The sequence below is a fragment of the Spirochaetota bacterium genome (assembly GCA_004297825.1).
Lineage (GTDB): Bacteria > Spirochaetota > UBA4802 > UBA4802 > UBA5368 > FW300-bin19.
Genome location: SCSX01000008.1, coordinates 1 through 51694, shown reverse-complemented (window position 1 = coordinate 51694; position 51694 = coordinate 1). Strand labels below are relative to the sequence as shown.

Sequence of the window (51694 nt, the reverse complement as noted above, 5' to 3'; positions counted from 1 at the left end):
GCCGAAACGCCGGCGCACACGATATCCTCACCCCTGGTTCCCGTATCCGCATGACCCTCGACCAGGATACCCAGCGGTATTCCGGCCTTTACGGGCAGGCCCGCGGGGCCGATATTCGTGAGCGCTATCCTGATCACGGATTACTGAAGCGCGACCTCCTGGATCTTGAGCTGGAGAAGCTGTCTCCTGTGTCCAAGGGTCCTGGTATAGTTCTTGCGTTTCTTGAACTTGACGCCGCGCACCTTTTCGCCCTTATGCATACCGAGCACCGCCGCCGTGATCTTGACATTATTCAGGTACGGTGTCCCGATCATCACCTTTTCGCCGTCCACGAGCATGAGCACCCTGTCGAGCTTCATGCCGTCCGCGGCTCCCGCCGGGACCTTGTCGACATCGAGAGTCATGTCCTTTTCAACCTTGTACTGCTTGCCGCCGATTTCAACTATTGCGTACATCGCCTCAACCTTCTCGATAACGTTACGGGGAGTCGCCTCCCCGCTGCTGGACTTTCCAATAATTAGAAAATCCCTGTGTGGGCCCACAAGGACTCGAACCTTGGACCCCCTGATTATGAGTCAGATGCTCTAACCGACTGAGCTATGGGCCCGAAATGTGGACAAATTATTACCTGCTTATGTCGCGGGTCAACAAATATTTATAGGATTGGCTTTTTTTTGATCACTCTTTGTATTCAAGTCTTGCCACGTAGGGCGACTCCGATTGCGCCTGCCCGTAGTAGAACTTCTTCTCGTTGATGTCGACCGCGTCGTTATAGGCCTCGACCACCCCCACGACATGAATGATCGCCGCCACTACGAAAAGGAGCGCCGCCACGATAAGGTCCGATCGCGCCTCCGTCCCCGATGCGCCCCCGAACAGCGAGAGATACAGGTAATAGGCCGAGGCCCCATATCCTACCCCGGTGAGGAGACAGAAGGTGATTCCCTTGAGGTCCTGGCGCAGATACACGTGTCCGCCACCGGGAACGATGAGCGAAAGCATGCATGCGAGCCTGGGGTCCTTCACCTGCAAGCCCGTGCCCGAATCCCTGCGCTCCGGCGCCTTCCCGCCGAACTCGTCGATATACTTGGAGGCGGGCTTTTTGTCGCGCTTTCCCGCCGCTTCTTCCACGGTAAGCTCGTCCGCGGCGCGCAGGGCGGGCGCAAGGTGGAAATCGACAAGCACGATCATGGCGGTGAGCAGGGCGATGGTCCTGATAGCCCTTCCCCTGGTATTCGGGATAGTCTGCCGCTCGCTTCTGGTAATGATCATGTCACACTCCGTGGACTCTCTCGCGTTCTTTCAGGTGAATACTACGGGAATCATGGACAAAAGCAAGAATTTTTCACGAGGCCCGTTTATAAAAACGAGACGCGGTTCCTGCCGTTCGTCTTCGAGTTGTAGAGGGCGCGGTCGGCACGCTCGATGATGCCTTTATTGTCCCTGTCGGCCTCGGGGATGAACTGCGTGACACCCAGCGATATCTTCACGCCCAGCCGAATGTCGCCGCACATGATTTTCGCGTCCTCGATGCTCTTGCGAATCCGCTCCGCGACGACGAGCGCGGACTCCAGGCTGGTCCCGGGGAGTATAACGGCCAGTTCCTCGCCACCGTACCGCGCGGCGACATCGATCTGCCTGACGCTGTTCATCACGATCTGGGCCACGTGTATCAGCACTATGTCGCCGCAGGTATGGCCATAAGTGTCGTTGAATTTCTTGAAATGATCGATATCCATCATGATGAGCGAGAGCGGCGTTTTCTGCCGAACGGCCTTTTCTCTTTCTTCCACGAGCGCGGCCTGGAAAAAGTGGTGTATCTTGAGGCGGGTCATCATGTCCGTGGTGGCCATTTCATAGAGCGACGCGTTCTGGATGGATATTCCCGCGAGCGAGGCGATGTTCAAGAGGTATTCCTTTTCCGATTCCATGAAGGGTGCGTTATTGATGCGCTCCCCCAGGATGATGATCCCGTTGAGCTTTCCCTTGCCCTTGAGCGGAACGATAAGCGTGGGGCGAATGACCATGAGCGTGTTCACCGCCGGGTCGTCCGGGAATATCACGTTAAGCTCTTCCGGGGAATAGCACCGAAAATGGTTCTCGATGTACTTGATGAAGCGGGAATCGGTCGCGATCTCGTATTCCAGCGAATGGTCCAGCTCGAATCCCTTGTAATTGCGATGCAGGATGTAGACGTTTTCATCGATGCCTTTTTTCAGGAAGATACCGGCCTTGAGGAGCCGCATATGTCCCATGCAGGTGAGAAGGATCGATTCTATCAGCACATTCGAGTCGAGGGTGGAATTGAGTCCCTTGCCTATTTCTATGAGCTGCTTGAGATCGTAGATCTTCCGCTCGTACTGCTCGATCTCGACGGGCATCTTTATTTCTATGTCGAACTCTTTCATGTCATCCATCAGGGATTACCCTTCACGCAGCGTTTTATGTGTCGTCCGCTATTCCGCAATTCGGGTCTGGGAAGCGGGCTCCCCGTTCGCGCCTTACCGTTTATGCGAACCTGGCACACGCCTCTTTCAAATCTACCCTGCCGTCGTAGTACGCTTTTCCCACGATGCAGCCTATAAGGCCCATGGGCTCCAGCTCGGCGAGATTCTCAATATCGGTCATCGAGGAAACACCGCCCGAGGCGACCAGCCTGATCCCCGGGACATCCTCCAGGATGCGTCTCATCGCGGCGATATTGGGACCCGAGAGCATGCCGTCGGTGGAGATGTCCGTGTAGATGATCTCATCGAGCCCCGAATTTTTCAACATATTTATAAAATTGAAGGCCTTTACCCCGGACACCGTCTTCCAGCCGTGCACGGCGACCATGGAGTCACGCGCATCGACGCCCGCCACTATATATTTTCCAAATTCCGTGAGCAATTCCCCGAACCCCGGGTCCAGGACGACCGAGCCCATGATTATCCTCCCGATGCCCGCATCCGCATAGCGCCTGATGGCCTGGGCGTTCCTGATGCCGCCCCCGATCTCGAGGGGAACCTTCACCGCGGCCGCCATCCGCACCACCAGCGCGTCGTTCACCGGCTTCCCCTCGAACGCCCCGTCCAGGTCCACTACGTGAATGAGCCTCGCCCCCATGTCCTGGAAGCGGCGCGCCATCTCCACGGGATCGTCGGAATATACGGTCATGCGTTCCGGGTCTCCCTGGATCAGCCGCACGCATTTCCCATTTCGAAGGTCGATGGCGGGAATTACGAGCATACCGCCCCGACGAAGTTTTCGACTATCCTAAGGCCCACCTTCCAGCTTTTTTCAGGGTGGAACTGCGTGGCGACCACGTTGCCTTTCCCCACGATGCAGGGGAACGATACGCCGTAGCGGACCTCGCCCAGTACCCAGGAGGGATCGCCTATCTCGGGGTAGTAGCTGTGGATGAAATAAAAATGCGAACCGTCGGGGACTCCCTTCAGGAACACCGAATCGCGCCTGAGCGCCACATCGTTCCATCCCATGTGCGGGACCTTGAGATCCCCGGCGGGAAAGCGCACGACTTTTCCGGGGATTACGCCCATACCCTCGTGGTGCCCGAATTCCTCGCTTGTGGAAAAAAGAAGCTGGTATCCCAGGCAAATGCCCATGAAATAGCCGCCCCCGCGGATATATTCCAGCAGGGGTTCGAGCCAGCCCATTTCACGCAGGTGCTGCATCGCCATCCCGAACGCTCCGTCCCCCGGCATGATGAGCCCGGCCGAATCCTTTATGGATGCGGGATCGCTCGATACCCGGACGTCCGGGGTGTATTTCTCGATCGCCTTCACCACCGAGCGAAGGTTGCCCATGCCGTAATCGATGACGGTTATCATGCGAGTACATCCTTGGTGGAGGGGACCTGGTCCGCGTAACCCGGATCGATCGAATAGGCACGGTACAGGGCTATCCCCAGGGCCTTGAATATCGCCTCGTGGATGTGGTGGCGGTTTTCGCCATAGTACAGCATGACATGCAGGTTTATCCCGGCGTTATCGGCGAAGGAACGCAGGAACTCAAGGGTGAGCTCTTCGTGGTAGTTCCCGATGTATCCCTTCAGGTCAGGGCCGGTATAGCGGAAATAGCATCGGCCCGATATATCCACGGCGGCGAGGCACAGGGCGTCGTCCATGGGTACCGTCGCCTGGCCGAACCGCACGATCCCGGCCTTGTCGCCCATCGCCTTCCGGAACGCCTTACCCATGCAGATCCCGATATCCTCAACGGAGTGGTGGTCGTCAAGCTCGTTGTCGCCCCTGCATTCAAGGTCGAGAAAGACGTGCCCGTGGCGCGCCATCGCGTTCAGCATGTGGTCGAAGAAGGGCACGCCCGAGCGAACGACCGGCTTGTCCGGGCTTCCGAGCACGAGCTTTACGGTAATATCGGTCTCCGATGTCGAGCGTTTGATTTCGGCTTTACGCATGGTACGCACCTAGTATTCGAAGCCCAGGCTGAATATGATATGCCTGTTGCCGAACGACTTATAATAATATGCCCAGGCGTAGTCAAGCTTTATAATGATGAGCGGGAACAGGGTCAATCGGAACCCAAACCCCACGTCGGACTTGAAATCGCCGAAATTGCCGGTCTCGCTGTCGATGAAGCGGTAGCGCCCGTCCCAGGCCGAACCGAAATCGCTGAAGAGCACCCCCCCAATACCGCCGATCCGGAAGAACAGGGGCCACCCCATCTTGATCCCTTCGATGAAGATGAATCGGAACTCCGTGCTGCAGAGGAAGTAATTATTGCCGCTATATTCGAGAAAGGGGTGCCCGCGCAGGGTGTTGAACCCGCCCAGGAAAAACTTGAAGAACTCGCTGTCTTTGCCCGTTATTTTCCCGGCGCTGCCCCTGAGTGCGAAGGTATAGCGCTTGTAGATGAAGAAATACTTCCTCAGGTCGATGCTGTAGCTCGTGAACTGGAAATCCTGTCCGGTCAGGTTGAAGGCCTGCTCCACCTCGATCTGGCCCCGGAATCCGTCCAGCGGCACCATGTAGCCCCAGAGCACATTGTCGTAGTTCAGCGAGACGGCAAGCTGGTTGAGGTTCGCGAAAACGTCCCTTCTCTCGCTGTCGAGCGAGTAGTCATGCTCATACCTGCTCGATGTGGCGCGCAGGCCGAAGCGGAAGAATTTCGAGAAGGGGTAGCTCGCGACCGCGTATGCCCCGTAGTGATTCACGTAGAGCGTGCTGGCATAGACATTATGAATGAGGTCGTTGACGCTCGAAAGGGTGAATATTCCGTACGGATTGCGCTGCCGGAACATTCCCACGCCGAAGTCCCACCGGTACTTGAGGTAATAATACGCCGCGTCGAAATTTATGTCCGACTGGCTTCCCGAATAGTTAAGATAATCCGTGGTAAGCTCGATCCGGTGGTCGCCCAGGTAGTCCGAAATCCCCATGCGCGCAAACCCGGCGAACCCGTATCCTATAGTGCCCCCTATGCCGAAAAACAGATAATCGGGACTGATCCTGGTCGTGTAATCGTCGAAAATCGCCTGCCCCATAGGAAAATAGGGAGAAGGAAAATCATGGCGGATATACTCCGTGTCGCGCTCGTCCGTCGCGGGTTTGAGCTTCTTCTCGTCGAATTCCTTGACGAAGATGTCGTACCCAAGGTTCTGGTAACCCACGAAGGCGAGCCTGGTTCCGTCCGGATACCAGCGCGGATAAAAAATGCCGCACAGCACGTCGGTGACCTTCGCCTCCTCGCCCGAATCAAGCTTGTACCGGTACGCATTATAAATGCCCGACCTGTTCGAGATAAAGACAATGCTCTTTCCATCCGGCGCGATATCCGCCTGGAGGTCGCTCCCTGCCGACTTCACGAGCACCGTGCGATCTCCGGATGCCATGTCCACGCGATGGATGTCGAAATTGTCGGCGGCCGCGTCACGGCCGTCGCCCCGCGTCGATGAGAACAGCACATGCCGGTTGTCCGGCGAGATGACCGGGTAGCGGTCGGTAAAGGCGTCGCGGGTGACCCGCGTGAGCGCGCGCGATTTAAGATCGAAAATATATATGTCGGTGGAGAGGTTGTCCTGCGCCGAAAACGCGATGAGCGTGCCGTCCCGGGACAGCGAGGGATCCATGACCGCGCGGAAGGGAAGCGCGATCTCGTCGCGGATTCCGCCCTCTTCGGGATCGATGAGAAAGATAACGTCGCGGCCGCCGGACTGCGCGACGAACACAAGCACCTTCCCGTCCCTGGACCAGGACAGGTTGTTCGAGAGCAGGTGCATGCCCTCGAACTTCGCGCTGGTATCCCCCATGAGGACGGTTTTCACCTTCCGCTCCTCTTTTTTCTCGATGGTGACGATCGAGATGGCGGAATAAATATCCATGTTCGTTATGAAGGCGATGCGTTTGCCGTCGGGAGACACCGCCGGGCACACGTTGAACGATGATTCGGTTTTAAGGTGAAACGTGAGCTGCTCGCCCTCCTCCTCGTCGAAAACCTTTCCCTTCACGACCGGGTAATACCGCTTCTTATAGAAGCGAATCCAATCCTGGTTCAGGTCCTCAAGATTTTTCCCCGTCGCGGTCTTGAAGGCTTCGTCGATATCGCCCACATCGCGCACGTCCCTGAAAAGCTCGCCGATTTTCTGCTTTCCGTATTGTTTTTCCAGGAAATAATAGAACGCCTGCCCTTCCTTGTAGAACAGGTACGGGCTGCGCACGTGCATCCTGGTAAGGTCCATGAGCGTAGCGTATTTTTCATTGTAGATGATGTCGCGCATCACCATGTCCGCGGTCTCGTCGTAGCCGATCGAGAGATATTCCGACATCCCCTCCATCATCCACAATGGCATTCCCCCGAATGAAAGCGAGGACATGCGCGCCCCGGACTGGTCGTCGAAAAGCATGTTATATTGGAAGGCGTGGGTCAGCTCGTGGACAAGCACATGGTGAAAATCGGCGTAGGATCCCGTGAAGGGGACCACGACCCGGTTCTTGAACGCCTCGGTGAAACCCCCGGTGCCTTCGCCGATAATTTCGAGAAGGATGTTGTTTTCCTGGAACGCGATATGCGAGGGATAAATGATTACCGGGATTGTCTGCGTCAATTCATGGCGGAGGTAGTCGGCAAGGTGGGCATATCCTTCCTCGGCATACTGCGCGGAGCGCACGGCCAGATCCTCCATGCCGGAGGGATAATACACGTCAAAATGAATCGTTTTCAGGATATTCCACTGAAAGGTGTCCTTGTTGACCTTGTTCTTCCCGAACGGCACCGCCTCCGATGCAAGGAATACGCACAACGCGACAGCCACTATAAAAAAACCGGCCGCACCTTTGCACCGATGTATTCGTCCATATCTCATTTTGAACCAGTTATAATGTAACTCAGCGCTTTATCAATGAAAAGCCGCAGCAGTTCAATTAAAAAATGGAGCGCGGCAATTTTTTGTTGATAGCGGATGGGGCATCCTGTTTATTATCACTGAGCCTGCGATGTTCGCGCTTAGGGACCATAATTTTTGAACCAACACTAGAGAATCTGGGATCTCAAGATTTGCGTGTGTAGGTCATGCTCCTCAAAGAGTAGACCGAGGTACGCGTGCGGGAACCCACCTGTAATAACAGGTTCAAAAGATTCGCCTCCTACACGGCATCGCGGGTTCATTTTATTTTATTAAATCAGTCACCAAAACCGAAGGCGCGGATATATATCCGCGCCTTCGGTTTTGGTGCGTGTATTCCCCGTGCGGCTGTTGCTACTTCGAGTAATCCAATGCCGCGAGCCGGCGATAGGAATTGTAGCGCCATTTCGCGTTCGTCTCGGCCGCCTGGAAAAGCTCGTCCGCCGCTTCGGGAAACTGCTTTTTAAGCGAAGAATATCGGACCTCGCCGGACAGGAAGTCCTGAAATTTTGTCCAGTCCGGTTCCTTGGAATCGAGCGTAAAGGGATTCTTTCCCTCTTTTTCGAGAAGCGGATTGAAGCGGTACGTGGCCCAATACCCGGACTCGACCGCGAGCTTTTCTTCCTTCTGGGATTTTCCCATTCCGTTCCGCAACCCGTGGTTGATGCACGGGGAATACGCGATTACGAGCGAGGGGCCGGGATAGGCCTCCGCTTCCTGTATCGCCCGCAGCGTTTGCATCTGGCTGGCCCCCATCGCGATCTGCGCGACATACACGTAGCCGTAGGACATCGCCATCATGCCCAGGTCCTTTTTACGGATCCTTTTGCCCGCCGCTGCGAATTTGGCAACAGCCGCCGTGGGGGTCGATTTCGAGGACTGGCCGCCGGTGTTCGAGTACACCTCGGTATCGAGCACGAGCAGATTAATGTCTTCACCGCTGGCGATAACGTGATCCAGTCCGCCAAACCCTATATCGTACGCCCAGCCGTCCCCGCCGATAGACCACACCGACTTCTTGATGAGATACTGGCGGAGGCTCAGGATCTCTTTCGCGCTGTTGTCGCTCTCGGCCTCAAGCAGGGGAATAAGGCGCGCGGTTATCTCGATGCTCTTCTGAGCATCGTTTCTGTTTTCAATCCATTCCCCCAGCGCCAGTTTCGTCTCGGGGGATAACCCGCCTTCCAGGAATTTTTTCGTCAGGTCGATGATCCGCTGCTTCATGTGCTCGACGCCCAGGTACATGCCATACCCATATTCCGCGGCATCCTCAAAAAGAGAGCTTGCCCACGAGGGTCCCCGCCCCTTCGCGTTCACGGTATAGGGCGTGGAGGGCGCGGTTCCGCCGTAGATCGAGGAGCATCCCGTGGCATTGGCGATCATCATGCGATCACCGAAAAGCTGGGTCAGGAGTTTGATATACGGCGTTTCACCGCAGCCGGAACACGCGCCCGAAAACTCGAAGAGCGGCTGGGCGAACTGGCTTCCCTTAATGGTGGTCTTCGGCAGTACGGTGTCTTTGTAGGTGACATTATGGTGCATGTGCATCCAGTTATTGGCCTGGTCAAGCTGGCTGTCCAATGGCATCATGACGAGCGCCTTCTCCTTGGCCGGGCAGATATCGGCGCAATTGCCGCACCCTGTACAGTCGAGTACGCTCACCTGGATACGGAATTTGTAGGCATCAAGGTCCTTCCCCTTTCCATCCAGCACCGGAATGCCGCCGGGAAGGCTCGCGGCCTCCTTTGCATCCAGAAGGAACGGGCGGATTACCGCGTGCGGGCACACGTACGAACACTGGTTACACTGTATGCAATTGGCGGGTATCCATTCGGGCACCTTGACCGCGATCCCGCGCTTTTCCAGCGCCGCCGTTCCCTGCGGGAATGTCCCATCCGGGCGGTCAATGAACGCGCTTACGGAAAGCTGGTTTCCCTCCTGGACGTTCATGGGCTCGAACACCTTGTTTACAAAGCTCTTCTTGCCGAATATGTTATTCGACTTCAGAAGGCTGATATTCTTCCATTCGGAGGGTATCTCGATCTTGATTAGTCCTTCGGCTGCGTGCGCGATGGCGTCGATGTTCATCTTGACGACATGCTCGCCCTTAAGGCCGTAGCTCTTCTTTATCGCCTTGTTCATGTACTCGACGGCCTTCTCGTATTCGATGACGCCGGAAAGCTTGAAGAACGCCGCCTGCATGATCGAATTCGTCCTGTTGCCCAGGCCAAGGTCCTCGGCGATTTTCGTCGCGTTGATGACATAGAACTTGATCTCGTAATCCGCCAGGTATTTCTTCATCCGGTCCGGGAGTCGCCGCTTGGTCTCCTCGGCGTCCCAGATGCTGTTAAGGAGGAAGGTTCCCTCGCGATCCAGGCCGTCCAGGACGTCGTACTGGTAGATGTACGACGGCACGTGACACGCCACAAAGCTCGGGTGATGAATGAGGTACGTCGATTTGATCGGATCCTTGCAGAACCGGAGATGCGACACGGTGAGTCCGCCTGATTTCTTCGCGTCATACGCAAAATACGCCTGCGCGTAGAGGCCGGTATTGTCTCCGATGATTTTCATCGAGTTCTTATTCGCACCCACCGTTCCGTCCGCGCCTAAGCCGTAGAACTTCGCGGCGAAGGTGTTCTTGGGCCCAAGGTACCTCTGCTCACCAATGGGCAGCGATCTGAAGGTTACGTCGTCGATAATGCCTACGGTGAAGAAGTTCTTGGGCTCGAACGATTTGAGATTGTCGAACACCGGCAGGAGCCTGCCCGGCGTCACGTCCTTAGAGGAAAGGCCATAGATGCCGCCCACGACGATCGGGCTCTTGTCCGCGGTATAAAAAATTTCCCTTACCTCCCGGTAAAGAGGTCCGCCGTTGGCGCCCGGCTCCTTGGTCCTGTCCAGCACCGCAATACGGCGCACCGTGCTGGGGATGACTTTCATGAAGTATTTCTTCGAGAACGGTCGGTACAGGTGCACCGAGAGCAGGCCCACCTTTTCGCCCTGGCTCACAAGCACGTCGATCACTTCCTTGAGCGTCTCGGTCACCGAGCCCATGGCGACGATGACGTATTCCGCGTCCTTCGCGCCGTAATAATTGAAGGGCAGGTATTCGCGTCCCGTAATATTGCTGATCTCCCGCATGTATCCTTCGACCATGTCGGGGATGGCGTCGTAATACCTGTTCGAGGCCTCGCGCATCTGGAAATAGATGTCCGGGTTCTGCGACGTACCGCGTGTAACCGGATTTTCCGGATTGAGGGCCCTGTGCCTGAATTCCTCGAGCGCGGTATAATCCAGCAGCCCCGCGAGCTGGTTGTAATCGATGACCTCGATTTTCTGGATCTCGTGGGAGGTGCGAAACCCGTCGAAGAAGTGCAGGAACGGGACACGCCCTTTTATGGCCGCGAGATGCGCCACGCTTCCCAGGTCCATCACCTCCTGGACGCTCCCGCTCGCGAGCATCGCAAAACCGGTCTGGCGCACTGCGTAAACGTCGGAATGGTCTCCAAAAATCGAAAGGGCATGGGTGGAGAGCGAACGCGCGGTGACATGAAGGACCGCGGGCAGCAACTCCCCCGACATCTTGTACATGTTGGGGATCATCAGGAGGAGACCCTGGGACGCGGTATAGGTGCTCGACAGGACCCCTGACTGCAGCGCGCCGTGAACGGCCCCCGCCGCTCCCGCCTCGGACTGCAGTTCGACCACACGGATGACATTTCCGAAAATATTCCGCTTCCCGGCGGCCGCCCAGTCGTCAATGTATTCGGCGATGGGTGACGAAGGAGTAATGGGATAAATCGCCGCCACCTCGGTAAACGCGTACGCAACATGCGCCGCGGCCATGTTGCCGTCCATCGATTTCATTTCTTTTTTCGTTTCCGACATGACGCACCCCTTCTATTTTAAAATTTTTTCAGTTCTTTAATAATCCCCGCGCTGACGTACAAGCCCGGGAATGCATGTTTCACACCCCCAGGTTCTGCTCCGCCGGCGCCCCATGTATGTATTCAAAAAGCTGTAGCAATTACTTTAGTAGGGATGATTTAATTCAACATATTTTCAACAATTAACCAGATTAATTCGCAGTGTTCCCTTATGTCACGCCGATTGACCAAATCACCCCATTATATTAATAAATAACATCTTTCCAACAGATAACAAGGAAAAAATTTTCCACACGGAGCCGGAATCCCGCGCGGGATTCCAGTGAGCGCCTGCTCACTGGAGTGCAAAATGATTGACTTTGAAAAATCAACCCGATAGGCTTCTATTGGAATCGCGCATGGAAAAATATTTCAGTCAATCAGCCGATACGCTGATCCCGGGAGAAAACGGGTACGGGCCGTATTATGAAAAGTACCGCGAATTCTGGCAGGGAAATCTGCAGGTAGTGCATGAAATCTCGGAGAAGCTTGAAAAAACGCTTATCAGGCTCGAGGAGAAATACTTCGATTTCGATGAAATCTACGGCACCATAGTTGGCCAACTGGACATCCTTTCTTCCATTTATTCTCATTACAATTCACTGACGGGTCATGAATACATTCTAAGGTTGAAGGCCCTGCTGGAAGACTACAGGAAACGTTATACGCACGAGGGTATTGATTTCAACCTTATGCATTTTCTCCATGCGAAAACGATCGAGTTGCGCGAACAGCAGATAAGCCGCTTCCCACGGCTCGAACATGCCGGCCGCCCGCTGGACCAGCAGGCTTCCGATGCGCGATCGACGGCGAATCCGGACGAGATGCCTTTCCGGTGGATATGTTTCGAGAGGAATGGAAGCTGGTTTATTTCGTCCTACGACACGATGGAGAGAATCGTTTTCAGCGATGCCGATATCATTCCCATGGAGGGAAGCGCCCGATACGGGGTCATGTCCGGGTCCAGTTCAATCCCGGTCACCGATCTCTTCTTTCGGGCTCCCCGGAATTCTGCGCCCCCGGAATCGTATTTAATCCTTCGTGAGAGGGACCACCGGATCGCCCTCGCCGCCACGCGAGTCGGCAGGAAAATCGGCGCGCGGCGGGACTTTCTCCGCGAGCGCATCCAGCCGCGCCGGGAACCGGGTTTTATACGGGGCAGGGTCAGGATTTTTGGTACGATACACCTGTACCTGGATATAGCGCGCCTGGGATGATCGTTAATCGGCCCCTTCTTCCGCGTTATCGCGCCCGACAAAGTACAATGACCGTATCTCGTCCGCGGAGACCCGTCCTTCCCTGAGAATTTCGAGGACGTGCGTGCTGATATCGATGAGACTCGACAGCTGGTGCCTCCGGCAAAGTTCTTCCACGATCAGGGAAAGGTCCGCGCCCTGCGAAAGCTTGAGTATCTCCGCCTTCCGGTACACGGGCTGCTTCCCTGCGCCCTTGTAGAGGTTCGCGAAGACCAGGGGGGCGTCCACGCGGCTTATAATGGCCTGGACGTATTTGCTCCGCGGGTATCTCACCGCGATGGTGCCCTGGGGGTTGTCCGCATTCTTGCTTTTTAAAATGACGGTCACCTCCCCCGGCCAGACGCGATTGAGAAAATCATAATCTTCCTTCGAAAATTCGGCCAGGTTGTCGAGCATTTTAAAATTCGAAATGAGCCGGATATAGCGTTTCTTGGATCGTTTTATCAGTTTGGAGATTCGCGCCTCCATGTCCGGTGACGCTATTCCTGCCGCAGCGTAGATGTTGTCTATAGGAAGAATCGCAATTCCCCCGGAGGCGAGGGTGTGCACGGCCCCCGCGATCACCTCTTCCCCCAGGGATCCGTCTTTTTTTAAATTCTTGATGATAAGAGGCTCGCAGGGTTTAACCAGCATTGCGGCACCGTACCTCGTCGCAATTTATTTTGTCGTTCAGCAGGCGGGACGTGATCACGCCCGCGACATTGTCGTCACAAATCCGAAAATGGGCAAAATGCGCATGCAGGCACTTGATCGCCCCGATGTCCCTAATGCCGGCGATGCCCACATTGAAAACGCTCGCGCGGTCCTCTTCCGGCGCGGTTCCGAAATACCGCTTGTAAAAATTCTTTCGAAGATAGTAGAAGCGCGCGTGGGCGGCTTCCATTTTAGTTCTCAACTCGAGATCCCCGCCAATGAGCGCCGACACCTTTTCGATATACCCTTCCTGCTCCAATTCGTGGATACATTCGTTAAGGAAGGGGCATGTCAGCCAGATGATATTGGTCACCGCCTCGTAACGCACCCCTCCCCGGGTTTCATCGGACGGCAGCGGGTTAAGGAGCATTATACGGGGGAATCCATAATCGCACCGTTCGACGACACCGCCCAGGAAGATATCGTCCCGGCCCAGCTGCCAGCGAATGACCCGCTCATCGCGGGGAGTGCTGGGGAACCGCTCCGGCTTGATTTCGTTCATACAATCTGTAATCTGGTTCGAACTCATAATGCCGCCGGGTCTTCCGGCTTCCTGTGCATCCTGGCAAGAAATAAGAATACCGCCAGGACGGATATCACCACCCAGAGAATCCGCAGGTGGTCCAGGTTCGCGTACGTTCCGTCTTCCTTCGCGTCCCCCGCACGGGCCGCCTGGTCTATCGGACCACCTCTTACGAAAACGATACGCTCTCCCTGTTCTATGAATCCCGCGATGCGCGCCTCCTCGCGGTTCATCTCTCCCTTTCTGTATTTCCCGTAAAGGTTTTTAAGCCGCTGTCCCTCGTCCTTGAGATCGTCTATGCGCTCCACGAGACGGCCCCGCTGGCGGGAAAGCTCCATGCGCATGATGATCCCGCTCTCGCCGAACACGAAAAAGTAGATCGTCGAGAGCGCGAATACGAGTATGAACAGCGTGAGCCTATTTGACTTTAGCAATGCTGTAAAAAACCTCTTTTCCCCCGTATACCGCCATGTCCCCCAGTTCCTCCTCGATGCGCAGGAGCTGGTTGTACTTCGCGATGCGGTCGGTGCGCGACGCGGAGCCCGTCTTAATCTGGCCCGCGTTCATGCCCACCACCAGGTCGGCTATGGTCGTATCCTCGGTCTCGCCGGAGCGGTGCGATACCACGGCCGTATACCCGGCCTTCATTGCCATCTGGATGGCGTCGATCGTCTCGGTGAGGGAGCCTATCTGGTTGACCTTGATGAGGATGGAATTGGCGATGCCCTTCTGTATCCCCATCCTGAGCCGCTCGGTGTTGGTCACGAACAGATCGTCGCCCACGATCTGGATTTTCCCGCCCAGCTTATCCGTCATGAGCTTCCATCCGTCCCAGTCGTCCTGTGCGAGCCCGTCCTCGATGGATATTATCGGGTACGCTTCAACCCACTTGGTATAAAAATCCACCATCTGCGCGCTGTCGCGCTCGCTCTTGTCGCTCTTTGAGAAAATGTACTTCTTTTTTTTATCGTCGTAAAACTCGCTCGAGGCGGGATCCATGGCGATGAAGATGTCCTTGCCGGGTGCGAGGCCCGCTTTCTTGATTGCCTCCATGATGCAATCCAGCGGCTCCTCGTTGGATTTGAGCGACGGCGCGAATCCGCCCTCGTCCCCCACCGCGGTGGAATATCCCTTCGATTTCAACACGCCCTTGAGCGCGTGAAAAACCTCGGTCCCCATGCGCAGCCCCTCGCGGAAGTTCGGGGCCCCCACGGGCATGACCATGAACTCCTGGAGATCCACGTTGGAATCGGCGTGGGATCCACCATTTATGATGTTCATCATGGGAACGGGCAGCTCGCACGCGTTCACCCCGCCCAGGTATCGGTACAGCGGCATGGTGAGCGTCGTCGCGACGGCCTTGGCGCAGGCGAGCGAAACCCCCAGGACGGCGTTGGCGCCCAGCTTCGATTTATTGGGCGTCCCGTCCAGGTCGATCATCGTCTTGTCCACGAGCCGCTGGTCCATCGCGTCCATGTCCATGACCGCGGAATAGATGGTCTCGTTCACGTTTCCCACGGCCTTCTGCACGCCCTTGCCCAGGTAGCGGGCCTTGTCCCCGTCACGGAGCTCGACGGCCTCGTGTTCGCCCGTGGATGCGCCCGAGGGTATGGCGGCGCGGCCTATGGCCCCGGACGAGAGCTGGACTTCGACTTCGATGGTGGGATTCCCCCGGGAATCGAGTATCTCCCGCGCGTGCACATCGGTAATGATCGTCATGGTACTATCTCCTTACACAGTATGGATTATCTGCATTTCACAATGGCAACCCTGCCTGCGGAATTCGTTCCGCGGCAATAGTATTTCATTCATGAATCGGGATTTCGATCAAGCAAATTTTAACATTCCCGGGCGTCGGTGTATCGGCCCCCCCGATAATCTATTGACAGGGCGGGCGGCATATGGTTGAACGCATATCGGCGCCCATCACGGCCCAAGGAGACCGGAATGACCCAGCGACCCTCGTGGGACGAATACTTCATGACCATCGCCTCGGACGTGGCGACCAGGGCGACCTGCATCCGCAGGCAGGTGGGCGCGGTCATCATAAAGGATCGCCGGATACTCACCACGGGCTATAACGGACCCCCGGTGGGAATATCGCACTGTACCCCTGAAACCTGCCTTCGCACGAAATTCAACATCCCCTCGGGGGAGCGCCACGAGATGTGCAGGGGCCTCCACGCCGAGCAGAACGCGATCATCCAGGCGGCCCTCCACGGCGTATCGATCAAGGGCGCGTCCATCTACTGCACGCACCAACCGTGCAGCATCTGTACGAAGATGCTCATAAACAGCGGCATCATGAAGTTCATATTCAGGGACCCGTACAACGACCCGCTCGCCGACGAGATGATCCGGGAGGCCGGCGTGGAGATTTCCGTCTACGCGGGCAGGCGATAACGACGGGGATATGGGCGCCGATACATCCACGGCGTGTTCCGCGCTCAGTCTGTGATCGGCTCCCTTCACCTAAATTATTTCTTGTTCAAATAAATAATAATTGTAAATTTCCGCCGTTACTATTTTGAATAGCACGCGGCCCATAAGCGGCAAGGAATCAATGCCTCACTTGAAAAAAGTAATCTCCGGCGCGGCGGTTTTCCTCCTCGTCCTGTATTTCACCCCCTTGATAGTCGAAGGCCTTCGTCCCTCGACTGCAACCGTGCGGGGTTCCCAATCCGGTTTTAAAACCGCCTGGTCGATAGGCCATGTCATGGCGTATTCCGAGTACGGCGCCGGATACCCGGTCATCCTGGTGCATGGGTTCGGCGAATCCATGCTCGTGTGGGACGCCGCCGTGAAAGCGCTCGGCGACGCGGGATTCACGGTATACGCGGTCGACCTGCTGGGGCACGGTATGAGCGACAAGCCCTACGGGTACCGCTACCGCCTGGAATCCTACGCGGACCAGCTCAGGGATTTCATGGAAGCCCTGAAAATTCCCCGCGCTCACCTCGTCGGCCATTCGATGGGCGGGGCCGTGGTCATGAAATTCGCGTGCATGTACCCCCCCCTGGTCAACCGCATCGCGCTTATCGGGAGCGCGGGCGTCCGCCACGAATCGGGGGGCGCGGTTTTTTCACTGCTACGCGTGCCGCTTCTGGGCGAATTCCTGCTGCTCTTCAATTTCAAGCCCGTTTTAAAGAAGGGCATTCATTCGATCAATTTCAACGGCATGATCGAGATAGGCGACGAATACATCGACCGTTACAGCCTGCCGGCCGCCCTGCGCGGTTTCAATTACATGTTCCTCAATATTCTCCGCAACTTTTCCAGCCCCCTGTGGAGCGCGGAGGACTGCATGGAGGCAATCAAGGCCCCCGCGCTCATCATACATGGGACGGCGGACAGGATTATCCCGATTGCGGCCGCGGAACGCATGCATACAAGGCTTCAAAACTCGATCCTGGTGACCGTGCCGGACGGCCCGCACGGCGTGATGGAGACTCACCCGGGCATCGTGAACGAATCCATTCATCGCTTTTTAAAATAATGCTTTGTTACTACTCAGCTATTATGAAATACATAAAATAATTAGAAGTATTGAATACCCCCTCGCCGCCAGAGGCGGCGAGGGGGTATTTCTGACACTTATTATTTTACGTGCATATATTTAACAAACAGCTGAGTAGTTACGCGAGGGAGACGATAACCATGAAACCAATAGAAATCAGGGACGGCATTTACTGGGTCGGGGGCATAGACTGGGAGCTCAGGAACTTCCACGGATACCTCACCCAGCGCGGCTCCACCTACAATGCGTACCTGGTCCTGGATGAAAAGATAACACTCATCGATACCGTGAAGCACTATCTCTGCGACGAGATGCTGGAGAGGATATCCGCGGTCGCGGACCCGTCCAGGATCGACTGCATTGTTTCAAACCACGTGGAAATGGACCATTCGGGTTCCATTCCGCTCCTGAAAAAGCTCGCCCCGAGGGCGGAGGTGCTCACCTCGGTGAACGGTGAAAAAGGGCTCAGGATGCACTACCGGGAAGACCTGAACCTGCGCGCGGTTAAATCGGGAGAGAGCCTGAAACTGGGGAAACGCAGCCTCCAGTTCATCCACACGCCCATGGTGCACTGGCCCGACAACATGGTCGCCTGGATGCCCGAGGAAAAGATCCTGTTCTCGAACGACGCCTTCGGCCAGCATATCGCGACCTCGGAGCGGTTCGACGACCAGTATCCCGTCAACATCATTATGGAGGAGGCGAAGAAGTATTACGCGAATATCGTGCTCCCCTACTCGGCGCAGGTCAAGAAGGCCCTTGAGGCGGTATCCTCGATCTCCCCGGAGGTGATCGCCCCCAGCCACGGCATCATCTGGAGGTCGAATATCGGCGCGATACTGGAATCATACGGCCGATGGTCGGCCAACGCCACCGAGGACCGTGCCCTGATCATCTATGATACCATGTGGAGCTCGACGCGAAAGATGGCCTACGCGATCCAGCGCGCCTTCGAGAATAAGAATATCAGTACCTGCATGCTCGACCTGAAAAACAATCACATATCGGACATCATGACGGAGGTCCTTACCGCCAAGTACATCTGCGTGGGTTCGCCCACGCTTAACAACAACATGCTCCCCACCGTAGCTGCTTTCCTTACCTATTTCAAAGGACTCGCGCCCAAGGGACGCACGGCGCTCGCGTTCGGCTCCTACGGCTGGGGGGGGCAGAGCATCGAACAGATCGATGCCGTGCTTCGCGACTGCGGATTCACCATGCTCGACAGGATCAAGGTCCAGTACATCCCCGACGAAACCACCCTCCACGAGATAAGCGCGCGGCTGGAAGCCGCTCTTTAGAGTCGGGCTTGCCTGCCGCAAAAAGCCCGACACGCGAACGGAAAAGAGTGTGACATTTTCCGATGAGGTGGGCGTGCATGGGCATACCTTACCCCTGGTTTGGTGTGCGTGCGGGTGTGTGATGATTAACGCGAGGAGGTGCGGCGGAGTATTTTGGTGGGTGAGGCTCTTGTAGGGTGGTTTTTGGTATCTCCCCAGTAGAATTCCCAGCACAGAATGCCCCCTGCGCTCCTCCTGCCGATGGCATAATGGGGGAGCCGAACATAATTATGCCTTTCAGCTGAATCGCGCAGCAGTTCGTGGAGGTAGCGCTTGGTCGCGATCGCTACCAGATAGGAGACCGAGAACCGGCTCAACTTACGGAAATCCGAAGCAAACTCATTCTCGTTCTTCCTGAAGCAAATCGGAAAACAATGCCATCGTTTCCAGGGGTCACGGGGCTGATACTTCACCAAAGTAAACCCTCCCTGAAACCGATCAATATCGCGCAAAACGCGCTTCAGGAGCATAATGACGACCTGCTGGCGGCTTGTTTTCAGCTTTACCGCGGCAAGGGCGATATTCACGTAGACGATGTGGCTCATGTTTATAGAAGTGCGAAGCATTCCGTATCCTCCGGGACAAAGGCGTCCAAAATGGATACGAATGGGGAAAGAAAAATATTAACGGTTTTCCCGGCTATGATCCGGGCGCCCGAAAAATAATTCACACCCGGAAAATGTGCGGAACAATGTAAAATTTTCTTGATGATCTTTAGTATTTTTGATACTATTAAAAAGCTACGATAAAAATAGGAAAGGTTCTTAAAATGAAGCTTGTTATTTCAGACATGTCATGCCAGCATTGCGTTACGCGGATTTCGGATGCCCTCAAGGGAGTCGCGGGCGTCGATACCGTGAACATCACCCTATCGGATAAACTGGTGGAGGTGACGGGGAGCGCCGCCCAGTCGGCGATCCTGGACGCGATAAAGGGGGCCGGATACTCTCCCTCCGTCGTCGATTGATTCGCAGGAACATGGGCGCGCCGCGCGGGTAAAAAAGCCGGACGACCCCATATTCAAATAGCCGTGCAACTACATTCCCTATTACAACGGAGGACTGGATGAAGAAATACAAATGCAGCGTATGCGGATATGTCTACGACCCCGCCGTGGGTGACGCCGATGGCGGGATCAAGCCCGGTACGAAATTCGAGGATATTCCCGCCGACTGGGTCTGCCCGGTATGCGGCGTGGACAAGGGCGCGTTCGAGCCCATGGATTGAAACAAATTTGCAATCGTGCTTCTTAATTTGGCGCCGATTCGCCCGTCGCGCGTAAGAAAACGCCGGACGCGCGGATTATGCCCGGCCGTTTCCTTGCAATTCCGGGCACGTCGCTGTTAAACACAACCTTTCGAAGGAGGACTGATGAAGAGCATCAAGGGTTCGAAAACCGAGAAAAATCTGCTCGCGTCGTTCGCGGGGGAATCCCAGGCGCGCAACCGATACACCTACTTCGCCTCGCAGGCGAAAAAGGAAGGGTATGAGCAGATAGCGGAAATTTTCCAGGAAACCGCCGAGAACGAAAAGGAGCACGCGAAGCGTTTCTTCAAGTTTCTCGAGGGCGGGGAGATGGAGATAGTTGCCGCATTCCCCGCGGGGACGGTCGGCAGCACGATGGAAAACCTCAAGGCCGCGGCGGGCGGCGAAAATATGGAGCACACAAGCATCTATCCCGGGTTCGCGCGCATCGCGGAGGAAGAGGGGTATATGGACGTGGCGTTCATTTTCCGCAAGGTCGCCGAGGTGGAGGCGCACCACGAGAAGCGGTATATCCAACTCATGAAAAACATCCTGGATGGAAAGGTTTTCAAGAAGGACTCGAAGACGCAGTGGAAGTGCCGGAACTGCGGCTATGTCCACGAGGGTGCCGAAGCCCCCGAGGCATGCCCGGCGTGCGCGCACGCAAAGGCGTATTTCGAAATCCTGGCTGAAAACTATTAGGACGCGTCCGTCACCCGTACGGGCATCAAGGCCGCATGCGCGCAGGCGCACGCGGCTTTTTTACGCCTCCACGAAGGCCTGCATGACGCGCTCGACGCTGTCGGCGAGGGCGTCAAGGTCGTAGCCCCCCTCGAGCACGGCGATGATGCGGTCGTCGGCGTAGCCGCGCGCAACGTCCTGGATGAGCTTCGTGAACTTGTAATAGGTCCCTGAGCTCAGCTCGATCGCGGAGAGGGGATCGTCTTTATGCGCGTCGAATCCCGCGGAGATGAAGATCACCTGCGGCGCGAAATCCTCGAGTTCCGGCACAATGAAATCCTCGAATGCCGAAAGGTATTCCTCGTCGCCGCTTCCCATACGCATGGGCAAATTCAGCGTGTAGCCCTTCCCGTTGCCGAATCCCTTCTCGCCCTCCGCGCCCGTCCCCGGGTAGTAGGAATACTGGTGCAGGCTTATGTAATAGATGGAATCGTCGTCCTCAAAGGAGTGCTGGGTGCCGTTGCCGTGGTGAACGTCCCAGTCGACGATCGCAACCCTCTCGATCCCGTATTCCTTCTGGACATAGCGCGCCGATATCGCCACGTTGTTGAAGATGCAGAATCCCGCCGACTGATTCCGCTCGGCATGATGTCCGGGCGGCCGCACCGCGCAGAAGCCGTGCCGCGCCTTCCCTTTCATGATGCAGTCACACATGTTGAGGCACCCCCCTACGGCGTAGAGCGCGACCTCGTACGAGCGCGTGCATACCGAGGTGTCCATCGAGTCGAAATACGATTCACCCCCCTCGATCGTGCGTTTCGCGCGCGCGATATACTCGGGATCGTGTATCATCTCGATGTGCTTAAGGTCGGGAATTTTCTTCTCCACGCGCACGAGCTCGTTGAAATACGGCTGCTTTCTTAAAAGCGTGTCGATGGCGGCCAGGCGTTCGGGGCGCTCGGGATGGCCCCACTCCGTTTTATGCTCAAGGTAAACGGGATCGAACAGGTACGCCGTCTTCGCCATGTCATTCCTCCATCATATCTTTCCAGTAGCGCCGGTAAAAATCGGCCGCGATGTCCGCGTAATTGTACTGGGGAAGCATGCTCCCCGGCCCGTAGGGATAGACGCGCTTCCCCTGCCATTCGACTAGGTCGTCGAACTCCCGGTCGAATCCCCGATTGTAGGCGGTCGAGACAAAGCGTATCCTTTCCTCCGCGTCCATTTCCCGCATGCGCGGTCCGAACCGCCTGTCGAGCAGGTATGCGAAGCACGCCAGGTAGCGCAGCTGCCATTCGTCGTCCCGGAGGCGCGCGACGCGCGCGACGCGCATTTCGCGCGGATCATTCGAGGGAAAGGTCGAAACGGCGGATAGCGAATCGGCGCCCGCCCCGTCGTCCGCCATCGCCCGCTCGAGTTTTTCAACGAACGCCGGTTTCATCTGGAAGCGCCCTACGGAAAAATTCGCGTATTCTTTTCCCAGGTTCACGTAAAAGACGATGAGGCCTCCTGTCTCCATCTTGTCCCGGAGCAGCGAATAGCGCACGAGCTCGGGGAAGACCGCCGGCACGAGCACCCCCGGGTCCTGTCCATACGCGCGCAGCGTCGAAACCAGCCAGGGACGGCGCTCGATCACGTACATGACGGCAGCCTGGTAGTTCCTCCCGAATATCTGCCGGTAGTCCTCGACCGCATGGGGAGCGAACTGGAGCAGGAGGCTGATTATGGCTGTCATCATCATTTTCACTGCACGGAAAACGTGGCACCCGGCTTTTTTACTATCGTGTTCTCATTTTATTTATCAAGCAGAAAACAGGAGAATGGAATTTTCGGTACCCATCCCTTGACATATGCGGAGTTACTGCGCTTCTTAGGCTAAACGGGCACTTGTGAAGGTATCATGAACAAATACGGAATTATCGTCGCGGCATTCATCGTTTTATTAACCGCGTCCGGGCTCTTTTCCAGGGACGTGCTCATTGACCGCGGATTCAGGGACGACAACACCTTTTTCGTGGTTTGCAAAGGTTACCCGAATGCCGCCCTGAAAAACGAAACCGAGCGGTATGAATCGGCGAAAGAGGCCGCGCTTACCAACGCGCAGGTGCTTTCGCAGGAATTCCTGGACGTGAGCGTCGATGTGATCCGCAACGGCATCGTGGAAGATTACCAAAGCGCGAACGACTACGTCGTCATCACGTATGTCATTCAACTGGAAGGAGTGATCAGCGGGCGCCGATAATCGAAAAGCCGCGGACGCGGCCGGCCGTTCATGCATGCGAAAAGGGCGGGATGAATTTCCCGCCCTTTTCGCATGCATGTCGATTTAATATCAAGGAAACTGCGCCCTCGTTAAGGTTAAAGCTTCCTGATATAACCCCGCTTCCCGGAAGTGTGCTCCTTAATGAAGCTGCCCTTCCCCGGCAAAAAGCTCCCAGGCTGGAGGCTTAAAATTTAATGCGACCGGTTCTGCAATCATCCACCCGCCGTATTCGAGCTCGAATGATATATTCTTGGTTTCAGCCAGGTCCTTTGATAAATTAATTCCGAGATTTGTAATACGCGCCGTATCCGGAGGCGGCAGATATCCAGGGAGGCCTTCTTGAAGATCGGGTGCGTTCACTATTTGTTTCAATAGTTCAAATTCAGAGAGCGCACCCGCCTCCATGCTTGAATAAAGAACCCATTGCCTGCTGAACGATTCATTGGTATTAATCGCAAGAAAGACGGCTTGTGAAATCGTATTCTCCGGGTTTGTCATATTGCCAATCAATGACGCGTTAAGATCGCCAAAACTATTTTCCGGTGTTACATAATTGAGCTCCATATGAATATTCGATAAGGAGAATCTGTCATTCATAATGGAGACTGCTTGAGTTAACGAGAGGTCGAAGGAAATATTCGCGATATCTTGGTTGCCATCTGATAGTGTTTGATCAATTCCAGTGATTTCGATATTTTCCTGGGTTAACAGTAACGGAGCCAAAATGGAGCCATGATCGATGCCGGGGAATAGATGGAATATTTCAGATATTGCAGCAAGATTGACCTTTTCACCGTTATGTAATCGCCCGATCCAGTTCTCGATTGTCGCGTTCATGTAGTTTCGCCCCCAGGCCGATTGGTTATCTTTGGCAATTAAGAATAGTAGCCGGAAGATGTGCTGGACTTTATTATATTATTCATTGAGCTGTCCACATCTACTTAATTGAACCGGATAGAGATTTGACCAGTTATAAAATATGCATTATTAATTTCCCATGTATAAAAATAAGTGTGCTCCAATTTAATCATAAAAAATTCTCTAAATCCACATCGCTCGCACGACAGATATTCAATATGTGTAATTTTGCTGACTTTCCATTCGGACAGGTTTCCTTTTGCATCGATTTTAACTCGAAACAGAATAGCATTATCTTCTGCTTTCCATTGACCCTCGTATGATGTCCCGCTATTATACCATATAACTTTAAAAGTACCGTCCGCATTAAACGTAACGAATTCGCTAGGCGTAGATCTCCATTCACCAACTAATATCTGTTGAAGCAAGGTTGCTTTAATTTCTTGTATTTCGCCAAACTCGAAACTTTTTTTTATCAAAACGATATTTTCCAGGGGGTAATTTGTTCCTGCTATTCTATTCTGTGAATAAGTTGCATCATTTAATAATATTGGTGATAGAAGAATAAATGTCACTAAGAGCATAAATGATTTGTACTTAATATAACTCTTGCCCCCGAATTTCGTCGTTTCCATTGTATGACCTCCAACTTAACTATCTATCTTATTTTAATTGTATTTGCATGTAATATTTTGTAAGGTCTTTATAGTCTTCCTATTTCCCAATATCCAATCCACCCTTTATTGAACTATCTGCTACTTGATCATCAAGCAAAACCGTATATACATGACTCACGAAGTCCGTTCGATATGTCTTTATGGTTCCCGTATGATCCATTGCCTGTATGCGATGATCCGGCTGCCTCATCACCCCAATCATTCCCACGCGGTCCTGTTCGGCCACCTGGGCGGCATAATATAATTTGAAGAGTCCAAAAACATTTGCCAAAGTATTACCCACCCCGGCTGAATAATAATGCTCGCCGTCATTGCCTTCAGGCCGATTGGTTATCTTTAGCAATCAACAATAGTACGCAGAATATATGGTGGACTTGAATATTATATTCATTGACTTTATCCTGATCTATTTAATTGAAATTGATACAGATTTGACCAGTTAAAAAATAGGCATTATGAATTTCCCATGTATCAAAATAAGTGTGCTCCAATTTTATCATAAAGGACTCTCTAGATCCACATGATTCACACAACCGATATTCAGTATGTGTAATTTTGCTAACTTTCCATTCGGACAGGTTTCCTTTTGCATCGATTTTAACTCTGAACAGAATAGCATTATCTTCTGCTTTCCATTGCCCCTCGTATGGTGTCCAGCTATTATTCCATCGAACTTTAAAAGTACCGTCCGTTTTAAACGTAACGAACTCGCTAGGTGTAGACCTCCATTCACCAACTAATATCTGTTGAAGTAAGTCTGCTTTAATTTCTTTTATTTCGCCATAGTCAAAGCTGTTTTTTATCAAAACGATATTTTCCAGGGGATAATTTGTTGTTGCTACTCTATTCTGCGAAAAAGTCGCATCATATAATAATATTGGTGCTAGCAGAATAAATGACATGAAGACCTTGAATGACTTATATATAATACAACTCTTACCCCTAGAATTCGTCGTTTCCATTGAATGAGCCTCCAACTGCTACCTTATTTTAATTGTATTTGCAGGTAATATTTTGTAAGGTCTTTATATTTATTAGGTTCCCAAATATACAATCCAGCATCTATTGAACTATCTGCTACTCGATCTCCTGGTAAAACCGTATATACATGACTTACGTAGTCAGTTCGATATGTCTTTATGGTTCCCGTATGATCCATTGCTAGTATGCGATTATCCAGCTGCCTCATCACCCCAATCATTCCCACTCGGTCTTGTTCGGCCACCTGGGCAGTATAATAAAATTTGAAGAGTCCAAAAACATTTGCCAAAGTATTACCCACCCCGGCTGAATAATAATGCTCGCCGTCATTGGGAACGCACTTTTGAATATATTCCTCACTTGGTATCAATTTATATAAAGCCTTGTTCCGAACTTCTTCCGGAAGATTTTCTATAGTTGCCGGATTTAATCCTATGAATTTATCGTTTTCCCTTACCTCTACAAAAAATTCCACGGTTCTTTTATCTTCGGGTGTAATATCGTTAAAATCATCATACGCGTACCAATATTTGACCCCTTCATGAGTAAATATGTAAAATTTCTTTTCCTCCGTACGAACAAGAAATGGGATATAATTATCATCTATTTCATATAAATTCAGATCGATGGCTTCCTGGGAGCTTATCACGCCACCAACGTTTGTCCCCACGCAGTGGATATTATCCTTGATATATCCCAGAATATATAGACCCGTTAGTTGAAATCCGATGCAGTCCAGCCCGATATAAATGGTATTGTAACGACCTTGATCTAGTGGCACTTCCGATAGATATCTTATTCCGCAATCCCCATCCCATTTAAAATGAGTGGCCAATTTAACATCAAGGAAACTGCGCCCTCGCTAAGGTTAAAGCTTCCTGACATAACCCCGCTTCCCGGAAGTGTGCTCCTTAATGAAGCTGCCCTTCCCCGGCAAAAAGCTCCCAGGCTGGAGGCTTAAAATTTGCAAACGCTCCAAAATTACGATTTTTCTGTATATCCAGGCAAAATGGCCTCTGACCGTTTCTCAGATATTAGAAAGCGGTGATGAAAAGTCAATCCATAATCGGTGATGCAAAAAAACGCAGGTTGCCTACGGCCCCCTCTTCATGGACCGGAAATACCCCTTGTAAAGCGAGCACTCCCTCCAAGTCCTGTACCATACCTTTTCCGCAAAACTCGAAAATACCACGGAGGGAAACATGCGCGCGCCGCAGTCGGGGCATTGTTCGGGATTGGTCTCGAACGAATGCTCTATTGCCGCCTTCCATGCCGCGCTCCGGATTTTCCTGAGCTTCTCGCCTGCTCCGTAGGCGTAAATGCCGTAATAGCGGAATTCGGCCGTAAATCCGGTATCCGATTGGTGCTTTCAATCTCCATAGAAGACTTTCACCACCAAGCGTACGCCCGTGCCGTGCGCACCATAGATAAGGGGCGGGACACCGGTCCCGCCCATTCAAATCGTGGCTCGTCTTAAATGATGCTCCGGTAAGTATTTCCCTATTCGACCTCCGCCTGGACCGCCTTGAGAACCTCCGTACCGTCCTGGTTGGTGACCTTGATGTCAAGCTTCGCGCGGCCGCCGCTCATCTCGACGACCTCGCCCGCCGTCTGCACAAAGTCGCCCAGGTGGACCGGCGCGGCGAACCGGCACTTGATCCTCTTGAGCCGCCCGGGGTCCCCCGCCCAGTCCGTGACCGATTTTGCGACGAAGCCAAGCGTGCACAGGCCCTGGAGTATCACACCCCCCAGGCCCACCATTTTCCCGAACTCAGGGTCAATGTGAATGGGATTAAAATCCCCCGACGCGCCCGCGTAATAGAGCGCGCGGTACTTGTCGACCTCTTCCTTTGCGCTGTAGACAGCACCCATTTCCAATTTCGTATTCATCGTTATTTCCTCACCACGAACGTATACATTCCCCTGCAGACGTCTTTCCCAAGTTGATTTTTAGAATTTACTTCGTAGGAAATCACGTCGAGCTTTTCCTTGTTCACGATGTTCACGATCTTGCCGCTGGTGGTGATGGAATCCCCCGCCTTCACGACTTCCATGAACTCAAACTCCTGCTCGCCATGAACCAGCATCCACATGTTGAGATTGAGCTCGGCGTCGAAGAACATGGGCGCGATGACCTGCGCCCCGAACAGTACCGCGAACGTGGGCGGCGCGATCACGCAGCCGTATTTCGATTTCTTCGCAAATTCCTCGTCGATAAAATGCGGGTCCGGGTTCTTGATGCCGTGCGCGAACTCGGCGATCTTGTCCTTGCTTACGTCATAGGTCTTCGTCGGGTACGTCTTGCCGATAAACTTCGTGTCGATTGACATTGTTTTCCTCCTATTTAGCGAATCGCGCGAGTATGTTCCTGGCGATGAGCACACGCTGTATCTCCGAGGTCCCCTCTCCTATCTCGCCGAGCTTCGCGTCGCGATAGAGACGCTCGACGGGGAATTCCTTGATGTAGCCGTAACCACCGTGCACCTGGACGGCGAGGCTCGCGATCTGCGTGGCGGCTTCGCTCGCGAAAAGCTTCGCGCACGAGGCCAGCGTCGCGGACTCCGGATCCTTGACGTCCTTCGCCCATGCCGCCTTGTGGATGAGCAGGCGTGAGATATCGGTCATGATCATCATGTCCGCGAGCTTGAATGAGACCTCTTGGTACCGGTTGATGGGCTTCCCGAAGGCCTTGCGCTCCTTCGAGTACCTGTTCGCGAAGTCCATTGCGGCGACCGCGATCCCCAGGGATACCGTGGCCATGCCGATGCGCCCGAACTCGAGCGTCTGCATCGCCTGTATGAATCCCTTCCCCACCTCGCCGAGCACGGCGCCTTCGGGAACGCGGCACTCCTGCATAATAACCTCGGCCGTGGGTGACCCGCGGAAGCCGAGCTTGTCGAACGGCGTGCTCACGGAATAGCCGGGGGCGTCCTTGCCCACCAGGAACGCGGTGACGCCCGCGCCGGGACCGGCGGCCTTGTCGGTATATGCCATTACGAGCACGACGTCCGCGATGGTCGCGTTCGTGATGAACGTCTTCACGCCGTTGAGCACCCACTCCGCGCCTTTTTTCACGGCGGTGGTCTTTATGGCCGCGGCGTCGGAGCCGGCCTCGGGCTCGGTAAGGCCGAACGCCCCTACGAGGTCGCCGCTCACGATGCCGGGCAGGTATTTCTGCTTCTGCGCGTCGGATCCGAAAAGTTTTATCGGCACCCCGCACAGGCCGCAGCTCGCGCCCGCAGAGAGGAACGAGGACGCGCACGCCCTGGCGACCTCTTCGCCGGCGATCGCCTGTGTCACGAGGTCAAGCGCGGTCCCGCCGTATTTTTCCTCGTGCGCCATCCCGAGAAAGCCCACGGAGGCGAGTTTCCTGATGTTTTCCTTTATAAGCGCGGGCACCTCGTCCTCGTGAGCCCTGTCAAGCATGGGCGCGCGGGGCGCGAGCTCCCTCTGGCAAAAGTTCGCGAAATTCTCACGGACCGAATTCTGTACGTCGGAATAATCGTAGTTCATGCCTGCATTCTCCTTTTCACGCTTAGAAGCTCATGAGACGGGATATGATAAACCGCTGCACCTCGGAGGTGCCGCCGCCTATCTGCGCGAGCTTCGCGTCGCGCAGGTATTTTTCTATCGGGTAATCGTGGATATATCCGTACCCTCCGAAAATCTGGACCCCTTCCGAGGCCGCCTTGATGCCCCAGTCGCCCACGAACGCCTTGGCGATCGAGGTGTGCATGTGGTTGAGGGGTTTGCCGGAATCCTTATCGAACGCCACGCGGTACACCGCCATGCGCGATCCCTCGAGGATGACCTTGATGTCGGCAAGCTTGTGCTGTATCGCCTGGAAGCTCTTTATGGGCTTGTCGAACTGGACGCGGTCGGTCGCGTACTGCCCGCACTGCTCGATCATGAACTGCAGGCCGCCCACGAACGGGGCCAGGAGCGCGCTGCGGTCCCAGGAAAGCGTCTCATGGGTATACATGAATCCCATGCCGACCTCGCCCAGCAGGTTCTCTTCCGGTATCTCGCAATCCTCCAGGAACACCTCGGAGGTTGCCGATGCGCGCACACCCATCTTGTGGAACGGTTTTCCCGTAGAGAAACCCTTTGTTCCCCTTTCGACGATGAACGCGGTGATGCCCTGGTGTTTCTTCGCCCGGTCGATAGTGGCGTACACCACGCACACGTCGCAGACCGGCGCGTTGGTGATGAAGGTCTTGCTGCCGTTGAGCACCCATCGGTCCCCCTTCTTCGTCGCGGTCGTCTGCATGGACGCGGCGTCGGAACCGGCGCCGGGCTCGGTGAGACCCATGGCCCCGATCCATTCACCGCTTGCGAGCCGGGGAATATATTTCTTTCTCTGCGCTTCGTTGCCCCACTTGTGGAGCGTGTCGGCGCACAGATAGGTGTGCGCCCCCAGGGCGAGCAGGTGCCCGCTGTCGACACCCGCGTGTCCCATGGCCTCGCCGGCGAGGCAGCAGGTCACCACGTCGGCGCCCGATCCTCCCAGCTCCTCGGGGAAGGGCAGCCCCAAGAGCCCCATGGATCCGAGCTTTTTCCACACCTCGCGGCTGAACTCCGACTTGAGATCCGCTTCTTCGCACAGCGGGTAGATTTCATTTTTCGCGTACTTATAGACGGTTTCCCTGAACATCAACTGTTCTTCCGTGAACCCGAATTCCATAATCGCCCCCTTCGCCTATTCTTTCGGTTTTATGATCATGCTGATTATCTGCGACTTGATTCTTTCCGTGTACTCCGCGTAATCGAACGCGTTGTTGTCGATCACGTACTGCACTATCGTTCCCTGGATGAGGGAAATGATTATGGACGCGTAGTAGCGCACGTTCATCGCCGCGAACTCGCCCTTTTCGACGCCCTCGGTGAGTATGGCGGCGCACTCGTCGCGGTAGCTCTGGAACAGCTTGATGTTGGCCTGGCGCATCCTCGCGTTATGGTTCACCTGGGTCCAAAAATCGATGAGGACGTAAAAGTATTCCTTCTCCTTCTCGACCAGCCCGAACGCCTGATCCATGAACGCCATGATCTTCTGCCGGCATGAATCGGTCTTCACAAGCTCGCGGTGGAGGTACGACTTGATGTTCGTGTTTATCTCTTTTAAGAGATTCAGGAGCAGGTCCTGCTTGTCCTTGAAATAGTAATGGACCAGCCCGGCCGAAAGCCCCGCCTCCCGCGCGATGTCGCGTATGGTGAAGTTGTAATAGCCCTTCCGGCTGACCACCTTGTACGCCGCCCTCGTGAGCTGCGAGCGCCGCATGCGGCCGATATCGTTCTGCGCGTTTTCCTTCCGGCTCTCGTTCTCGGTTTTGTCCATCACTCGTCTCATATTCCCATCATGTACGCTTTTATTTTGCATCCGCCGCGCGCCGTCACACGATCACAATTCCGCATCGCTCCATGAGGGCGGCATGCTGCGCCAGGTCGCTCGCGCGCACCCAACGCTCTTCCGGCTCCCGCGCGATGCCGGAAGCCTGGAAATCACGCTCATGGTGCGGGGTGGTGCCTCCCATGAGAATCCGCATGCGGTCCGATCCATCCAGCCGCGCCGGGTCGAACGCGATCACCCCCACGTCGTCGAAATGACCCGAACGACCTCCCCCATCCCAGGCGCCGGCAAGATCGCGCACGCGCTCCGGGATCGTTCCGATCTCCCGGGTGAATACCTGGCGCATGAACTCTTCGCCCGACACGCCGGAATTCTTCGCCATGTCGGCCAGCCCGTCCGAACAAAGCACCACCCGTTCCGTTCCGCGCGCGAGGGGGACGCGCTCGATATGGTGAATCGCCGGGCTTCGCCCCGCAAAGTTCATGTTGGGCGCGGTGCAAAACAGGATTTCCCCGGTGTCACGGCAGGCGACATACACGATGCTGTCACCGCCGTGAAGCACCGTAAGCGCGCTCCCGGATCCCGAACTTTCCAGGACGGCGCAGCAGAAGGTCGTCTTGTGATGATAGGGCTGCCCCGCGTACGCGCTGTTCACCGCCGCGAGCCATCCCTCCGGGGAGCCCGGCGTATCGGCCCCCCCGAGCCCCTGGACAAAACGCGCGAGAAGGTCCCTCGAGGCGGACGGGTAGCGTTCGGCGCTGTCGGAAAGCGCGAAGAGCGCCCGGCCGAAGTCGAGGAGCAGGCAGTCGCCGTTCCCGTATCCGCTCGCCACCTTGTCGCTGCCCGTGATGACGAACGCGCACGCCTGTTCGTTTTTCACGAGCGTCCTTGCCGCCGCGTTGATCATGATTTCGCCCGTCGTCATTGTATTGCCATATTTCCGTCAGCCGCCGTTGCGTATCTAATCCACCACCCGGAAATACTGAATGTCCTTGATCGTTCCCTTGCGCTCCGCGGCAAAGACGGGCTCTACGCGCGCGCCGATTTTTACCTTCTTCTCGTCCTCGATGTCGATGTAATGCTGGAACAGCGTGTCGGCGCCGTCGAACTTGATGAAGCCGTAGCCATAGGGAACGGGTTTCTGGTGCCCGGTCTCGGGATCGATGAACGCGAAGCGGAGGATGGTGTAGGTGCCGATATAGCCGCCCGGCCCCACCTCCACAAATTCGCTCATTTCCTGGAAACAGGGACCGCACACCCCGCGGGGCGGAACGTAGACCTTCCCGCATTTGGGACAGCGTATCCCCATGATCTTCTTGTTGTCACGAAGCTCCTTGAAGAACTTGGAACCGTGCATGCCCACGGCGTAATCGAACGGCTGCGCCGCGTCCCCGGACTCTATGACGATATGCTCGTTTTCTGCCATTTCCGCGCTCCTAGTAATTCGGTTTTTTCTTTCCGTGGAGGATCATATCGGTCCACCAGCATCCGCCAAAGCCCGTGCTCACCGCGAAATTCACGTTTGGCACCTGACGCCCCTCGGCATTTCCCATGACCTGCATCGCCGCCTCGGCGCACCGTACCAGGCCGGTCGCGCCTATGGGATTGCAGGAGATCACCCCCCCCGAGGGATTCACCGGGAGCTCGCCGCCCATGTCGGTCGCCCCGCTCCAGATGTACTCCGCGCCCTTCCCCGGCGGGACGATTCCCATGTCCTCGATCCAGATGATCCCCGCGAAGGAATAGGGCTGATACAGCTCTATGACATTAATTTCCTTGCGCGGCTCCCTGATCCCCGCCTTTTTGAATATCTCGCGGGCGGTGCGTTCCATGCTGGTGAGTCTTCCCATGTCGGCGTCACCGATGTAGGCGTACGAGTGCCGGTTACCGGTTCCCCATATCCAGTCGGGATTTTCGCAGAGCTTCTCCGCGCTGTCCTCATTCGCCATAACGACCGCGCACGCGCCGTCGGTGCGGGGGCAGATATCCAGCAGATGTATGGGGTCAGCGAGCATCGGTGACGCCAGCACCTCCTCGATCGAGACCTCCTTGCGAAGCTGCGCGTGCGGGTTGTTGAGCGCGTGCTTCCTGTCGCGCACCGACACCCGCGCGGCATCCCTGTCGGTCGCGCCGTAGCGCGCCATGTACGCCTGCGCCTCCGCGGCCAGGCCCGAGATCGCGCCCGCGAAGACCAGCCGGTCCCAGATGGGATCGAAGGCCGTCGTGATCGCACCCGAGGTGTCCGATTCCGAATTCTTCTCCCACCCGATGACGAGCACCTTGTCGTACATGCCCGAGGCGACCAGGTGGTAGCCCCCGATCGCGATCGTGCACCCCGTCGTGCCGCCCGTGGTTATCTTTAGAACGGGCTTCATGAAACCGCCGGCGCCGTCCACGCTCCAGCAATCCACGTAATTGATCCCCTCGAAGTGGTCCATGTTCCCGATAACGATGGCGTCTATGTCCCCGATGGTGAGCCCCGCGTCCCGGAGCGCGCGCTGGACCGCTTCGTTGATGAGCTCCTGTCCGTTCACGTCGGGCCTGTGACTCTTGTGGAAAGTCTGGCCCGTTCCGACTATCGCAACCCTCTTTGCCATAACGCGCCCCCTACCTGTCCTTGCCGAGAATCCACACGCAGTGCGACTGGCCCGCAAGGCCGTTCACACCGTGGGCGAGGCCTACATGGGCCTTCTTCACCTGGTACGCACCCGCTTCGCCGCGAATCTGCTTCACGACCTCGGCGATCCGATACAGTCCCGCGGCGATCACCGCGTGCCCGCCCAGGAGCCCGCCCGACGCGTTCACCGGCAGCCTCCCCTCGATCCCGAACGCCCCGTCCTCGATGAGCTTCCCGGCGGCACCGTCCGCGCACAGGCCCAGGCCCTCCAGCCACATGAGCTCCTGGTAGCTGAACGCGTCGTACACCTCGGCAAAGTCTATTTGTTTAGCGGGGTCCGATACGCCCGCCATCGCGCAGGCCTGCTTCGCCGCCTTGACGAGCGAATCGGCCCTGGACAGGTCGCGGTCTCCGAAAAAGTACGCGTCCGCGCACATCGCCACGCCCTTGATCCAGACCGGTTTGCCCTTGTACTTTTTCGCCCGGTCCTCGTTCGCGATGATGATCGCGCAGCACCCGTCCGATACGGGTGAACAGTCCAGCTTGTGCAGCGGGTCCGCGATCATCTCCGACTTGAGCACGTCCTCCACCGAAAGCTTCATACCGAGCTGGGCGTTCGGGTTTTTCAGCGCGTTCCCGTGGTTTTTCACCGAAACGGCCGCGAGCTGCCGCGCCGTGGTGCCGGTCCGGTGCATGTACGCGGAGGCCTGCATCGCGCATGCGCCGATCATGTCCAGGCCGAGCGCCCTGTTGTAAATGGGATCGAAGGCCGCGTTGGTGATGAGGCTCGATACGCTCTGCGATCCCTTCGAATGGCCCGTCACGAGGGTCGTGCCGTACGAACCCGAAAGCGACCGCGCGAGCCCGTAAAACGCGCCAAAGGCGCCGTCTCCCTCCACGCATGAAACGTTCTTGTCGTTCGCGCCGCTCGCGTCGCCCACCGCCATGCAGGAGATAGTCCTTCCGTCCCAGAAATCGTTCGAGGTGGTGATCACGTTATCGATGTCGTCGATCGTCATCCCCGCGTCGTCCAGGGCCTTCCTGGTCGCCTCGAAGGCCATGTCGGCGAACGTCATGTCCACCTTCCTGGCCTCTATCTTCGTCATGCCAATGCCGATAATCGCCGCGTTATCCATGTCATTTCTCCTGGCTGGCCGGCTTGAAATATTCTATGTCGAAGATGGTCGCCGTCCTGTTTCCGGCGAACTTCGCCTCGACCCGCATCCCGATCTTCACGTCCTCGGGGCGCACCTGGTCCAGGACGTGAAGGAACCCGGAATCCGCGCCTTCGAGCTTTATAAGGGCGTAGATTACCGGCGCCTTTTTCGACATCGCCGCGAGCTGCCTGCGTACCACGGTGAAGGCCTGGACGACGCCTGCCGTCTTGACCGCCTTCCATTCCATCTCCGTGCCGAAACACAGGGGACACGTCTTGCGGGGCGGCAAGAAGAGCTTCGCGCATTTCGCGCAACGGGTGCCCATGATCGCCTGCTTATCGCGCAGGGTTACGTAGAACGTGCTCGCCGTTTCTCCGGCCCACCAGTGGTAGGGAACACTTATCTTGCTCTTCACTACCAGGGGCTCGACGCCCTTGAAAATGTCTGCCATAGTGAGTTCCTCCTTTTATACCCTCCCCCTTGAGGGGGGTAAAACTCTTATCGTCCTATTATATAACGATGCGGGTCCACGACCTCGCGCAATATCCTGAGCTCCTCCGCGTGCGGCGGGTCGGTGTCGGTGATCTTCTGGGCCCACTTCAGCTCGAAGCCGCAGTTGTCCTGCACGTCCTTGCGGCTGTACCCGGGATTGATCGAGAGCACCGTCATCCACTTCGTCTCGGCGTCGAATCCCATGATCGCCATGTTCGTGATGATGCGGTACGGTCCCGTCCCCAGGGGCAGCCCCGCCTCGTAGCGCGAATTTCCGCCCTGGAGGTAACCCGGCGAGGTGATGAAATCGGGCTTGTCCGTGAAGCGTTTCGCGTCCTGAACAGTCATCATCATCGTGCGCCAGCAGAGGCTCGCCAGGTCGTTCGCCCCGCCGGAACCGGGGAAGCGCACCTTGGGTTTCTGGTGGTCCTTCCCGATCATCGTCGAGTTGATATTCCCGTACATGTCTATCTGCGCCCCGCCCAGGAAGGTGTAGTCCACCATCCCGCGCTGGCACGTCTCCATGATCTCCGGCATCGAGCTCGCCATGATCGCCTTGTGAAAGGTGCGCGAGTCGCCCACCGAGATGGGCATGGACGGCAGGATGGGCGCCACGCCCCCCGCCTCGAACATGATCGTGAGATTGGGGGAGTGCGTCTTCTGCGAGAGCATGGCGGCCGCGCAGGGCGCCCCCGTGCCCACGACCACCGTCGCGCCGTCCTCGAGGTTGCGCGCGGCAACGCATATCATGAGTTCCATCGCATTGTAATCTGCCATTGTCGTCCTCCTTACTGCCTGTCGGTCAAAAGCTCGATCGACCGCAGTTTCATCATCTTCCCGATACCGCCGTTAAGCTCCAGGTATTCGTAGAAGTCCTTCGTCCCGTAGATCTGTTTATCCAGGAACTTCCTGAACTCGTCCGGGTCCTTCTCCACGGTCAGCCATTCCTTGATGTGCGCCTCGTCCGAGAAGTACTCGTAGGGCATGTTGCCCGGGTAGCTCCCGTAGGGCACCTCGATGACGGCGTCCACGCACCAGAACGGGATGAACGTGCACTCCGGGTTCTGCCGGATCTTGTCGGTGGAGATGATGCGCTCCGTGGTCAGCACCACGCGCTTGGCCGCCTTCGCCAGGTCCTGGTCCGAGACCGAGGCCCCGTAGACGCGTGCGTTCCCATAGACATCGCACTCGTGCACGTGGATCGCCGCGAAGTCCGGGTAGAGCGCAGGGTGCGCCGCGAACTTTTTCCCTGTGTACGGGCACTCGATCTCCTTGCCGGCGCTGTACTTGAAGGTATCGGTCCCCATAATGTTGCGCGCCGGCAGAAAGGAAAGCCCCATGGCCGCCGCCTTGAGCCTCCACGAGAGGGTCCCGTTCGTCCACTCAGTGAGCTTGAGCTTCCCGCTCTCGACGTAGCGCCGCGCGGATGCCGACAATCCCCGCGCCTCGAGGCCTATGATGTAGGCCACGTCGCAGCGGTCGATGCATTCCCCGCCGACCAGTATCTGGAAGTCATGGGTAGAGGTATGTCCCGCGAAGCCCAGGTTCTTTTTCTTCTGGCGCACCATTTCGTGCAGTATCGCCGTGGGGATCCTGTTCGCCCCGAACCCGCCTATCGCGACATAGTCGCCGTCCTTGATCATCGTGCGCACCGCTTCCTGCACGGTGGTGAGCTTTGATTTCATCGCCCGGGACTTGTGCCTGAAAAATTCACGCGCATTGTCCGGATCGGGATCGGTGAACAGGGTGTTTATTCCCGACTTGAGATCCATCGTCATATCTGGTCCTCCATAAAATTATCGCCGGTCGAACCGGCCAGGCCTGAGAAGGCGCGAATATATATTCGCGCCTTCTCAGGCCTCATTTTCGGCATACATGCTTTCAATCAGGTCTTTATATAATTCGCCTACCGCCTTTCGCTTCACCTTGAGCGTCGCGGTGAGCTCGCCGGATTCCTTTGAAAATTCGCGCTTCACGATGCGGTATTTCTTGATGGATTCGTATTTCGCGAGGTGACGGTTGCGCTCGGCCACACGCTCGTCCACGATATCCAGGAATTCCCGGTTATCGAGCAGTTCCTCGGGCTTCCCGAACGCGATCTTCCGATCGCTCGCGAGCTTCGCGGCGAGCACGAGGTCGATGTTGCACAGCGCGCTCAGGTATTTCCTGCGCTCGCCTATCACGATGAACTGGGTAAACAGCGGGTCGCTCTTGAAGAGGTTTTCGATATTCTGCGGGGCCACGTTCTTGCCGCCCGAGGTGATGATCAGGTCCTTTTTGCGGTCCGTGATCATGAGAAACCCCTCATCGGTAAATGCGCCTATGTCTCCCGTCATGAAGAATCCGTCGCGCGTGAACGAATCCCTGGTCGCGTCCGGAAGCTTCCAGTATCCCTTGATCACGCACTCTCCCTTGACCAGTATCTCGCCGTCGTCCGCGAGCTTGATCTGGTAACCGGGAAGGGGCTTGCCGACAGTCCCTATCCGGTAATCCGCGAGGTTGCTCATCGTCGCGGGAGCGGTGAGCTCGGTCATGCCGTAGCCCTCCACCACCTGGATTCCCGCCGCGTTGAAGAATTGAATGATTTCCCTGGCCGTGGGCGCCCCCGACGCCGTCATCCATCGTACGCGCCCGCCAAGCGCCATCGCGAGTTTTTTGAAGATCATGCGGTAGGCTATCGCGTAACGGAGGCGCGTCCCCAGGGGAATCGGCCTTTTCGCCTCGCGCAACTCGGAGATGCGCTGACCCACCTTCTGTCCCCAGTAGAACACCTTCTGCTTCCACACCGGCTGCTCCTTCACCTGCATGGTGATGCGCTGAAAGACTTTTTCGCACACGCGCGGCACCGCGAGTATCTCCGTGGGCCGTTTCTCCTGGATATCGGCGACGATCGTGTCCATGCTCTCGGCGTATGACGCGGTGAGTCCCACGTACATTCCGTAAAAATGGCCGGCGATCCTTTCGAACACGTGAGAAAGCGGCAGGAAGGGAACGGTGTTATCGGTATCAAACCCGAACTGAGGCCTGACCGCGTCGAGCGCGAGCATCTGCGCCATAATGTTCTTGTGGGAAATCATCGCGCCCTTGGGCGGTCCCGTGGTGCCCGAGGTGTACACGAAGGTGGCCAGGTCCTCGCGATCGACGCCGTCCGCGAGCTTTTCGAACAGGGCCGGCTCCGCCTCGTGCCTTTTTCCGCCGAGCGCCATGAGATCCTGGAACATCATTACGGACGGTGGCAGCGCGCCGACATCCTCCCCGTCGATGAGCACGGTTTTAACCAGCGCCGGGCAGGTTTTCTGCGCCTCGCACACCTTCCGGTACTGGGCATTGTTTTCGACGATCACGACCCTGGCGTCCGAATGGCCGATAATGTATTCCGCTTCTTCATCGGCGAGCGTCGCGTAGATGGGGACGAGCACGGCGCCGATTCCCAGCGTGCCCATGTCGGTATAGAGCCACTCGAGGCGGTTGTCGCAGATAAGGCAGACCCGGTCGCCCTTGCGTACGCCCAGTTCATGGAGCCCCAGACCCGCCGCGCGCGCATTGCCGTAATACTGGTTCCACGTGGCCTGCTGCCATGCGCCCTTGAGCTTTTTTTCGACCGCGAGCCTGTCGCCGTATTTTTTAACCCTGTTTCTAAAGACCGAGTTAATGGTTTTTTCTTCCATTACGAGTCCTCCGGGATTTTTTCTATTTATCTTTGAACGCCGGTGTGCGCTTTTCGAGAAATGCGTTTATCCCCTCCTCCTTGTCCTCGGATTCTGCGAGCCTCCCGAAAAGTTCCGATTCGAGTTCGAGTCCTTCCCTGAGCGTCATGCGTCCGCCCTCGATGACCGCCTCCACGATTGCGCGCACCGCCAGCTGCCCCTTCGACGCGATCTGTTTCGCGAGCTTTTCGGCTTCATTCATGATATCGGACTGAGGCACTACCCGGCCGACGAGCCCGATCTCTTTCGCCTCGGTCATGTCGATGAATTTCCCGGTGAGCATTATTTCGAGCGCCTTCCCGGCCCCCAGGAGCCTCGCACTCCTCTGCGTTCCGCCAAAACCGGGCATGATGCCGAGCATGATCTCGGGAAGGCCCATCTGCGCCTGGTCGCCCGCGATCCGGATGTGGCACGCCATTGCGAGCTCCATGCCGCCTCCGAGACACAGCCCGTTTATGGCCGCGATCACCGGCTTCCTCGAATTCATTATTAGGTCCATGATTTCATGGGCGCGGGTCGTGAGCCTCCGCCCGTCCTCCGCCCTTTTCACGTTGCGCACCTTGTTCACATCCGCACCCACCACGAAGGTCGTCCCCTCGCCGGTTATGATTACCACCTTCACGCGATCGTCGACCTCGACCTGGCGCATCGAGAACTCAAGCTCCAGCATCGTCTGCTCGTCCAGCGCGTTCATGGGCGGATTATTGATCTTTAATAACGCAATCCCCCTGTCGTTCACTTCATAAACGCACTTGGCCATTTGCTCCACCTCAATTCTCACGCATGCGAGCCCGGCGGTCCGAAGGCGCGAATATATATTCGCGCCTTCGGACCGCCTTCGGGCGTATAAATTTTACCTTTTCCGGAGACCCATGATCGCGCGCGCCTCGTCGGGCGTCGCGACCTCGCGGCCGGCGATCTGGGCGATCTTCACTGCCCACTCGACCTGCTCATAGCTTCCCTTTGCGAGCTCGCCGGTGGGTATGCGGATGTTGTCCTCCAGACCCACGCGCATGTGTCCGCCCGCAAGCGACGACATTGTGATGGCCGGAAACTGGTCCGTGCCGACGCCGCACGTGGTGAAGTTCGCGCCTTCAGGCAGCGCGTGCTTCATGGTCATGAACGCATCCGGCCGGAACGCCTGACCGCCCGCGACCCCCCACACGAAGTTGAAATTGAAGGGCCTGGTGAAGAAACCCTGCTTCGCGATGAGGGCCCAGTTGTCCAGCCCGCCCATGTCGTACAGCTCCATCTCCGGTTTCACGCCGGCCTCTTCCATGGCCTTCCCGAAATCCTGCAGCATGGTGAAGGTGTTCTCAAATACGAAATCGATGAAGACCTTGCCCGACTTGCGGTCGACGAGCGAAAAGTTCATCGTGTTGGTATTGAGCGACGCCATCTCCGGTTTCACGTGGATGATCTGGCTGATACGCTGCTCCGCGGTCTTGCCCATGCCCACGGCGGAGCTCATGTTCACGATGAGGTCCGGGCATTTTTCCCTGATGGCGTCGTGCGTATCCTTGATGCGGCCGTGGTCGTGCGTCGCCATGCCCGAGTCCTCGCGCGCGTGGACGTGGACCATCGCCGCGCCTGCCTTCCAGCATTTGTACGCGTCATCCGCGAACTCCTGGGGTGAATACGGGACGGCCGGGTTCTGATTCTTCATGGTTGCGGCACCCGCAAGGGCCGCGGTGATAATGATTTTTTTCGACATTGCTTTCCTCCTCTCGTCCTGATCAAGCTCTTCTTTTGATTTTGGTACGGCCGCGTGTTCCTGCGCGCGCGGTGCCGGTTCGGAAACCTGAACCTTCGATACCCTGGCGGGCTCAAAATGGTCGATATCGAGTATCGTGCTCGTAGTCGCCTTCGCGAATACGGCCTCGACCCGCATTCCCAGGGTAACCTCCTCCGGCACGATCCCTTCGAGGATATGCGCGAAGGGGCTGTCCGCGCCGTCAAGCTTGACGAGCGCGAGAATGAACGGCGCCTTCCTGGGCAGGTGCTTGTCGTCGTAGCGGATCACGGTGAAATTCGTGACCTCGCCCGTGTTCCTGAGCTCCACCCAGTTTTCGCGTATATCCGTCATGTCGATCTCGCACGTCTGCCGCGGCGGCACGTACACCTTGTTGCAGACCGGGCACTTGACTCCCATGATCTTCTTCTCGTCCCGCAGCGTGGTGATGAACTTGCTCCCCATCCTGCCGGCAAAGTAGGTGTAGGGGAGTGCGAGTTTCCCATCAACGACGAAGCAATCCTTACGATCGAAATCCAGACTCATTGCTCCCCTCCTCACTCGTCTATTTCGAAATACTTGATGTCGTGAATGCTACCCGTGCGCGTCTCGTTCCAGACGGGGCGCACGCGGGTACCCGAAACCTCGTTATTGCCGCCCTTGATCCGGTCGATCTGGTCGCGCCGTATCAGGTGCGCGAAGGTGTCGTTGCCGATACAGCCGTCCAGCAGTATGTTGCCCATGCCGTACGGCGTGTCGCGGGTCTCGCCCGTGAGCGGGTCCGGGGAGGCGTAGTACACGTATTCCATGAACCGAACCTGCCCCTTGGGTCCCACGGTGACCCATTCCGTCGCGGGGACGCGGCATTCCGCGCACACCTCGCGCGCGGGCAGATGCACCCTTCCGCACCGGGGACACTTGTTCGTGAAAATTTTCTTTTCCTTGAGCGCGTTGAGAAACTTGCCCATGACGGGACCCGTCGAAAACTTCTGGTTCACCGATATGGTCCTCTTGAGCATGATGAGCTCCTGCTCCGGCGCCGCCCACGTGGGCGTGTACTTCGCGAAGATCTGGCCCAGCCTGAGCGCCAGGCTCGTGTCCCCCACGATCGCCGCCTTGCCCTCCGCGAGGAGACTCATGGCGTCGATCTTGCCCATCATCACGCGCACCCAGTCGGACGCCGCGACTTCGAGCCGTACGGTGGGTTTGCCCTCGATGGTGTTCTTAAGCGCGCACTTCCCGTCCTTGATGACCGCGGTCCACTGGCCCCCCGCATCGCCTTTTAGATCGTACGCGATCGCCGCTTCCAAGCCCTCGCAGTTCTGGGGCTGAAAACGCGATACGATCGTCCCGAACATGTCCAGGATGTAATCCTTATCCATATACTCCTTCCTGGGCGGCGAAAACTTGCGGAACATCTTCGCCGTTTTCCCGAAGTCGGAAAGGCTCCCTTCGACTTTCACCTTGCCGGAGGTGAAGGCGCCCGCGCCGTCGACCTTCCCGGTATTGACGCCCACGAATGTCTCGCCGTCCGCGAGCATGATCGCCGCACACCCCGCGAGGTCATCGGTCTTATCGATGTCCATCGCGTTGTTCTTGACCGTCAGCCGCCACCTGCCCTCGCCCTTGATGTCATAGCCGAACGAGGCATTGACGTCCCTGGCGCCCTCGGGCCGGAAGCGTTCCTTCATGGTGTTGAATATATCTTCAACCTTCATACCCCAATATTCAGCCATTGTGCGCCTCCTGCCAGTTAAGCTCCTTTTCAAGCATCATGAGCACCGTCCACATCGTCCCGCCAAACCCGGACGCCAGCGCGTGATTCACGGGCGTGGGAATCTGGTGCGCGCCCGCGTCGCCGCGGACCTGCAGCGCGGCTTCCGCCACGCGCACGAGCGCCGTGGCGCCAATCGGGTTGGAGCCGATCACGCCGCCGGAGGGATTGACCGGGATCTTCCCGCCAATCATAATTTCCTTGTTTTCAACGAGCTTCAGGTGCTCATCGCCCTTCAACATGAAGAAGTCGCGCAGCCAGTCGACCGCCCACCAGGACGCCGGGTCGTACATCTCGAATACGTCGAAATAATCGACCGGGCTCGTGACGCCATTGCGCGTGTAGAGCTGCTCGGCCGCGAACCGGTGCGTCGCCGGGAAGGGGTTCCTGTCGTCGTAGCCGAACATGACGAACACCTCCTCGCGGTGAACGGTGATATGGTCGCGCACCCAGACGGGCTTCTTAGAGAGCTCCTTCGCCTTCTTTTCACAGGCAAAGATCACGCAGCATGCACCGTCCGACTGGGAGCACATCTCAATGAGCTTGAGATCACCCACGAGCCTGGGCGAGGTCTTGATGAGGTCGTCGATCTGCTCGAACTCGAGTCCAAACGCGCGGTGGGCGTTCGGGTTGAGTCCCGCGTGCTTGTCCATGATGATGCGGTACATGAGCGAGGCGCGCTTGGCGCGTTCCTCGCCGAATTCCTTTATGACGTCGTACGCCTTGGTGCCCGTGAGGGCGCCCGTCTGCAGATGGCGGAACCAGAGCGGGTCGGCCATGTTGGTGATGCCGCCCGTCGTGTGACCCTCCTGGAGCTTCTCGAAGCCGATCGCCATGACGATGTCGTACATCCCCGAGGCCACGAGGTTGTCCGCAGCGCAGGCGACCGTCGCGCCCACGGTGCCTCCCGTGGTAATGCGTATGCAGTCCTTCCCGTACGCGCCGGTTCCCAGCGTATGCCAGAGGTCAGGCTGGTGGACCATTTCAAAGAGCTCCATGTTTCCGTGAACTATGCAGTCCACGTCCTTCATCGTGAGGCCCGCATCCTTGAGCGCAGCGATCACCGCCTCGTGGATCATTTCGGGCTGGTTGACGTCCTCGCGATGACTGGAATACTTGGTCTGGCCTATCCCGATAATGCCTACATTCCTGTTCTTCTTCCTGTGTGCCATTGCCATGCCTCCTCACGCTTCCAGTATGACGACGGCTTGGTGCTGACCGGCCCCGCCGTATGCGGCCTGCGCAAGGGCCTTTTTCGCCCCCTTCACCTGCCGGTCACCGGCCTCGCCGCGCAGTTGCAGCACGCATTCGATCGCCCGCGCGGCGCCGCCCAGGAGGAGGGGATTTCCGTTCAACTGGCCGCCCGAAAGGTTCACGTTATACTTTTCCATTCCGCCCTCGTCGATCCAGGCGCCGCCCTTGCCCTCATCGGCGATCCCCACACCCTCGGCCCACATGGGAAGCTGGTACGCGGCGTGATCCGAAAGTTCGAAAATATCGATCTCCCTGCGCGGGTCTTTCACCCCCGCCTTCTCGTACGCGCGCTTCGCGGCGTTCTTGAGCGAGAAATTCGAGGTGAGGTCGCGGTCGCCCAGGAAATAGCTGTCCATGCAGCTCCCGTACCCGCTTACCCACACGGGCTTCTTCGTGAACTCCTTCACGCGCTCCTCGCAGCAGAGCAGCATCCCGAAGGCCCAGTCGGTATCGGGATAGTAGTGCATCTCGCGCATCGGATCCGCGAGCATGGGCGAATTCATTACTTCGTTTTCGTCCACGAGTGCGCATTCGCGCGCATAGGGGTTCCTTCGGGCGTTCTTTCGCGAGCGCACCACGACCTTTGCAAGATGCGCATCGGTCACGCCCGACTTTTGCATGTAGGCGCGCGCCTGCAGCGCGTCCGCGTTCACGAAATCCATCCCCAGCGGCCTGCAGAAAAACGGGTCGTACGCGAGGTTCATGACCATTTTCTTGCTCTCGCCCTGGGATTCCTTGCAGTGCCCCATGAACAGCACCACGTCGTCGTGCCCGGCAAGAATGCTCGCCATCGCGTACCCGAGGCCGTTGATGCTTTCCTGGGCCATCTTCTCCTCGCCGCGGAACTGGGCGCCCACCACGTCGGTGACGCCGTTGTTGGAAATCGTCCGCGCGTCGAACACGTCGTCAGAACAGGTGATGACGGTCCTGATCCCCTTCTCCATGTCGAAGTTGACCTTGGTCTGCCCCATGATGGACTCGAAACACTCATGCAGCATGTTTTGAAACCGCAGATGCCAGTAATTCGGGTCGTTTTTAATCTGCGCCACGGCGCAGACCGCCACTCTTTTGCCCATTATCATCCTCCTGGAATGTGATCAGCCGATAAAAGATCACCTCACATCCTCCTTGAAAAAGTTTATCGGTACACGGGGTACCGGCTTTCTCTCCCGAACCGCCGGCCCGGCGCGCCGGATCGCGTCATATGTAGCAATTCCAGAATTCGCCGCGCTTGACCGCGCGGATTATCGAATCCTTGTCCCTCGCCGTATCGAGCTCTATCCATCCCCTGCCTATTCCCACGCTGCCGTGCGCATCGTCGGAGGCGATCTTAGGATAGCGGATGGGCAGATTCTCGAAGGTCTCGTCGCGGAAACCCTTCGAGGTGATCTCCACCGCGTCGATCGGGAACATGCGCTCCAGCTCCGCGAGACGCTCCAGTACCTGCGCGGGCGAAAGGTCGTATTCCCCGATATGGTTGAAGATGTGCAGCAACTCGCTCGTCCCCTCGATCCTGTTAACGTGGATGTAGCCCTTCACGAACACCGTGAGCTCGACCCCGGTGAAGATGATCATGTCCGTCTCGACCTCGTCGTACATGTCCCGGTAGAAGGGCTTCAACAGGTAGTCGTGATCGGTGAAGGCGATGAAATCGTACCCCAGGTACTCGTACGCCCTGGCGACCTCCCGCGGGCTCATTTTTCCGTCGGAGCAGGTCGTGTGCGTGTGGAGACAGCCCTTCATCAGCATGCCGTCCACCGATCCCTGCGCGTTTTTAGGGATCCCGTGCGGGGAGCGCTCGCCGGCGTCCCCGGATCAGCCGACAAGATTGGACAACCGACCAAAACGTGTTCAAAAAAAATATTTAGCCGCTTTTCGTTATTATGTAGCACGCTGCCTGATATCACCCCGGTCATCCCTGTTCACTTTTCCTCAGGCACAGTGCCGCCGGACAGCGATTCTGCGCGCCGCCAATTCCGTCCCGGTGCTTAGTCGCTTGTCCAGTTAATTGATTATTTGACCAATCAATCGAATCCATTTCACCTCAACAAATTGGCGCGTCAACCAAAATAATTAGCGTCGATAAAAAAGATGAACGGACGGTCAATTTATAAATTCTTTACACCCGGCCGTATACGTGATATGCTCCGTATACAACTATGAAATGATTTCGGGAGCGGGCAAATGAAACAGGGAATGGGCGGTCACAGCAGGAGGGGATTTCTCGTCAGGGCGTGCGCCGTCGTCGCGGGCATGCTGCTCGGCGGGTATGTACGTCCGCCGGCGCGCGCGGTGTGGGCGGCACGGGAGAACGGTTCCACCATAGCGGTAATTAAGGGCAACGATCTATCGGCCGCCGTGATCAACCGCATGGTCGATGAAGGCTTCGAGGCCCTGGGCGGCGTGGGGCGCTTCATCAAGCCCGACATGAACGTCGTGATCAAGCCCAATATCGGGTGGAACTCGCCGCCCGAGAGGGCGCACAACACCAACCCCGACCTCGTCGAAGCGGTCGCCCGCCTTTGCATCGCGCAGGGAGCCCGCGTGAAGATATTCGACAGGAGCGTCAACACGCCGCAACTGTGTTATCGGCGCAGCGGTATCGCCCAGGCCGCGAAGAACGCGGGCGCGGATATTTCGTACATGGACGACAACAAGTACTTCAAGCTCGCCGTGCCGTCGGGCCTGGTCTACAAATCGCTTCCCGTATACGGCGACATCATGGACGCCGATTTCCTCATCAACATGCCCATCGCCAAGCACCACGGCTCCTCGACGCTCACCCTGTCGATGAAAAACCTGATGGGGGTCCTGGGCGGGGAACGCGGCCTCTACCACTGGGACCTTCATCCCGCGATCGTCGATTTCAACAAGGCGGTGAAGAGCGACCTCGTCATACTCGACGCGACCCGCATTCTCACCGCGCACGGCCCCAACGGCGGGGAGGCCGCCGACATCCGCGAGACGAAGACCATCGTCATGGGCACCAACCCCGTGACCGTCGACGCCTGGGCGGTTACGCTGTTCGGCATGCAGCCGGGCGCGATTGGCTACCTCGCCCTCGCGGGACGCGAGGGAATGGGCGAGATCAACCCGGCCGCCATGAACGTGATCAGCAGATCGGTATGACACGGCCCTTCTGGTCGACCCTTCGCGCGGCTGCGCAGCTTTCCGTGTGGCTCGCGTTCATCGCGCTCATCGTCGCGACGCGCGATCCCGTCGAGTCAGGCGGGTGGTACACCGTCTTTCCGCGCCTCTCCGCGCACCTGGGAATCGCGACCTCGCTCGCCGCGGGCAGGCTCGTCGACGCGTTCCTGCCCGCCCTCGCCGTGCTCGTCCCGACACTCGCGCTGGGAAGGTTTTTCTGCGGGTGGCTTTGTCCGTTAGGCGCAAGCATAGACGCGACGGGCGGCATTTTCAACCGCGCACGGAGGAATACCGCGGCCCGCGCGGGCTCCCCGCGCGCGATCAAGCCGTGGAAATACGGGGTCCTCGCCGTGTCGCTCCTTCTCGCCCTGGGCGGGATACAGCTCGCGGGCGTGATCGATCCCCTGTCGCTCGCGGTGCGAACCTACGCGACGGCGCTCTACCCCTATTTCGATCATCTCGCAAAGGCTGTTTTGGGCGGGGCCGCCGATACGCCCCTGCTGAAACACGCGGCCGCTCCCGCGTACGGTGCACTCAGGGGCACCCTGCTCGACCACAACCCGCTCATGTTCCTGAACCACGCGTGGATCCTCGCGCTCTTCGCCGCCGTGCTCGCCTCCTCCGTCTTCGCGCGCCGGTTCTGGTGCCAGGCTATCTGCCCCCTGGGCGCCCTTCTCGCGCTTGCCGGGCGGTTCGGAATTCTCCGGAGGACCGTCGACGCGGCCGCGTGCACACGCTGCCGTGCATGCGAGCGTTCCTGCCGCATGAACGCGATCACCGACTCGGGACTCGGCACCGACCGCGCCGAGTGCGTCCAGTGCTTCGAATGCCTGAAGGCCTGCCCGCAGGGCGCCATTGCGTTCAAGGCGTCGCTGCGCGCGGGAACCGAAACGAGTCCGCAGGCCCCTTCGTCGCGGCTTACGCGGAGACAGGCGATCACCATCGTGGGCGTATCGGCGATCATGGTCCCCGCCGTCCGCCTTAACCCGGCCCTCAGGGAGGAACATTCCGCGCTCATCCGGCCTCCCGGCGCGCACGGCGAAGAGCGCTTCATGGAGCTCTGTATTCGCTGCGGGGAATGCATGAAGGCGTGTCCCACCAACGCCCTGCATCCTGTGCTTTTCGAATCGGGCGCCCGGGGCATCTTCACCCCGCGGCTCGTTCCAAGGATCGGATGGTGCGAAAAAGACTGTGTGCTGTGCGGAGAGGTATGCCCCACGGGCGCGATCCGGAAACTCACCCGCGCCGGGAAGGAAAGGTCCGTTATCGGAACCGCGGTGATCCGGCGCGACCTGTGCATTCCCTGGGCCGAGGGCCGTAACTGCCTCGTGTGCGAGGAGGTATGCCCCACCTCCACAAAATCGATTCGATTTAAGGAAGAAACAGCGCAATCCAGGACCGGGGAGCGCGTCACGGTGAAATTCCCCTACGTGCGCGAAGACCTTTGCACCGGGTGCGGAATCTGTGAAAACAAGTGCCCGGTCGCGGGAAGCGCCGCGATCCGTGTGAGGGTGCCTAAGGCGCCTGAAGGCGCGGTTATATAACCGCGCCTTCATATACCGCAAAAAATACTTGACGTCACGGCAAACAGGACTATTATAGTCCTGTTTTTATGGAGTAATCACTTCCCGGGAGGTCAACCAATGGATGTATTGTCACTCAGTCGATTGCAGTTCGCAGTCACCGCGATGTTCCATTTCATTTTCGTCCCGCTCACCCTGGGCCTTTCCTGGCTGGTCGCGTACATGGAATGGCGCTATGTTAAAACCGGAGATGTACAATATCTGCGCATGACGAAATTCTGGGGCAAGCTTTTCCTTATAAATTTCGCCCTTGGTGTCGTTACCGGCATCTCCATGGAATTCCAGTTTGGAATGAACTGGGCGGAATACTCGAAATACGTAGGGGATATATTCGGCGCCCCGCTGGCCATCGAGGCGACACTCGCGTTCTTCCTGGAATCCACCTTCATAGGCGTGTGGATTTTCGGGTGGAACCGGATTTCCAAAAAGCTGCACGCGGTATCGATTACCATCGTCGCATTCGCGACCAACCTCTCCGCACTGTGGATCCTGTTCGCAAACGGCTGGCAGCAGCACCCCGTGGGCTACGTTCTAAATAATGGGCGTGCGGAGATGGTGGACTTCATGGCATTGCTCACCAACGCGAACGGCGTCAGCAAATTTTTTCACACGACCATATCGGGCTACGTGATCGCCGCCTTCTTCGTCATGGGAATATCCGCGTATCATCTGCGCAAAAAGCAAGAGACCTTCATTTTTAAAAAATCATTTCATTACGCCGCCGTGTTCGGGCTCGTCGCGAGCCTGTTGATCGGGTTCACCGGCGACCATGAAGGGGTGATCGTCGCGCGCACCCAGCCTTCGAAGTTCGCCGCCATGGAATTGCAATGGGAGACCGTCAAGGCCGCCCCCATGACGCTCGTCGCCTTCCCCGACTCCGAAAACGAGCGGAATGTGGTCGAGGGGCTCAAGATACCCAACATGCTCAGCCTCATGGCCTACCACGATCCCAATGCCGAGGTGAAAGGCCTCAAGGAATTCTCAAGGGAAGACAGGCCGCCCGTGCTCCCGGTGTTCCTGAGTTTCAGGACGATGGTATTTTTGGGAATGCTTTTCATCCTGGTATCGGCGACAGCCGTATTCCTATCCAGGAAGGAAACGCTCGAATCCTCCCCACGGTTCCTTGGGATCATGATGCTCATGATACCCCTGCCCTATATCGCGGCGCAGCTCGGATGGATAGTCGCCGAGATGGGGCGCCAGCCGTGGATCGTCTACGGGCTGCTTCGCACGTCCCAGGGCGTATCGACGGGCATCGATGTGGCGCAGGTGGTGGGGTCGCTCGCGGGCTTCACGCTCCTGTACGGGGGACTCGCGGCTGTCGACGCGTATCTCCTTTTCAAGTTCGCGAGGAAGGGACCCGACAAGGGCGTCGATGAAATCGTAAATATGAAAAGGGCATAGGGGAGGCATACGATGATCTTTCAAATAACATGGTTCATTCTCTGGGGAGTGCTGTGGGCCGTTTATTTCATGCTCGACGGGTTCGACTTCGGGGTCTCGATCCTCCAGCCCTTTATCGCTAAAAACGACGCCGAGCGCAGGCTGGTCCTCAATTCGATAGGCCCCGTCTGGGATGGCAACGAGGTCTGGCTCATCACCGCCGGGGGCGCGACCTTCGCCGCGTTTCCCACTACGTACGCCGTCATGTTCAGCGCGCTCTATACGCCGCTGTTCATCATTCTGTGCGCGATCATCGTCCGGGGCGTTTCCATAGAGTTCCGCGGCAAGAGCGAAAACCCGCTGTACCGGCGCGCATGGGATTGGGCCTTCGTGGTGGGCAGCTTCGTTCCCGCGCTCCTTTTCGGGGTCGCGTTCGGGAATATCTTCCAGGGCCTCCCCATGGACGCCTCCGGCTACCACGGCACGCTTTTCACGCTCCTGAATCCCTACGGGATTCTCACGGGCGCTCTTTTCGTGCTCCTCTTCGCGGTGCACGGGGCGCTATGGCTCTCGGTACGAACGGAGGGCGAGATACTGGAACGCGCGCGGGGCATGGCAAAAACACTATGGCCGGTGCTGACGGTCGTCGCGGTCGCTTTCCTTGTCGCAACCGCCTTCGCCACCAGGCTTTATGACAACTACCTGTCCATGCCGTTCCTCGCGCCCCTTCCCGTTCTCGCGGTGCTCGCCCTGCTGGCCGCCGGGTATTTCATATTCAAAGGGAAGTCGGCGCATGCGTTCGTGAGTTCGTGCGTTACCATCCTCATGGTTACCTTTACGGGGGTGGCGGGGCTTTACCCGAATTTAATTCCATCGAGCATCGATACGAAATACAGCCTGACCATCTTCAACTCGTCGTCCAGCCAGTACACGCTCACGATCATGACGGTAGTCGCCTTGCTCTTCGTACCCATCGTGATCCTGTACCAGGCGTGGACATACAAGGTGTTCAGCGACAGGATTTCGGTCGAGGGAATCGCACGAGACGAGGACGCGTACTAGGCGGAAGGGCGTCATGCAGATCAGGAGGGAGACGGATTACGCGATCAGGTGCGTGTGCTATCTCTGCGGCAAGAAGGACGGCACCGTGGCTATGGTCGACGAGATTTCCGGTGCGATGAACATACCCAGGAGCTTCGCGGCGAAAATTCTTCAGAAGCTCGTGCGCGCCGGGATTGTCGCCTCCCACCAGGGGGCAAAGGGGGGCTTCCGGATCGTCCGGGAGCCTGCCTCCATCACCCTGTTCGATGTCGTGACCGTCATAGAGGGACCCTTCGCGCTCAACACCTGCATGGAATCGAGCGAAGCCTGCGGCATGAGCGCGCAGTGCATGGTACACCCATTCTGGTTCAAAATACGGGCCGGTGTCGAGAAGCTGTTTAAGGAGCTCACCTTCGACCAGTTTATCGGAGAATGAAGTACGAGAAAAAGTGGCGCGGTCGTTCGACCGCGCCTCCTTTTATTATGAACATCTGAATTCCCTGAAAATTCGCTAGGCGGGTTTTGGCGCCGCCGCCGTCTTTTTCTTGTAAATCCCGAACGCGACGAACCCGAGAACCACCAGCAAAATGAGCCACCAGAGCTTCACCACCCACCAGAATATCGCCGAGAGTACGAAAGCCACGATTGCCAATACCACCTTGATGAGACCGGAACCCAGTCCGCCGATAAAGGGGATGAACTCGAGCAGCGTGGTGATGGGGCCCACCAGCATCATGAGGCCCGCGGCCATGAGTATGAAACCGGCCCCAAACCAGATATAGCCCATCATCTGGTCTTCGCCCTTGATCTGGGCAAGGAGCTGTTTGAATTCACCGGGATTCGCGACCATTTTCGATTCGGTGTCCTTGACATAGGGGACTATCTTTTTCCCGCTCAGCGCCCCGGCGAAGGTATAGCTGATATCCGAAGGCTGAACGCTGTAGCTTACACGCTTGTCACCGAGCTTATTGGTGCCTTCCTTGCCCACGAGATACACCTTGGGAAGCTGCTTGCTTCCACTGTAAAACTGCGTGCTCTTCACGTCGATATCATAGTCGTTCACTTTGCAGCCGGGCGCATAGATTGAAGTCGATTTCTCCGAATCCGCAATTTTGGGATTCTGTACGTCCGCGGGGA

General features: G+C 56.9%; 53 protein-coding genes, 1 tRNA gene and 1 other RNA gene. 14 read left to right on the top strand and 41 right to left on the bottom strand.

What is annotated here, in order from left to right:
• The 9 genes from EPN93_01135 to EPN93_01095 form a co-directional block, all read right to left on the bottom strand.
• The coding region (locus EPN93_01135; GenBank protein ID TAL39703.1) for a ribosomal-processing cysteine protease Prp at positions 1-137 on the bottom strand (137 nt) is incomplete at its 3' end.
• A 3-nt stretch (positions 138-140) separates the two neighbouring features.
• Entirely contained in the window at positions 141-542 is a 402-nt protein-coding gene (gene rplU / locus EPN93_01130) for a 50S ribosomal protein L21 (protein TAL39702.1), read from the bottom strand.
• A tRNA-Met gene (locus EPN93_01125) sits at positions 534-607 on the bottom strand. The genes rplU and EPN93_01125 overlap by 9 nt, the downstream gene beginning before the upstream one ends.
• Before the next feature lie 71 nt (positions 608-678).
• Entirely contained in the window at positions 679-1272 is a 594-nt protein-coding gene (locus EPN93_01120; GenBank protein ID TAL39701.1) for a hypothetical protein, read from the bottom strand.
• 86 nt (positions 1273-1358) lie between these two features.
• Entirely contained in the window at positions 1359-2408 is a 1050-nt protein-coding gene (locus EPN93_01115) for a sensor domain-containing diguanylate cyclase (protein ID TAL39706.1), read from the bottom strand.
• Between the two features lie 100 nt (positions 2409-2508).
• Complete coding sequence (hisA, locus tag EPN93_01110; GenBank protein ID TAL39700.1) at positions 2509-3228, bottom strand: 1-(5-phosphoribosyl)-5-[(5-phosphoribosylamino)methylideneamino]imidazole-4-carboxamide isomerase; 720 nt, start codon at positions 3226-3228, stop codon at positions 2509-2511.
• Entirely contained in the window at positions 3219-3830 is a 612-nt protein-coding gene (gene hisH, locus EPN93_01105) for an imidazole glycerol phosphate synthase subunit HisH (protein ID TAL39699.1), read from the bottom strand. The genes hisA and hisH overlap by 10 nt, the downstream gene beginning before the upstream one ends.
• Positions 3827-4417 carry an imidazoleglycerol-phosphate dehydratase HisB gene (gene hisB / locus EPN93_01100; protein ID TAL39698.1) on the bottom strand — a complete coding sequence of 197 codons (591 nt, stop codon included), beginning with the start codon at positions 4415-4417 and terminating at the stop codon, positions 3827-3829. Before hisB ends, hisH begins: the two co-directional genes overlap by 4 nt.
• 9 nt (positions 4418-4426) lie before the next feature.
• Positions 4427-7321, bottom strand: a complete 2895-nt coding sequence (locus EPN93_01095; protein TAL39697.1) for a hypothetical protein — start codon at positions 7319-7321, stop codon at positions 4427-4429.
• A gap of 119 nt (positions 7322-7440) precedes the next feature.
• Between EPN93_01095 and ssrS the strand changes: the two genes are divergently transcribed.
• A non-coding RNA gene (gene ssrS / locus EPN93_01090) (6S RNA) lies at positions 7441-7624 on the top strand.
• Between the two features lie 90 nt (positions 7625-7714).
• Here the strand turns inward: ssrS and nifJ are convergent.
• The gene (gene nifJ, locus EPN93_01085) at positions 7715-11251 is read right to left on the bottom strand and encodes a pyruvate:ferredoxin (flavodoxin) oxidoreductase (GenBank protein TAL39696.1); all 3537 of its coding nucleotides are present in this window, start codon (positions 11249-11251) and stop codon (positions 7715-7717) included.
• Positions 11252-11648: 397 nt separating this feature from the next.
• Here nifJ and EPN93_01080 point away from each other — a divergent pair, with 397 nt between their 5' ends.
• Positions 11649-12506, top strand: coding sequence for a hypothetical protein (locus tag EPN93_01080; GenBank protein ID TAL39695.1), 858 nt, complete (start codon positions 11649-11651; stop codon positions 12504-12506).
• A gap of 3 nt (positions 12507-12509) precedes the next feature.
• Here EPN93_01080 and EPN93_01075 read toward each other — a convergent pair whose 3' ends face one another.
• From EPN93_01075 to EPN93_01060, 4 genes are read right to left on the bottom strand one after another with little or no spacing between them, the layout of a single operon-like run.
• Positions 12510-13178, bottom strand: a complete 669-nt coding sequence (locus EPN93_01075) for a hypothetical protein (GenBank protein ID TAL39694.1) — start codon at positions 13176-13178, stop codon at positions 12510-12512.
• Positions 13168-13767 (bottom strand): DUF501 domain-containing protein, encoded by a 600-nt coding sequence (locus EPN93_01070; protein ID TAL39693.1) that lies wholly within the window; start codon positions 13765-13767, stop codon positions 13168-13170. Before EPN93_01070 ends, EPN93_01075 begins: the two co-directional genes overlap by 11 nt.
• Positions 13764-14195 (bottom strand): hypothetical protein, encoded by a 432-nt coding sequence (locus tag EPN93_01065; GenBank protein ID TAL39692.1) that lies wholly within the window; start codon positions 14193-14195, stop codon positions 13764-13766. Before EPN93_01065 ends, EPN93_01070 begins: the two co-directional genes overlap by 4 nt.
• Positions 14179-15480: a phosphopyruvate hydratase gene (locus EPN93_01060; protein ID TAL39691.1), complete on the bottom strand. Its 1302-nt coding sequence runs from the start codon at positions 15478-15480 to the stop codon at positions 14179-14181. Before EPN93_01060 ends, EPN93_01065 begins: the two co-directional genes overlap by 17 nt.
• A gap of 228 nt (positions 15481-15708) precedes the next feature.
• On the opposite strand from EPN93_01060, the gene EPN93_01055 reads away from it, so the two are divergent.
• From EPN93_01055 to EPN93_01045, 3 genes are all read left to right on the top strand, one after another.
• On the top strand, positions 15709-16164 hold the full coding sequence (locus EPN93_01055; protein TAL39690.1) for a cytidine deaminase: 456 nt from the start codon (positions 15709-15711) through the stop codon (positions 16162-16164).
• A gap of 124 nt (positions 16165-16288) precedes the next feature.
• The gene (locus EPN93_01050) at positions 16289-17257 is read left to right on the top strand and encodes an alpha/beta hydrolase (GenBank protein TAL39689.1); all 969 of its coding nucleotides are present in this window, start codon (positions 16289-16291) and stop codon (positions 17255-17257) included.
• 161 nt (positions 17258-17418) lie between these two features.
• Entirely contained in the window at positions 17419-18579 is a 1161-nt protein-coding gene (locus tag EPN93_01045) for an FprA family A-type flavoprotein (GenBank protein ID TAL39688.1), read from the top strand.
• A 125-nt stretch (positions 18580-18704) separates the two neighbouring features.
• Here the strand turns inward: EPN93_01045 and EPN93_01040 are convergent, their stop codons facing one another.
• Positions 18705-19184, bottom strand: a complete 480-nt coding sequence (locus EPN93_01040) for a hypothetical protein (protein ID TAL39687.1) — start codon at positions 19182-19184, stop codon at positions 18705-18707.
• 203 nt (positions 19185-19387) lie between these two features.
• Between EPN93_01040 and EPN93_01035 the strand changes: the two genes are divergently transcribed.
• The 3 genes from EPN93_01035 to EPN93_01025 all read left to right on the top strand — a co-directional run bounded on the left by EPN93_01035 (position 19388) and on the right by EPN93_01025 (position 20565).
• Positions 19388-19585 carry a hypothetical protein gene (locus EPN93_01035; GenBank protein TAL39686.1) on the top strand — a complete coding sequence of 66 codons (198 nt, stop codon included), beginning with the start codon at positions 19388-19390 and terminating at the stop codon, positions 19583-19585.
• A 98-nt stretch (positions 19586-19683) separates the two neighbouring features.
• Positions 19684-19845: a rubredoxin gene (locus EPN93_01030; protein ID TAL39685.1), complete on the top strand. Its 162-nt coding sequence runs from the start codon at positions 19684-19686 to the stop codon at positions 19843-19845.
• 144 nt (positions 19846-19989) lie between these two features.
• Positions 19990-20565 carry a rubrerythrin family protein gene (locus tag EPN93_01025; protein ID TAL39684.1) on the top strand — a complete coding sequence of 192 codons (576 nt, stop codon included), beginning with the start codon at positions 19990-19992 and terminating at the stop codon, positions 20563-20565.
• Between the two features lie 60 nt (positions 20566-20625).
• Here the strand turns inward: EPN93_01025 and EPN93_01020 are convergent, their stop codons facing one another.
• Together EPN93_01020 and EPN93_01015 are read right to left on the bottom strand one after the other, a co-directional pair.
• Positions 20626-21570 carry a histone deacetylase gene (locus EPN93_01020; protein TAL39683.1) on the bottom strand — a complete coding sequence of 315 codons (945 nt, stop codon included), beginning with the start codon at positions 21568-21570 and terminating at the stop codon, positions 20626-20628.
• 1 nt (position 21571) lies between these two features.
• Positions 21572-22282, bottom strand: coding sequence for a hypothetical protein (locus EPN93_01015; protein TAL39682.1), 711 nt, complete (start codon positions 22280-22282; stop codon positions 21572-21574).
• A gap of 162 nt (positions 22283-22444) precedes the next feature.
• Here EPN93_01015 and EPN93_01010 point away from each other — a divergent pair, with 162 nt between their 5' ends.
• Positions 22445-22786, top strand: a complete 342-nt coding sequence (locus EPN93_01010) for a hypothetical protein (protein ID TAL39681.1) — start codon at positions 22445-22447, stop codon at positions 22784-22786.
• Between the two features lie 159 nt (positions 22787-22945).
• Here EPN93_01010 and EPN93_01005 read toward each other — a convergent pair whose 3' ends face one another.
• From EPN93_01005 to EPN93_00895, 23 genes are all read right to left on the bottom strand, one after another.
• Complete coding sequence (locus EPN93_01005) at positions 22946-23644, bottom strand: hypothetical protein (protein ID TAL39680.1); 699 nt, start codon at positions 23642-23644, stop codon at positions 22946-22948.
• 104 nt (positions 23645-23748) lie between these two features.
• A complete protein-coding gene (locus EPN93_01000) occupies positions 23749-24300 on the bottom strand; it encodes a hypothetical protein (GenBank protein TAL39679.1) in 552 nt (183 codons plus the stop codon).
• 452 nt (positions 24301-24752) lie between these two features.
• The gene (locus tag EPN93_00995; GenBank protein TAL39678.1) at positions 24753-25304 is read right to left on the bottom strand and encodes a hypothetical protein; all 552 of its coding nucleotides are present in this window, start codon (positions 25302-25304) and stop codon (positions 24753-24755) included.
• A 23-nt stretch (positions 25305-25327) separates the two neighbouring features.
• Positions 25328-26104: a hypothetical protein gene (locus tag EPN93_00990; protein TAL39677.1), complete on the bottom strand. Its 777-nt coding sequence runs from the start codon at positions 26102-26104 to the stop codon at positions 25328-25330.
• Between the two features lie 719 nt (positions 26105-26823).
• Entirely contained in the window at positions 26824-27213 is a 390-nt protein-coding gene (locus EPN93_00985; GenBank protein TAL39676.1) for a hypothetical protein, read from the bottom strand.
• A gap of 2 nt (positions 27214-27215) precedes the next feature.
• Positions 27216-27653, bottom strand: a complete 438-nt coding sequence (locus tag EPN93_00980) for a MaoC family dehydratase (GenBank protein TAL39675.1) — start codon at positions 27651-27653, stop codon at positions 27216-27218.
• A gap of 10 nt (positions 27654-27663) precedes the next feature.
• Entirely contained in the window at positions 27664-28836 is a 1173-nt protein-coding gene (locus EPN93_00975) for an acyl-CoA dehydrogenase (protein TAL39674.1), read from the bottom strand.
• Between the two features lie 22 nt (positions 28837-28858).
• A complete protein-coding gene (locus EPN93_00970; protein TAL39673.1) occupies positions 28859-30007 on the bottom strand; it encodes an acyl-CoA dehydrogenase in 1149 nt (382 codons plus the stop codon).
• A 15-nt stretch (positions 30008-30022) separates the two neighbouring features.
• On the bottom strand, positions 30023-30700 hold the full coding sequence (locus tag EPN93_00965) for a TetR family transcriptional regulator (GenBank protein ID TAL39672.1): 678 nt from the start codon (positions 30698-30700) through the stop codon (positions 30023-30025).
• A gap of 13 nt (positions 30701-30713) precedes the next feature.
• Positions 30714-31595, bottom strand: coding sequence for a hypothetical protein (locus EPN93_00960; protein TAL39671.1), 882 nt, complete (start codon positions 31593-31595; stop codon positions 30714-30716).
• Positions 31596-31631: 36 nt separating this feature from the next.
• Positions 31632-32072: a Zn-ribbon domain-containing OB-fold protein gene (locus EPN93_00955; GenBank protein ID TAL39705.1), complete on the bottom strand. Its 441-nt coding sequence runs from the start codon at positions 32070-32072 to the stop codon at positions 31632-31634.
• 34 nt (positions 32073-32106) lie between these two features.
• Positions 32107-33267, bottom strand: coding sequence for a thiolase family protein (locus tag EPN93_00950; GenBank protein TAL39670.1), 1161 nt, complete (start codon positions 33265-33267; stop codon positions 32107-32109).
• A 10-nt stretch (positions 33268-33277) separates the two neighbouring features.
• Positions 33278-34423, bottom strand: a complete 1146-nt coding sequence (locus tag EPN93_00945) for a thiolase family protein (GenBank protein TAL39669.1) — start codon at positions 34421-34423, stop codon at positions 33278-33280.
• Position 34424: 1 nt separating this feature from the next.
• On the bottom strand, positions 34425-34895 hold the full coding sequence (locus tag EPN93_00940; GenBank protein TAL39668.1) for a Zn-ribbon domain-containing OB-fold protein: 471 nt from the start codon (positions 34893-34895) through the stop codon (positions 34425-34427).
• Between the two features lie 47 nt (positions 34896-34942).
• Positions 34943-35713: a 3-oxoacid CoA-transferase gene (locus EPN93_00935; GenBank protein ID TAL39667.1), complete on the bottom strand. Its 771-nt coding sequence runs from the start codon at positions 35711-35713 to the stop codon at positions 34943-34945.
• Positions 35714-35724: 11 nt separating this feature from the next.
• Positions 35725-36708, bottom strand: coding sequence for a CoA transferase subunit A (locus EPN93_00930; GenBank protein ID TAL39704.1), 984 nt, complete (start codon positions 36706-36708; stop codon positions 35725-35727).
• 81 nt (positions 36709-36789) lie between these two features.
• Positions 36790-38604: a long-chain fatty acid--CoA ligase gene (locus tag EPN93_00925; GenBank protein ID TAL39666.1), complete on the bottom strand. Its 1815-nt coding sequence runs from the start codon at positions 38602-38604 to the stop codon at positions 36790-36792.
• A gap of 22 nt (positions 38605-38626) precedes the next feature.
• Positions 38627-39403 carry an enoyl-CoA hydratase gene (locus EPN93_00920; GenBank protein ID TAL39665.1) on the bottom strand — a complete coding sequence of 259 codons (777 nt, stop codon included), beginning with the start codon at positions 39401-39403 and terminating at the stop codon, positions 38627-38629.
• Between the two features lie 93 nt (positions 39404-39496).
• Positions 39497-40921 (bottom strand): hypothetical protein, encoded by a 1425-nt coding sequence (locus tag EPN93_00915; protein ID TAL39664.1) that lies wholly within the window; start codon positions 40919-40921, stop codon positions 39497-39499.
• Between the two features lie 11 nt (positions 40922-40932).
• Positions 40933-42111 (bottom strand): hypothetical protein, encoded by a 1179-nt coding sequence (locus tag EPN93_00910; GenBank protein TAL39663.1) that lies wholly within the window; start codon positions 42109-42111, stop codon positions 40933-40935.
• Positions 42104-43321, bottom strand: coding sequence for a thiolase family protein (locus tag EPN93_00905; GenBank protein ID TAL39662.1), 1218 nt, complete (start codon positions 43319-43321; stop codon positions 42104-42106). Before EPN93_00905 ends, EPN93_00910 begins: the two co-directional genes overlap by 8 nt.
• Positions 43322-43333: 12 nt before the next feature.
• Positions 43334-44479, bottom strand: a complete 1146-nt coding sequence (locus EPN93_00900; GenBank protein ID TAL39661.1) for a thiolase family protein — start codon at positions 44477-44479, stop codon at positions 43334-43336.
• Between the two features lie 124 nt (positions 44480-44603).
• Entirely contained in the window at positions 44604-45161 is a 558-nt protein-coding gene (locus tag EPN93_00895; GenBank protein ID TAL39660.1) for a hypothetical protein, read from the bottom strand.
• Positions 45162-45587: 426 nt separating this feature from the next.
• On the opposite strand from EPN93_00895, the gene EPN93_00890 reads away from it, so the two are divergent.
• From EPN93_00890 to EPN93_00870, 5 genes are all read left to right on the top strand, one after another.
• A complete protein-coding gene (locus tag EPN93_00890) occupies positions 45588-46532 on the top strand; it encodes a DUF362 domain-containing protein (protein ID TAL39659.1) in 945 nt (314 codons plus the stop codon).
• On the top strand, positions 46529-48094 hold the full coding sequence (locus EPN93_00885; protein TAL39658.1) for a 4Fe-4S dicluster domain-containing protein: 1566 nt from the start codon (positions 46529-46531) through the stop codon (positions 48092-48094). Before EPN93_00890 ends, EPN93_00885 begins: the two co-directional genes overlap by 4 nt.
• A gap of 99 nt (positions 48095-48193) precedes the next feature.
• On the top strand, positions 48194-49537 hold the full coding sequence (locus tag EPN93_00880; protein ID TAL39657.1) for a cytochrome ubiquinol oxidase subunit I: 1344 nt from the start codon (positions 48194-48196) through the stop codon (positions 49535-49537).
• Positions 49538-49549: 12 nt separating this feature from the next.
• Positions 49550-50578 carry a cytochrome d ubiquinol oxidase subunit II gene (cydB, locus tag EPN93_00875; protein TAL39656.1) on the top strand — a complete coding sequence of 343 codons (1029 nt, stop codon included), beginning with the start codon at positions 49550-49552 and terminating at the stop codon, positions 50576-50578.
• Positions 50579-50591: 13 nt separating this feature from the next.
• Positions 50592-50993 (top strand): Rrf2 family transcriptional regulator, encoded by a 402-nt coding sequence (locus EPN93_00870; GenBank protein TAL39655.1) that lies wholly within the window; start codon positions 50592-50594, stop codon positions 50991-50993.
• 75 nt (positions 50994-51068) lie between these two features.
• Here EPN93_00870 and EPN93_00865 read toward each other — a convergent pair.
• Positions 51069-51694 (bottom strand): hypothetical protein (locus tag EPN93_00865; protein ID TAL39654.1); only part of this gene is annotated, 626 nt, incomplete at its 5' end.

What these genes read in the sequence shown, in the direction of transcription:
- EPN93_00965 (TAL39672.1), bottom strand. Translation starts at nt 30,700, where the DNA reads ATGCAAAATAAAAGCGTACATGATGGGAATATGAGACGAGTGATGGAC.
- EPN93_00915 (TAL39664.1), bottom strand. Translation starts at nt 40,921, where the DNA reads ATGAGTCTGGATTTCGATCGTAAGGATTGCTTCGTCGTTGATGGGAAA.
- EPN93_00900 (TAL39661.1), bottom strand. Translation starts at nt 44,479, where the DNA reads ATGGGCAAAAGAGTGGCGGTCTGCGCCGTGGCGCAGATTAAAAACGAC.
- EPN93_00950 (TAL39670.1), bottom strand. Translation starts at nt 33,267, where the DNA reads ATGGCAAAGAGGGTTGCGATAGTCGGAACGGGCCAGACTTTCCACAAG.
- EPN93_01015 (TAL39682.1), bottom strand. Translation starts at nt 22,282, where the DNA reads ATGATGACAGCCATAATCAGCCTCCTGCTCCAGTTCGCTCCCCATGCG.
- EPN93_01000 (TAL39679.1), bottom strand. Translation starts at nt 24,300, where the DNA reads ATGGAAACGACGAAATTCGGGGGCAAGAGTTATATTAAGTACAAATCA.
- EPN93_00945 (TAL39669.1), bottom strand. Translation starts at nt 34,423, where the DNA reads ATGGATAACGCGGCGATTATCGGCATTGGCATGACGAAGATAGAGGCC.
- EPN93_01120 (TAL39701.1), bottom strand. Translation starts at nt 1,272, where the DNA reads ATGATCATTACCAGAAGCGAGCGGCAGACTATCCCGAATACCAGGGGA.
- cydB (TAL39656.1), top strand. Translation starts at nt 49,550, where the DNA reads ATGATCTTTCAAATAACATGGTTCATTCTCTGGGGAGTGCTGTGGGCC.
- EPN93_00885 (TAL39658.1), top strand. Translation starts at nt 46,529, where the DNA reads ATGACACGGCCCTTCTGGTCGACCCTTCGCGCGGCTGCGCAGCTTTCC.
- EPN93_01020 (TAL39683.1), bottom strand. Translation starts at nt 21,570, where the DNA reads ATGGCGAAGACGGCGTACCTGTTCGATCCCGTTTACCTTGAGCATAAA.
- EPN93_00920 (TAL39665.1), bottom strand. Translation starts at nt 39,403, where the DNA reads ATGGCCAAGTGCGTTTATGAAGTGAACGACAGGGGGATTGCGTTATTA.
- EPN93_01010 (TAL39681.1), top strand. Translation starts at nt 22,445, where the DNA reads ATGAACAAATACGGAATTATCGTCGCGGCATTCATCGTTTTATTAACC.
- EPN93_01045 (TAL39688.1), top strand. Translation starts at nt 17,419, where the DNA reads ATGAAACCAATAGAAATCAGGGACGGCATTTACTGGGTCGGGGGCATA.
- hisH (TAL39699.1), bottom strand. Translation starts at nt 3,830, where the DNA reads ATGATAACCGTCATCGATTACGGCATGGGCAACCTTCGCTCGGTGGTG.
- EPN93_00995 (TAL39678.1), bottom strand. Translation starts at nt 25,304, where the DNA reads ATGGAAACGACGAATTCTAGGGGTAAGAGTTGTATTATATATAAGTCA.
- EPN93_00980 (TAL39675.1), bottom strand. Translation starts at nt 27,653, where the DNA reads ATGTCAATCGACACGAAGTTTATCGGCAAGACGTACCCGACGAAGACC.
- EPN93_00880 (TAL39657.1), top strand. Translation starts at nt 48,194, where the DNA reads ATGGATGTATTGTCACTCAGTCGATTGCAGTTCGCAGTCACCGCGATG.
- EPN93_01055 (TAL39690.1), top strand. Translation starts at nt 15,709, where the DNA reads ATGACCCAGCGACCCTCGTGGGACGAATACTTCATGACCATCGCCTCG.
- EPN93_00890 (TAL39659.1), top strand. Translation starts at nt 45,588, where the DNA reads ATGAAACAGGGAATGGGCGGTCACAGCAGGAGGGGATTTCTCGTCAGG.
- EPN93_00925 (TAL39666.1), bottom strand. Translation starts at nt 38,604, where the DNA reads ATGGAAGAAAAAACCATTAACTCGGTCTTTAGAAACAGGGTTAAAAAA.
- EPN93_00985 (TAL39676.1), bottom strand. Translation starts at nt 27,213, where the DNA reads ATGAATACGAAATTGGAAATGGGTGCTGTCTACAGCGCAAAGGAAGAG.
- EPN93_01060 (TAL39691.1), bottom strand. Translation starts at nt 15,480, where the DNA reads ATGACGATCATTACCGATGTGCACGCGCGGGAGATACTCGATTCCCGG.
- EPN93_00930 (TAL39704.1), bottom strand. Translation starts at nt 36,708, where the DNA reads ATGGATCTCAAGTCGGGAATAAACACCCTGTTCACCGATCCCGATCCG.
- EPN93_01005 (TAL39680.1), bottom strand. Translation starts at nt 23,644, where the DNA reads ATGAACGCGACAATCGAGAACTGGATCGGGCGATTACATAACGGTGAA.
- EPN93_01040 (TAL39687.1), bottom strand. Translation starts at nt 19,184, where the DNA reads ATGCTTCGCACTTCTATAAACATGAGCCACATCGTCTACGTGAATATC.
- EPN93_01035 (TAL39686.1), top strand. Translation starts at nt 19,388, where the DNA reads ATGAAGCTTGTTATTTCAGACATGTCATGCCAGCATTGCGTTACGCGG.
- EPN93_01080 (TAL39695.1), top strand. Translation starts at nt 11,649, where the DNA reads ATGGAAAAATATTTCAGTCAATCAGCCGATACGCTGATCCCGGGAGAA.
- hisA (TAL39700.1), bottom strand. Translation starts at nt 3,228, where the DNA reads ATGCTCGTAATTCCCGCCATCGACCTTCGAAATGGGAAATGCGTGCGG.
- EPN93_00970 (TAL39673.1), bottom strand. Translation starts at nt 30,007, where the DNA reads ATGGAATTCGGGTTCACGGAAGAACAGTTGATGTTCAGGGAAACCGTC.
- nifJ (TAL39696.1), bottom strand. Translation starts at nt 11,251, where the DNA reads ATGTCGGAAACGAAAAAAGAAATGAAATCGATGGACGGCAACATGGCC.
- EPN93_01115 (TAL39706.1), bottom strand. Translation starts at nt 2,408, where the DNA reads ATGAAAGAGTTCGACATAGAAATAAAGATGCCCGTCGAGATCGAGCAG.
- EPN93_00960 (TAL39671.1), bottom strand. Translation starts at nt 31,595, where the DNA reads ATGACGACGGGCGAAATCATGATCAACGCGGCGGCAAGGACGCTCGTG.
- EPN93_01025 (TAL39684.1), top strand. Translation starts at nt 19,990, where the DNA reads ATGAAGAGCATCAAGGGTTCGAAAACCGAGAAAAATCTGCTCGCGTCG.
- EPN93_00935 (TAL39667.1), bottom strand. Translation starts at nt 35,713, where the DNA reads ATGGCAGATTACAATGCGATGGAACTCATGATATGCGTTGCCGCGCGC.
- EPN93_00975 (TAL39674.1), bottom strand. Translation starts at nt 28,836, where the DNA reads ATGAACTACGATTATTCCGACGTACAGAATTCGGTCCGTGAGAATTTC.
- EPN93_01030 (TAL39685.1), top strand. Translation starts at nt 19,684, where the DNA reads ATGAAGAAATACAAATGCAGCGTATGCGGATATGTCTACGACCCCGCC.
- EPN93_00910 (TAL39663.1), bottom strand. Translation starts at nt 42,111, where the DNA reads ATGGCTGAATATTGGGGTATGAAGGTTGAAGATATATTCAACACCATG.
- EPN93_00940 (TAL39668.1), bottom strand. Translation starts at nt 34,895, where the DNA reads ATGGCAGACATTTTCAAGGGCGTCGAGCCCCTGGTAGTGAAGAGCAAG.
- EPN93_01070 (TAL39693.1), bottom strand. Translation starts at nt 13,767, where the DNA reads ATGAGTTCGAACCAGATTACAGATTGTATGAACGAAATCAAGCCGGAG.
- EPN93_00870 (TAL39655.1), top strand. Translation starts at nt 50,592, where the DNA reads ATGCAGATCAGGAGGGAGACGGATTACGCGATCAGGTGCGTGTGCTAT.
- EPN93_00905 (TAL39662.1), bottom strand. Translation starts at nt 43,321, where the DNA reads ATGGCACACAGGAAGAAGAACAGGAATGTAGGCATTATCGGGATAGGC.
- EPN93_01075 (TAL39694.1), bottom strand. Translation starts at nt 13,178, where the DNA reads ATGCTGGTTAAACCCTGCGAGCCTCTTATCATCAAGAATTTAAAAAAA.
- EPN93_01095 (TAL39697.1), bottom strand. Translation starts at nt 7,321, where the DNA reads ATGAGATATGGACGAATACATCGGTGCAAAGGTGCGGCCGGTTTTTTT.
- hisB (TAL39698.1), bottom strand. Translation starts at nt 4,417, where the DNA reads ATGCGTAAAGCCGAAATCAAACGCTCGACATCGGAGACCGATATTACC.